This is a genomic window from Bacillus sp. FSL P2-0069 (assembly GCF_038593315.1).
Taxonomy (GTDB): domain Bacteria; phylum Bacillota; class Bacilli; order Bacillales; family Bacillaceae; genus Bacillus; species Bacillus safensis.
In genome coordinates this window covers 2,185,536-2,240,379 of record NZ_CP151984.1, presented here as the reverse complement: position 1 = coordinate 2,240,379, position 54,844 = coordinate 2,185,536, and the positions used below count along the sequence as shown (strand labels likewise).

Annotated in this window: 69 protein-coding genes, 1 tRNA gene and 1 riboswitch (2 of these 71 only partly in view); of the genes, 52 read left to right on the top strand and 18 right to left on the bottom strand. The window is 41.0% G+C overall.

The features are described 5' to 3' along the window. Positions 1-205 carry the end of a DEAD/DEAH box helicase gene (locus tag NSQ34_RS11435; protein ID WP_024423009.1) on the top strand. Its footprint begins 1,115 nt before the window's first position, so the window shows 205 of its 1,320 coding nt (coding positions 1,116-1,320); its start codon lies beyond the left edge, outside the window; the stop codon is at positions 203-205. A gap of 9 nt (positions 206-214) precedes the next feature. Beyond that, entirely contained in the window at positions 215-1,108 is an 894-nt protein-coding gene (locus NSQ34_RS11430; protein WP_041117997.1) for a deoxyribonuclease IV, read from the top strand. A gap of 48 nt (positions 1,109-1,156) precedes the next feature. Here the strand turns inward: NSQ34_RS11430 and NSQ34_RS11425 are convergent, their stop codons facing one another. Further along, positions 1,157-1,411 carry a DUF2624 domain-containing protein gene (locus NSQ34_RS11425; protein WP_024423008.1) on the bottom strand — a complete coding sequence of 85 codons (255 nt, stop codon included), beginning with the start codon at positions 1,409-1,411 and terminating at the stop codon, positions 1,157-1,159. Between the two features lie 140 nt (positions 1,412-1,551). On the opposite strand from NSQ34_RS11425, the gene NSQ34_RS11420 reads away from it, so the two are divergent. The 5 genes from NSQ34_RS11420 (at position 1,552) to NSQ34_RS11400 (ending at position 5,648) form a co-directional block, all read left to right on the top strand. Then, positions 1,552-2,433 (top strand): YitT family protein, encoded by an 882-nt coding sequence (locus NSQ34_RS11420; RefSeq protein WP_024427967.1) that lies wholly within the window; start codon positions 1,552-1,554, stop codon positions 2,431-2,433. Between the two features lie 135 nt (positions 2,434-2,568). Continuing rightward, positions 2,569-3,345: a metal ABC transporter ATP-binding protein gene (locus tag NSQ34_RS11415; RefSeq protein ID WP_024423006.1), complete on the top strand. Its 777-nt coding sequence runs from the start codon at positions 2,569-2,571 to the stop codon at positions 3,343-3,345. Beyond that, a complete protein-coding gene (locus tag NSQ34_RS11410; RefSeq protein WP_034280150.1) occupies positions 3,345-4,205 on the top strand; it encodes a metal ABC transporter permease in 861 nt (286 codons plus the stop codon). The genes NSQ34_RS11415 and NSQ34_RS11410 overlap by 1 nt, the downstream gene beginning before the upstream one ends. Beyond that, on the top strand, positions 4,183-4,611 hold the full coding sequence (locus NSQ34_RS11405; protein WP_003217433.1) for a Fur family transcriptional regulator: 429 nt from the start codon (positions 4,183-4,185) through the stop codon (positions 4,609-4,611). Before NSQ34_RS11410 ends, NSQ34_RS11405 begins: the two co-directional genes overlap by 23 nt. Positions 4,612-4,730: 119 nt before the next feature. Next, positions 4,731-5,648, top strand: coding sequence for an ROK family protein (locus NSQ34_RS11400; protein ID WP_098676952.1), 918 nt, complete (start codon positions 4,731-4,733; stop codon positions 5,646-5,648). Positions 5,649-5,714: 66 nt separating this feature from the next. Here the strand turns inward: NSQ34_RS11400 and NSQ34_RS11395 are convergent, their stop codons facing one another. Then, positions 5,715-6,293: a nucleotidase gene (locus NSQ34_RS11395; RefSeq protein ID WP_034280154.1), complete on the bottom strand. Its 579-nt coding sequence runs from the start codon at positions 6,291-6,293 to the stop codon at positions 5,715-5,717. A gap of 139 nt (positions 6,294-6,432) precedes the next feature. On the opposite strand from NSQ34_RS11395, the gene NSQ34_RS11390 reads away from it, so the two are divergent. Beyond that, complete coding sequence (locus NSQ34_RS11390; protein ID WP_024423002.1) at positions 6,433-6,795, top strand: DUF308 domain-containing protein; 363 nt, start codon at positions 6,433-6,435, stop codon at positions 6,793-6,795. Positions 6,796-6,838: 43 nt separating this feature from the next. On the opposite strand, the gene ispG is transcribed toward NSQ34_RS11390, so the two are convergent. Beyond that, complete coding sequence (gene ispG, locus NSQ34_RS11385; protein ID WP_024423001.1) at positions 6,839-7,954, bottom strand: flavodoxin-dependent (E)-4-hydroxy-3-methylbut-2-enyl-diphosphate synthase; 1,116 nt, start codon at positions 7,952-7,954, stop codon at positions 6,839-6,841. A 105-nt stretch (positions 7,955-8,059) separates the two neighbouring features. Next, the gene (locus NSQ34_RS11380; RefSeq protein ID WP_039180007.1) at positions 8,060-8,362 is read right to left on the bottom strand and encodes a hypothetical protein; all 303 of its coding nucleotides are present in this window, start codon (positions 8,360-8,362) and stop codon (positions 8,060-8,062) included. A gap of 200 nt (positions 8,363-8,562) precedes the next feature. Between NSQ34_RS11380 and NSQ34_RS11375 the strand changes: the two genes are divergently transcribed. Then, positions 8,563-9,108, top strand: coding sequence for a GNAT family protein (locus NSQ34_RS11375; RefSeq protein WP_098677416.1), 546 nt, complete (start codon positions 8,563-8,565; stop codon positions 9,106-9,108). Between the two features lie 72 nt (positions 9,109-9,180). On the opposite strand, the gene NSQ34_RS11370 is transcribed toward NSQ34_RS11375, so the two are convergent. Next, complete coding sequence (locus NSQ34_RS11370; RefSeq protein WP_041117993.1) at positions 9,181-9,939, bottom strand: DUF1189 domain-containing protein; 759 nt, start codon at positions 9,937-9,939, stop codon at positions 9,181-9,183. Positions 9,940-10,083: 144 nt separating this feature from the next. Here NSQ34_RS11370 and NSQ34_RS11365 point away from each other — a divergent pair, with 144 nt between their 5' ends. The 9 genes from NSQ34_RS11365 (at position 10,084) to pstB (NSQ34_RS11325) (ending at position 19,683) form a co-directional block, all read left to right on the top strand. Next, positions 10,084-10,569: a DUF456 domain-containing protein gene (locus NSQ34_RS11365; RefSeq protein ID WP_024427974.1), complete on the top strand. Its 486-nt coding sequence runs from the start codon at positions 10,084-10,086 to the stop codon at positions 10,567-10,569. A gap of 182 nt (positions 10,570-10,751) precedes the next feature. Continuing rightward, a complete protein-coding gene (sodA, locus tag NSQ34_RS11360; RefSeq protein ID WP_098677417.1) occupies positions 10,752-11,360 on the top strand; it encodes a superoxide dismutase SodA in 609 nt (202 codons plus the stop codon). A 122-nt stretch (positions 11,361-11,482) separates the two neighbouring features. After that, the gene (locus NSQ34_RS11355; RefSeq protein WP_034280166.1) at positions 11,483-12,769 is read left to right on the top strand and encodes an MFS transporter; all 1,287 of its coding nucleotides are present in this window, start codon (positions 11,483-11,485) and stop codon (positions 12,767-12,769) included. 122 nt (positions 12,770-12,891) lie between these two features. Continuing rightward, positions 12,892-15,027 carry a penicillin-binding protein 2 gene (locus tag NSQ34_RS11350; RefSeq protein ID WP_034280763.1) on the top strand — a complete coding sequence of 712 codons (2,136 nt, stop codon included), beginning with the start codon at positions 12,892-12,894 and terminating at the stop codon, positions 15,025-15,027. A 214-nt stretch (positions 15,028-15,241) separates the two neighbouring features. Further along, a complete protein-coding gene (locus NSQ34_RS11345) occupies positions 15,242-16,159 on the top strand; it encodes a phosphate ABC transporter substrate-binding protein (protein ID WP_024422995.1) in 918 nt (305 codons plus the stop codon). 79 nt (positions 16,160-16,238) lie between these two features. Then, positions 16,239-17,165 (top strand): phosphate ABC transporter permease subunit PstC, encoded by a 927-nt coding sequence (gene pstC / locus NSQ34_RS11340; protein WP_024422994.1) that lies wholly within the window; start codon positions 16,239-16,241, stop codon positions 17,163-17,165. Continuing rightward, on the top strand, positions 17,165-18,049 hold the full coding sequence (gene pstA / locus NSQ34_RS11335) for a phosphate ABC transporter permease PstA (protein ID WP_025092964.1): 885 nt from the start codon (positions 17,165-17,167) through the stop codon (positions 18,047-18,049). The genes pstC and pstA overlap by 1 nt, the downstream gene beginning before the upstream one ends. Before the next feature lie 32 nt (positions 18,050-18,081). Continuing rightward, a complete protein-coding gene (gene pstB / locus NSQ34_RS11330) occupies positions 18,082-18,885 on the top strand; it encodes a phosphate ABC transporter ATP-binding protein PstB (RefSeq protein ID WP_169510668.1) in 804 nt (267 codons plus the stop codon). Positions 18,886-18,900: 15 nt separating this feature from the next. Then, positions 18,901-19,683, top strand: a complete 783-nt coding sequence (gene pstB / locus NSQ34_RS11325) for a phosphate ABC transporter ATP-binding protein PstB (RefSeq protein ID WP_098677419.1) — start codon at positions 18,901-18,903, stop codon at positions 19,681-19,683. Between the two features lie 41 nt (positions 19,684-19,724). On the opposite strand, the gene NSQ34_RS11320 is transcribed toward pstB (NSQ34_RS11325), so the two are convergent. Both NSQ34_RS11320 and NSQ34_RS11315 read right to left on the bottom strand, forming a co-directional pair. Continuing rightward, a complete protein-coding gene (locus NSQ34_RS11320) occupies positions 19,725-20,225 on the bottom strand; it encodes an endolytic transglycosylase MltG (protein WP_024422990.1) in 501 nt (166 codons plus the stop codon). Beyond that, positions 20,222-20,569 (bottom strand): hypothetical protein, encoded by a 348-nt coding sequence (locus tag NSQ34_RS11315; RefSeq protein ID WP_024422989.1) that lies wholly within the window; start codon positions 20,567-20,569, stop codon positions 20,222-20,224. Before NSQ34_RS11315 ends, NSQ34_RS11320 begins: the two co-directional genes overlap by 4 nt. 413 nt (positions 20,570-20,982) lie before the next feature. Here NSQ34_RS11315 and rpmG point away from each other — a divergent pair, with 413 nt between their 5' ends. The 11 genes from rpmG to NSQ34_RS11260 all read left to right on the top strand — a co-directional run bounded on the left by rpmG (position 20,983) and on the right by NSQ34_RS11260 (position 30,593). After that, positions 20,983-21,132 (top strand): 50S ribosomal protein L33, encoded by a 150-nt coding sequence (rpmG, locus tag NSQ34_RS11310; protein ID WP_008360061.1) that lies wholly within the window; start codon positions 20,983-20,985, stop codon positions 21,130-21,132. Between the two features lie 48 nt (positions 21,133-21,180). Then, the gene (locus tag NSQ34_RS11305; protein WP_125586586.1) at positions 21,181-21,741 is read left to right on the top strand and encodes a 5-formyltetrahydrofolate cyclo-ligase; all 561 of its coding nucleotides are present in this window, start codon (positions 21,181-21,183) and stop codon (positions 21,739-21,741) included. Between the two features lie 131 nt (positions 21,742-21,872). Next, positions 21,873-22,307, top strand: coding sequence for a hypothetical protein (locus NSQ34_RS11300; RefSeq protein ID WP_268456479.1), 435 nt, complete (start codon positions 21,873-21,875; stop codon positions 22,305-22,307). Positions 22,308-22,406: 99 nt separating this feature from the next. Continuing rightward, positions 22,407-22,580: a hypothetical protein gene (locus NSQ34_RS11295; RefSeq protein ID WP_254001364.1), complete on the top strand. Its 174-nt coding sequence runs from the start codon at positions 22,407-22,409 to the stop codon at positions 22,578-22,580. A gap of 86 nt (positions 22,581-22,666) precedes the next feature. Beyond that, entirely contained in the window at positions 22,667-24,205 is a 1,539-nt protein-coding gene (locus NSQ34_RS11290; protein WP_268456478.1) for a rhomboid family intramembrane serine protease, read from the top strand. 70 nt (positions 24,206-24,275) lie between these two features. Further along, positions 24,276-24,479 carry a YqgQ family protein gene (locus tag NSQ34_RS11285; RefSeq protein ID WP_008342322.1) on the top strand — a complete coding sequence of 68 codons (204 nt, stop codon included), beginning with the start codon at positions 24,276-24,278 and terminating at the stop codon, positions 24,477-24,479. Between the two features lie 13 nt (positions 24,480-24,492). Further along, a complete protein-coding gene (locus NSQ34_RS11280) occupies positions 24,493-25,446 on the top strand; it encodes an ROK family glucokinase (RefSeq protein WP_025092968.1) in 954 nt (317 codons plus the stop codon). Between the two features lie 215 nt (positions 25,447-25,661). Beyond that, a complete protein-coding gene (locus NSQ34_RS11275; RefSeq protein WP_176966988.1) occupies positions 25,662-27,581 on the top strand; it encodes an LTA synthase family protein in 1,920 nt (639 codons plus the stop codon). A gap of 86 nt (positions 27,582-27,667) precedes the next feature. Then, positions 27,668-28,792, top strand: coding sequence for a M14 family zinc carboxypeptidase (locus tag NSQ34_RS11270; RefSeq protein WP_065214633.1), 1,125 nt, complete (start codon positions 27,668-27,670; stop codon positions 28,790-28,792). Between the two features lie 156 nt (positions 28,793-28,948). After that, positions 28,949-30,202 carry an MFS transporter gene (locus NSQ34_RS11265; RefSeq protein ID WP_176966989.1) on the top strand — a complete coding sequence of 418 codons (1,254 nt, stop codon included), beginning with the start codon at positions 28,949-28,951 and terminating at the stop codon, positions 30,200-30,202. Between the two features lie 76 nt (positions 30,203-30,278). Next, positions 30,279-30,593: an MTH1187 family thiamine-binding protein gene (locus tag NSQ34_RS11260; protein ID WP_024427984.1), complete on the top strand. Its 315-nt coding sequence runs from the start codon at positions 30,279-30,281 to the stop codon at positions 30,591-30,593. A 23-nt stretch (positions 30,594-30,616) separates the two neighbouring features. Here NSQ34_RS11260 and NSQ34_RS11255 read toward each other — a convergent pair whose 3' ends face one another. Then, positions 30,617-30,790: a DUF2759 domain-containing protein gene (locus tag NSQ34_RS11255; RefSeq protein WP_003217333.1), complete on the bottom strand. Its 174-nt coding sequence runs from the start codon at positions 30,788-30,790 to the stop codon at positions 30,617-30,619. 157 nt (positions 30,791-30,947) lie between these two features. Here NSQ34_RS11255 and NSQ34_RS11250 point away from each other — a divergent pair, with 157 nt between their 5' ends. Then, positions 30,948-31,586 carry an MBL fold metallo-hydrolase gene (locus NSQ34_RS11250; RefSeq protein ID WP_176966990.1) on the top strand — a complete coding sequence of 213 codons (639 nt, stop codon included), beginning with the start codon at positions 30,948-30,950 and terminating at the stop codon, positions 31,584-31,586. A 44-nt stretch (positions 31,587-31,630) separates the two neighbouring features. Here the strand turns inward: NSQ34_RS11250 and NSQ34_RS11245 are convergent, their stop codons facing one another. After that, entirely contained in the window at positions 31,631-31,873 is a 243-nt protein-coding gene (locus tag NSQ34_RS11245; protein ID WP_003217440.1) for a DUF2626 domain-containing protein, read from the bottom strand. A gap of 212 nt (positions 31,874-32,085) precedes the next feature. Between NSQ34_RS11245 and NSQ34_RS11240 the strand changes: the two genes are divergently transcribed. Next, positions 32,086-32,466, top strand: a complete 381-nt coding sequence (locus NSQ34_RS11240; RefSeq protein WP_007501232.1) for a Spx/MgsR family RNA polymerase-binding regulatory protein — start codon at positions 32,086-32,088, stop codon at positions 32,464-32,466. A 55-nt stretch (positions 32,467-32,521) separates the two neighbouring features. Here NSQ34_RS11240 and NSQ34_RS11235 read toward each other — a convergent pair. Further along, positions 32,522-32,592, bottom strand: a tRNA-Gln gene (locus NSQ34_RS11235). A gap of 97 nt (positions 32,593-32,689) precedes the next feature. Between NSQ34_RS11235 and NSQ34_RS11230 the strand changes: the two genes are divergently transcribed. The 9 genes from NSQ34_RS11230 (at position 32,690) to NSQ34_RS11190 (ending at position 37,954) form a co-directional block, all read left to right on the top strand. Next, positions 32,690-33,565 (top strand): STAS domain-containing protein, encoded by an 876-nt coding sequence (locus NSQ34_RS11230; protein WP_024422979.1) that lies wholly within the window; start codon positions 32,690-32,692, stop codon positions 33,563-33,565. Positions 33,566-33,742: 177 nt separating this feature from the next. Then, complete coding sequence (gene comGA / locus NSQ34_RS11225) at positions 33,743-34,813, top strand: competence type IV pilus ATPase ComGA (RefSeq protein WP_041117979.1); 1,071 nt, start codon at positions 33,743-33,745, stop codon at positions 34,811-34,813. After that, the gene (gene comGB, locus NSQ34_RS11220; protein WP_034280202.1) at positions 34,794-35,834 is read left to right on the top strand and encodes a competence type IV pilus assembly protein ComGB; all 1,041 of its coding nucleotides are present in this window, start codon (positions 34,794-34,796) and stop codon (positions 35,832-35,834) included. The genes comGA and comGB overlap by 20 nt, the downstream gene beginning before the upstream one ends. Before the next feature lie 16 nt (positions 35,835-35,850). Further along, a complete protein-coding gene (comGC, locus tag NSQ34_RS11215) occupies positions 35,851-36,144 on the top strand; it encodes a competence type IV pilus major pilin ComGC (protein WP_024422977.1) in 294 nt (97 codons plus the stop codon). Continuing rightward, complete coding sequence (gene comGD / locus NSQ34_RS11210) at positions 36,137-36,583, top strand: competence type IV pilus minor pilin ComGD (protein WP_176966991.1); 447 nt, start codon at positions 36,137-36,139, stop codon at positions 36,581-36,583. The genes comGC and comGD overlap by 8 nt, the downstream gene beginning before the upstream one ends. Beyond that, positions 36,567-36,881 (top strand): competence type IV pilus minor pilin ComGE, encoded by a 315-nt coding sequence (gene comGE / locus NSQ34_RS11205; RefSeq protein WP_264315972.1) that lies wholly within the window; start codon positions 36,567-36,569, stop codon positions 36,879-36,881. The genes comGD and comGE overlap by 17 nt, the downstream gene beginning before the upstream one ends. Then, positions 36,793-37,320, top strand: coding sequence for a competence type IV pilus minor pilin ComGF (gene comGF / locus NSQ34_RS11200; RefSeq protein ID WP_264315971.1), 528 nt, complete (start codon positions 36,793-36,795; stop codon positions 37,318-37,320). Before comGE ends, comGF begins: the two co-directional genes overlap by 89 nt. Beyond that, complete coding sequence (comGG, locus tag NSQ34_RS11195; protein ID WP_041117969.1) at positions 37,317-37,700, top strand: competence type IV pilus minor pilin ComGG; 384 nt, start codon at positions 37,317-37,319, stop codon at positions 37,698-37,700. Before comGF ends, comGG begins: the two co-directional genes overlap by 4 nt. Before the next feature lie 59 nt (positions 37,701-37,759). Then, on the top strand, positions 37,760-37,954 hold the full coding sequence (locus tag NSQ34_RS11190; protein ID WP_024422974.1) for a YqzE family protein: 195 nt from the start codon (positions 37,760-37,762) through the stop codon (positions 37,952-37,954). 34 nt (positions 37,955-37,988) lie between these two features. On the opposite strand, the gene NSQ34_RS11185 is transcribed toward NSQ34_RS11190, so the two are convergent. Further along, complete coding sequence (locus NSQ34_RS11185) at positions 37,989-38,267, bottom strand: DUF3889 domain-containing protein (protein WP_061109527.1); 279 nt, start codon at positions 38,265-38,267, stop codon at positions 37,989-37,991. 299 nt (positions 38,268-38,566) lie between these two features. Here NSQ34_RS11185 and tapA point away from each other — a divergent pair, with 299 nt between their 5' ends. Genes tapA through NSQ34_RS11170 form a run of 3 tightly spaced genes read left to right on the top strand, consistent with a single transcriptional unit; the run spans position 38,567 to position 40,574 of the window. After that, a complete protein-coding gene (tapA, locus tag NSQ34_RS11180; protein WP_041117967.1) occupies positions 38,567-39,094 on the top strand; it encodes an amyloid fiber anchoring/assembly protein TapA in 528 nt (175 codons plus the stop codon). A gap of 52 nt (positions 39,095-39,146) precedes the next feature. Then, positions 39,147-39,719 (top strand): signal peptidase I, encoded by a 573-nt coding sequence (locus NSQ34_RS11175; RefSeq protein ID WP_024422971.1) that lies wholly within the window; start codon positions 39,147-39,149, stop codon positions 39,717-39,719. Positions 39,720-39,773: 54 nt separating this feature from the next. Then, positions 39,774-40,574: a TasA family protein gene (locus NSQ34_RS11170; protein ID WP_024422970.1), complete on the top strand. Its 801-nt coding sequence runs from the start codon at positions 39,774-39,776 to the stop codon at positions 40,572-40,574. A 67-nt stretch (positions 40,575-40,641) separates the two neighbouring features. Here the strand turns inward: NSQ34_RS11170 and sinR are convergent, their stop codons facing one another. The 4 genes from sinR to NSQ34_RS11150 form a co-directional block, all read right to left on the bottom strand. Continuing rightward, on the bottom strand, positions 40,642-40,977 hold the full coding sequence (sinR, locus tag NSQ34_RS11165) for a transcriptional regulator SinR (RefSeq protein ID WP_024422969.1): 336 nt from the start codon (positions 40,975-40,977) through the stop codon (positions 40,642-40,644). A 33-nt stretch (positions 40,978-41,010) separates the two neighbouring features. Next, on the bottom strand, positions 41,011-41,175 hold the full coding sequence (locus NSQ34_RS11160) for an anti-repressor SinI family protein (RefSeq protein WP_073206269.1): 165 nt from the start codon (positions 41,173-41,175) through the stop codon (positions 41,011-41,013). A gap of 181 nt (positions 41,176-41,356) precedes the next feature. Further along, positions 41,357-42,154: a YqhG family protein gene (locus NSQ34_RS11155; RefSeq protein ID WP_024427993.1), complete on the bottom strand. Its 798-nt coding sequence runs from the start codon at positions 42,152-42,154 to the stop codon at positions 41,357-41,359. Between the two features lie 14 nt (positions 42,155-42,168). Continuing rightward, complete coding sequence (locus NSQ34_RS11150) at positions 42,169-43,839, bottom strand: SNF2-related protein (RefSeq protein ID WP_024427994.1); 1,671 nt, start codon at positions 43,837-43,839, stop codon at positions 42,169-42,171. Positions 43,840-44,092: 253 nt separating this feature from the next. Further along, positions 44,093-44,199, top strand: a riboswitch (glycine riboswitch). Between the two features lie 201 nt (positions 44,200-44,400). Between NSQ34_RS11150 and gcvT the strand changes: the two genes are divergently transcribed. From gcvT to gcvPB, 3 genes are read left to right on the top strand one after another with little or no spacing between them, the layout of a single operon-like run. Beyond that, positions 44,401-45,498, top strand: a complete 1,098-nt coding sequence (gene gcvT, locus NSQ34_RS11145; protein ID WP_024427995.1) for a glycine cleavage system aminomethyltransferase GcvT — start codon at positions 44,401-44,403, stop codon at positions 45,496-45,498. Between the two features lie 16 nt (positions 45,499-45,514). After that, positions 45,515-46,861 (top strand): aminomethyl-transferring glycine dehydrogenase subunit GcvPA, encoded by a 1,347-nt coding sequence (gcvPA, locus tag NSQ34_RS11140; protein WP_125586570.1) that lies wholly within the window; start codon positions 45,515-45,517, stop codon positions 46,859-46,861. Next, the gene (gcvPB, locus tag NSQ34_RS11135) at positions 46,854-48,314 is read left to right on the top strand and encodes an aminomethyl-transferring glycine dehydrogenase subunit GcvPB (protein ID WP_041106844.1); all 1,461 of its coding nucleotides are present in this window, start codon (positions 46,854-46,856) and stop codon (positions 48,312-48,314) included. The genes gcvPA and gcvPB overlap by 8 nt, the downstream gene beginning before the upstream one ends. Before the next feature lie 44 nt (positions 48,315-48,358). On the opposite strand, the gene NSQ34_RS11130 is transcribed toward gcvPB, so the two are convergent. Continuing rightward, entirely contained in the window at positions 48,359-48,739 is a 381-nt protein-coding gene (locus NSQ34_RS11130) for a rhodanese-like domain-containing protein (RefSeq protein ID WP_087978357.1), read from the bottom strand. 219 nt (positions 48,740-48,958) lie between these two features. On the opposite strand from NSQ34_RS11130, the gene NSQ34_RS11125 reads away from it, so the two are divergent. The 3 genes from NSQ34_RS11125 to NSQ34_RS11115 all read left to right on the top strand — a co-directional run bounded on the left by NSQ34_RS11125 (position 48,959) and on the right by NSQ34_RS11115 (position 51,295). Continuing rightward, entirely contained in the window at positions 48,959-49,795 is an 837-nt protein-coding gene (locus tag NSQ34_RS11125) for a biotin/lipoate A/B protein ligase family protein (RefSeq protein ID WP_024422962.1), read from the top strand. An 85-nt stretch (positions 49,796-49,880) separates the two neighbouring features. Next, positions 49,881-50,315 carry a transcriptional regulator MntR gene (mntR, locus tag NSQ34_RS11120; protein WP_024422961.1) on the top strand — a complete coding sequence of 145 codons (435 nt, stop codon included), beginning with the start codon at positions 49,881-49,883 and terminating at the stop codon, positions 50,313-50,315. Between the two features lie 104 nt (positions 50,316-50,419). After that, positions 50,420-51,295 carry a patatin-like phospholipase family protein gene (locus NSQ34_RS11115; protein WP_024427998.1) on the top strand — a complete coding sequence of 292 codons (876 nt, stop codon included), beginning with the start codon at positions 50,420-50,422 and terminating at the stop codon, positions 51,293-51,295. Here NSQ34_RS11115 and NSQ34_RS11110 read toward each other — a convergent pair. Both NSQ34_RS11110 and NSQ34_RS11105 read right to left on the bottom strand, forming a co-directional pair. Next, on the bottom strand, positions 51,292-51,687 hold the full coding sequence (locus NSQ34_RS11110; protein WP_024422959.1) for an SA1362 family protein: 396 nt from the start codon (positions 51,685-51,687) through the stop codon (positions 51,292-51,294). The two genes, NSQ34_RS11115 and NSQ34_RS11110, sit on opposite strands and share 4 nt — an antisense overlap. 38 nt (positions 51,688-51,725) lie before the next feature. Beyond that, positions 51,726-52,682, bottom strand: a complete 957-nt coding sequence (locus tag NSQ34_RS11105) for a DUF1385 domain-containing protein (RefSeq protein WP_034621616.1) — start codon at positions 52,680-52,682, stop codon at positions 51,726-51,728. Positions 52,683-52,905: 223 nt separating this feature from the next. Between NSQ34_RS11105 and NSQ34_RS11100 the strand changes: the two genes are divergently transcribed. From NSQ34_RS11100 to NSQ34_RS11090, 3 genes are all read left to right on the top strand, one after another. Then, positions 52,906-53,433, top strand: a complete 528-nt coding sequence (locus tag NSQ34_RS11100) for a YqhR family membrane protein (protein ID WP_034621617.1) — start codon at positions 52,906-52,908, stop codon at positions 53,431-53,433. A 108-nt stretch (positions 53,434-53,541) separates the two neighbouring features. Beyond that, positions 53,542-53,985, top strand: coding sequence for a type II 3-dehydroquinate dehydratase (gene aroQ / locus NSQ34_RS11095; RefSeq protein WP_034621618.1), 444 nt, complete (start codon positions 53,542-53,544; stop codon positions 53,983-53,985). Next, on the top strand, positions 53,982-54,844 hold the 5' portion of the coding sequence (locus NSQ34_RS11090; protein ID WP_024428001.1) for a Xaa-Pro peptidase family protein. 199 nt of this gene lie beyond the right edge of the window; 863 of the gene's 1,062 nt are visible here — the first part of the coding sequence; it begins with the start codon at positions 53,982-53,984; its stop codon lies beyond the right edge, outside the window. The genes aroQ and NSQ34_RS11090 overlap by 4 nt, the downstream gene beginning before the upstream one ends.

Here is a 54,844-nt window from a genome sequence, read left to right as displayed (position 1 = left end):
CATTGTTCATGGCGAATGGCGAGATGCAGATGACCGTCTAAAGCGTCAAAGACGTAAAAAAGCCCCGAATGAAATTGAAGAAAAAGCAAAACGTCTTGTGAGAAAACCGAAAGCCGTCAAACCTGGATACAAAAAGAAAATGACACGTGAGATGGATAAAATCAAAAGACAGGAACGTAGAAAGTCAAAGCGTAATGGAAAGTAGGGGGAAACATTGTTAAAGATTGGTTCACATGTATCCATGAGCGGAAAACATATGCTTCTTGCAGCGAGTGAGGAAGCTGCCTCTTATGGTTCGAATACGTTTATGATTTATACAGGTGCACCGCAAAATACGCGCCGCAAAAAAATTGAAGACCTGAATATTGAAGCTGGACAAGCGCATATGAAAGAGCATGGCATGACGGATATCGTCGTGCATGCTCCGTATATTATCAATATTGGAAATACAGTGAATCCAGCGACATTTGAGCTTGGTGTAGACTTTCTTCGATCTGAGATTGAGCGTACAAAAGCGCTGGGAGCAAGACAAATTGTTCTCCACCCGGGTGCGCATGTCGGAGCAGGGGCAGAAGCAGGGATTCAAAAAATCATTGAAGGTTTAAACGAAGTCATTGTAAAAGGTCAAGAGGTTCAAATTGCACTTGAAACAATGGCAGGAAAAGGATCAGAGTGCGGAAGAAGCTTTGAAGAGCTTGCCCAAATTATCGACGGAGTGACACATAACGAAGCTCTTTCTGTCTGCTTTGATACGTGTCACACGCATGATGCTGGTTACCCGATTGTGAGTGACTTTGATGGTGTATTAGAAGAATTTGACCGAATCGTCGGTATTGACCGAATCAAAGTTCTTCATATTAATGACAGTAAAAACGTACAAGGCGCAAGAAAAGACCGACATGAAAATATCGGTTTTGGTGAAATTGGTTTCGATGCACTGAGCTATATTGTGCATCATCCGCAGCTTCAAGATGTGCCGAAAATTCTAGAAACGCCTTATGTAGGTGAAGATAAAAAGAACAAAAAACCACCTTACAAATTCGAAATTGCGATGCTGAAAGAAAAGCAATTTGATGAAGGCTTACTAGATAAAATTACGGGTCAGTAAAAAAGGATGCAACATGTTGAGGTGCCGCTAAATGCGGCCCTTTTTTGCTTAACTTGTAAACTGGTTAAACAAATCATTCACAGTCTGTGCTGTCTGTTTAGAAGTAATCGCTTCCACTTGCTTAAGAAGCCGGTTACGCTCTGAGTCATTAAAAATATTGATGTTTTTCCCGTTCATGAGTTTGGCAACCTCAGCAGCTTGATGAGACGTTAAACTGACGCCGTACTGTTTCGCATACCTTAACAGATCGTTTGCTGTGATCTGATTGAGCCGCTGCAGGACAATTTTTTGAATTAAAATCAATTCCATTCCTCCCCTCTGTAACAATGTATGGGCGAAAACGGAAAATGTGCAAAAAATTTTATTTTATTCTGTGAAATGATAAAATAGTAAAGTGAATAAAATGTTCATTGAAAATTTAACATGTGTAGAAGGGAGAACGTATGGCAAATAGTAAACAGCATAGAAAGGAATCAGTGCCTCATTTTATTTTGAGAATTTTTCTGATTCTAGTAGGAGCTGCATGTGCAGCAGTCAGCATTGAATTATTTTTAGTGCCAAACAATATTATTGATGGAGGCATCATCGGCATTTCGCTTATTTTGGATTATCTCTTTACAGATAACCCGTTTATAAATTTTGCGACGATTGTTGTCATTTTAAATATTCCATTTATGATATCAGGATACAAGCATATTGGGAAAACCTTTCTGATTTCCACTGTGATTGGGATTGTCAGCTTAGCCGTGATTGAATCTTCACTTCATCATGTGGAGGCATTTACAACACAGCCGATCTTAGCCACTGTATTTGGAGGGCTATTACTTGGATTTGGTGTTGGACTTGTCATCCGTAATGGAGGTTCAATGGATGGAACAGAGATCTTGGGAATTCTTCTGACGAAAAAAATTCCTTTCTCCGTCGGTGAGTTTGTCATGATCGTCAATGTGTTCATTTTCATTTGGGCAGGCTTTGTATTCGGACCAGAGCAGGCTATGTATTCTGTCATGACATATTATTTGGCAATGAAAACAATTGATGCTGTTATTCAAGGGCTTGATGAAACAAAAGCTGTGATTATCGTATCAGACTATTATGATGAAATTTCAGATGCGATTCTGCATCGACTCGGCAGGGGAACGACAAAGCTGAGAGGAAAAGGCGGCTATACAGATGAAGAAAAAGATGTCATCTACGCCGTTGTCACAAGGCTTGAAATTACAAAGCTGAAATCCATTGTATTTGAAATTGATGATCAAGCATTTATCACGATTATGGATACGCATGAAACAAAAGGCGGTAAGTTCAAAACAGCCATTCATTAGCTTTTATTTTACTTTTTTATCTTTCTTTTATATAATGAAATGTATGTATGGACAGAGAAAATGGCAAAAGCCATTTTCTTTTTGTTGTATAAATCGTAATCATTCTTTTTATATTGATTAAAGGTGGAAAGATTCATGGCAAAGCCAATTATTGAAATGAAGGACATTTCGTACTCGTATGGACAGCGAAATGTCATTGATCACATTCATTTAACAGTAGAGGAAGGAAACTTTCTAGCACTTGTTGGACCGAATGGTTCTGGTAAAACAACCTTATTAAAATGCCTGCTTGGGCTCATTAAACCGCAGCAAGGTGAATTAAAGCTATTTGGCACGCCTGTTTCAAAATTTAGAGACTGGGATCAAATTGGATTTGTTTCTCAAAAGGCGAATAGCTTTAATACGGGTTTCCCTGCTTCTGTATATGAGGTCGTCGCAAGCGGACTGACCGCGAAAATTGGTTTGTTTAAACGAATGAGCAAGCAGGATAAATGGCAAGTAGAAGATGCCATTCGCTCAGTTGGCATACAAGATTTAAAGCATCAAAACATCGGTGAGCTTTCTGGCGGACAGCAGCAGCGTGCATTTATTGCCCGTGCGCTTGTCAGCCAGCCGAAGCTGCTCATTTTGGATGAGCCCACGGTTGGAGTAGACCAGCGGACAGTAGAAGGCTTTTATCAGCTGCTCGAAACATTAAACAAAGAAAAAGGAATGTCTTTAATTCTCGTCACACACGACGTTGGCACCGTTTCTGATAAAGTCACCCATGTGGCTTGTTTAAATCAGACACTGCATTTCCACGGGGATGCAGAAGCGTTTGATTCAATGGATGATCAGGCGCTATCGCAATTTTACGGGCATGACATTCAAGTGATTCATCACGACCATCACCATCATGGGGGACATGAATAATGCTATTTCCATTTTTTCATTATGAATTTTTACAAAATGCGTTTATCGCAGGTATACTGATTGGTTTTATTGCGCCCTTACTTGGTGTATTTATTGTCGTAAGAAGGCTCTCGCTTATTGCAGATGCCCTCAGTCACGTATCACTTGCCGGTATTGCCGCAAGTCTATTTCTTGATAAAAAGTTTGGCCTTTTGACAGGGGTAAGCCCGCTCTACTTAGGGATGGCTTTTTCTGTTGCGGGTTCATTGTTTATTGAACGCCTGCGCTCAGTGTATAAGCATTATCAGGAGCTTGCCATTCCTATTATTTTATCAGGGGGTATTGGGATCTCCGTCATCTTCATTTCACTAGCGAATGGCTTTAATACAGATTTGTTTAGTTATTTATTCGGAAGTGTCAGTGCGGTTTCAAGACTTGATCTTTGGATTATTGTAGGGATCTCACTCGTTGTTGTGTTAGTTGTTGTGCTTTTATATAAAGAATTGTTTCTGCTTTCTTTTGATGAAGAGCATGCAAAGGCTTCTGGTATTTCAGCAAAATGGATTCATTTTATTTTTATCTTAGTCGTTGCACTTGTCATTGCGGCATCGATGCGTATCGTCGGTACACTGCTTGTGTCGGCGCTCATGACGCTTCCTGTTGCGGCAAGTATCCGCATTGCCAAAGGATTCAAACAGGCAATTTTCCTTTCGATCTTATTTGGTGAATTGTCTGTATTGGCCGGATTGATTTTAAGCTATTATCTTGATTTAGCGCCAGGCGGAACCATTGTGATGCTGTCTATCTTGATTTTAATCGGGTGTATTAGTATTGGGAAATTCAGAAGGGGGAATCAACATGAACGTACAAGAAGCGCTTGATTTATTAAAGGAAAAAGGCTACAAATATACAAGCAAACGTGAAGACATGCTTCAATTGTTTTCTGATTCTGATAAATACTTGACGGCTAAAAATGTGCTGACGGCACTAAGTGAAGACTACCCTGGTCTCAGCTTTGATACGATTTATCGAAACTTGTCACTATATGAAGACCTTGGAATATTAGAAACAACAGAATTGTCAGGGGAGAAACTATTCCGTTTTAAATGTTCATTTTCCCATCATCACCATCACTTTATTTGTCTTACATGCGGGAAAACAAAAGAGATCGATGCCTGCCCTATGGACAAGCTCGACGCCGATTTAGAGGATTATCATATTAGCGGACATAAATTTGAAATATATGGAACATGTCCTTCCTGCGAACCGAAGGAAGTTCACTCATGAGAAAGCCAGCCCTGGAGCTGGCTTTTTTGTTTTCTCTTTTGAAAACGTTTTACAAAGGGAGGCTGTTTCATTAAAATGAGATCAAGGTACTACATTTTGAAGTAAAGGGAGGGGTAAAAGTGGCCTATTATGTCGTGTTTGATGTAGGCGGGACCAGAACGAAACATGGATTAATGGACCAGGATGGAAAGCTGGTCTCTAGCGGTGACTATCAGACGAACTGCCGACAGCTTGAACCGTTTTTAGAAGCCATGGCAGATGTGGTCAAGGAATATCAAAGGATGACGAATGTCAGCGGTATCGCCATCAGTCTACCAGGCTTTGTGGACAGTGAATCAGGTTATACAGAATTTGCAGGCGCCATCATCGCCTTAAATGGTCAAAATGTAAAAGCACTTTTAGAAGAGAAAACGTCTCTTCGTGTAGAAGTGGAAAATGATGCGAACTGTGCAGCTCTCGCAGAAAAATACAGCGGTCATGCGAAAGATTGTGACAGCTTTATTTGTATGACAATTGGCACGGGTGTCGGCGGGGGTATTTTTGCTAATGGTCAGCTTGTCCGCGGTGCATCCTTCCGCGGTGGTGAATTTGGCATGATGCTGACAGAGACGGAAAATGGCCAGTTTACAACTCTTAACAGCAGCGCTTCAACGGCTGGATTAATTCGGAGCTATAAAGAAAAGCAAGGAATACCGCAAAGTACTCAAATAGACGGTCAAGAAATTTTTGAAAAGGCGAAGCATGATCCGGCCATTGAGAAGCTGTTGGATCAATGGTACAAGCGAATAGCCATAGGCGTTTACAATGTAGCGACTGTTCTTAACCCAGAGAAAATCCTCATTGGCGGAGGCGTAAGTGCAAGACCAGATTTATTACAAAACATTGAAAAACATTTACATACACTGCATGCATGGAAGAACATTCAGGTGAAGCTGGAAACTTGCTGCTACTTAAATCAGGCAGGCATGAAGGGGGCACTTTACCATTTCCTCATGAAAGAAGGGCAGCTTGCTCCATTAAAAAAGCCGATACATTAAATGTATCGGCTTCAGCGTGTAGACAAATCCTCGTGTTTGTTCCGCTTCGGTGCTCGCTCAGTTACATTAATAAGCAGTTTGCAGACGCTGCTCGTATTGTTTGATCCACTTAGATGCTTCCTGCCAGTTGTTTACGCGTATAATTCTATCGTCGATCGGCATCTGGTTATAAGGGGAGTTAAAAAGGATAACCGGGATGTCAGCCTCTTTTGCAATCATTGTGGCATTGCCATGATGGTCTTCAAAAAATACATCAATTTTGTGCTTTTGCACGGCTTCCAGCTTATGATGACCGCCAACCAGCTCAATAGCATCATAGTGTACGTCATGTTCTTGAAACCACTTGTAGGTGATATCCGAATGCTGCTGCCTTCTTGCGGTAATATAAATCAGTCTGTGCTGCAGCTTCATTTCGTCGAGGATCTCTTTTGCACCCTCAGCAGGCTCTGCCTGTTTATAAATAAGAGGCTCGTGCTGATCCATCCAGCCCCAAAATTCTTCTTGAGAAATCTTTAAAAGCTTCGTCAAATCATACTCTGTCATATCTTCTAGTGTCATGGCACATTGGAACGACTCATTTAAGTAGGGAACAAAGGTGTCCTGCGCCGTCACTGTACCATCAATATCAATTCCTAAACGTAACATGCCCACACTCCTCATTTTTATACTCTTAAAGTGTAACATAATCAATTCACAATTCCAGCAAGTTTTAGCAATCATGAAACAGACATTTTTGCTCATACTAAAAAAGCTCCTTTCTATTAACCAAAAGGGGGAATTGATCATGGAAAGAGACGAGGATTTCAGAAGAAATGATCGTGAAATCGACACACACTTTAGTAATGATGATGGCTATTTAGAGGAAACAGCTGCTGAAATTGCAGAGCCATATCAAGCTTCAAGAGATCGAGAAGATAGACGAGGACGTGACCAAGCAGGTGACGATTCAGGCAGTAAAGGGATAGGCTATACAGCACTCGCGATTGCGATTATCTCATTATTTGTCTTGCCGGTGCTATTAGGGGTAGCGGCAATCGTCGTTGGTTATATTGCACGAAGAAAAGGAGCACATGCGCTTGGCGCGTGGTCAATTGGGATCGGAATTGTTTCCGTCATCCTAGGCATATTTATCACCCCGTTCTTTTAATAAGAACAGAAAAACGCCTGACTATGACGTCAGGCGTTTTTTGTTAGGCATTCGCTTGTTTTTCTTTTTCAGCTTCCATTTTCGCATAATGTTCTTCAGCGATTTTATCAATTTCTTTTTTCAGTTCTTCGACCATTGTTTCTTCCGGTACTTTACGAACAATTTCACCTTTACGGAACAATAAGCCTTCGCCTCTAGCGCCTGCGATTCCGATGTCCGCTTCACGCGCTTCACCTGGACCGTTAACAGCGCAGCCGAGAACAGCTACTTTAATCGGTGCTTTAATTTTAGAAATATATTCTTCGACTTCATTTGCAATGCTGATGAGGTCAATTTCAATTCGTCCACAAGTTGGGCAGGAGATCAGTGTTGCTGCATTTGATGCAAGACCAAATGATTTCAACAATTCACGTGCTACTTTTACTTCTTCAACTGGGTCAGCACTTAATGAAATGCGGAGTGTGTTCCCAATTCCCATATTCAAAATAGCGCCAAGTCCAGCTGCACTTTTGACTGTACCTGCAAATAACGTACCTGATTCTGTAATCCCAAGGTGAAGAGGATAATCAAAGGCTTTAGCCGCTTTTTCGTATGCTTCAATTGCAAGGTTTACATCAGATGCTTTCATACTGACGATGATGTCATGAAAGTCTAGGTCTTCTAAAATTTTAATGTGATGCAGTGCACTTTCGACCATACCATCTGCTGTTGGGTAGCCGTATTTATCAAGAATTTTTTTCTCTAATGAACCAGCGTTTACGCCAATACGGATTGGAATGCCTTTTTCTTTTGCTGCTTTGACAACCGCTTCGACTTTTTCTCTTCTTCCGATGTTTCCTGGATTGATTCGGATTTTGTCTGCGCCTGCTTCAATCGCTTTCAGGGCAAGCTTATAGTCAAAATGAATATCCACAACAAGCGGGATGTTAATTTGCTTTTTAATGTCCGCAATTGCATTTGCTGCACGCTCATCTGGACATGCGACACGCACGATTTGACAGCCTGCCTCTTCTAAACGTTTAATTTCAGCGACTGTCGCTTCGACATCATGTGTTTTGGTTGTTGCCATACTTTGAATGACAACCTCATTATTTCCACCTATAGTTAAAGGTCCCACTTTGACGGGACGCGTTTTAGTACGATGTGTGACTTCACTCACTTGTCAATCGCTCCTTAGTGTACAAGCAATCCTTTGCCGTGTACGTCGTGTTTTACAGTTCATATTGTAACAGTCTCTTTGTATGAATGACAAGGAATTAACGTTTTATCTCTTGTAGACAGGAAACTTATATGTGCTGCCTGCTCTGATTTCGTTCGCTTTAACACCTTGATTCAGCTCCTCGAAATCTTTAATGACGTCATCAAGCGGCTTGCTTGTATGTACGATGGAGAGGACCGTTTCACCTTGTTTTACAGTGACGTTCTTATATGTCTTTTTCTCAGCTGTTTGAAGGGCACTTGCTGGGACAGCTGGGTTTTCCTCAACAGGAATGGTTCCATTTTTTAAATCAAAAAAGATAATAAAGAGGACAAACAAACTGATTAGTAAAAAAAGAATTCGCCGCATTTTACTCACCGCTTTTAAGAGTTTACTTCAGTCTATGCATGTCCTGAAATGATAGAACCAAAAAGAGGAGAAAAGCTGGAAAGGATGGTTCTAGTTAGTCCTAGTATGTCTTGTAATAAAAACTTCTTGGGTCGTTGGTGTAGTAAATAGGAGAGCAACCTCATATGGCCAGTATGATAAAATAATAATGGGGGGATTTTATGAAGAAGGTTAGTCAGCATATATATGTGAGAACACTAACAGAAAATGATGCAGAATCACTGTTAACATTAGAGCTTGAGAACCGCTCATATTTTCAGGAATTTACACCTTTGGTCAAAGATGATTTCTTCACGTTAACTCGCCAAATTGAGCGAATTCAGCGGAGTAGGCAAAAAAGTGCACAAGATGAATCTAACATGCACGGTATTTTCTTAAATGAAACCGATGCCTTAATTGGGACGATCTCATTAAGTTCTGTCGTAAGAGGTCCGATAGAAGGAGCTTGGCTCGGGTATGTACTCGATCAAAGGCAGGGCGGAAATGGATATATGACAGAAGCCATTCGTTTAATCATTGACTATGCCTTTTTTGAGTTGAATCTCCATCGTATTGAGGCTGGAGTAAAGCCGAGTAATAAGGGTTCCATTCGTGTACTTGAAAAGACAGGTTTTGAAAATGAGGGACTAAATCGTAAAAAAGTAAAGATTAATGGAGTGTGGGAGGATCACTATTTATTTGCGATCATCCATCCAGATGAGTCCTAGCATGAACATACATAAAAAGCTCCTCCGAGCCGGGGGAGCTTTCATTGTGTAGACAAATCCTTGTTGGATGGATCATTTACTTTTTTTTGCAGGTATTTCTTTCACAACAAGATATAAGAAGATAAAGTTAATGACCCAATTTAATAAAAATGAGTTTGCAACAGGCGTGTTTAATGCACTCATAATGGCGAAAAAGACCGTTGTTAAAGTGAGTGAATAAGCGGAGAGCTTCCAAAGCATTTGGAAAGACAGCTCTTTTTGCTGCATTCGTTTAATAAATGTACCAAGCATCGCAAGGAATGTTGCGCTGATAAACATGAGAGCCGCAGTTGATAAATATAGTAGTACACAGATGACAGGGATGATAATCGCTTGGTTCTGATTTGTGACCCGTGCGAGTTCATCTTTTGTCAGCGTTCCACCAAGGAGCTGATATGGAATATCTGTCATTTGCCCATCAATGGCAATCACTGCTTTTTCCTTTAATAAAGCGATGGCCGTTTGCTTTGATTCTAGCTCACTTGCTTTTATTTTTTCAGCAGGATCAAAGATGATCGTGATGCCGTTTTCTTCTTTTTCTATTGGTGCACTTTGATCCGCTTGAAGTTTTCCTTTTTCGATTGAAAAGTCGGGTAAATCTTTTTTGATCACATGCTGAAATCCTGACATCGCATTCGAGATCTCTTGGCTCATATGATACCCCTGAGGAACTGCTGCGATGATTGAAAGGATAAAAATGAATAAAATTGCTTTACCGATCCCTGTAAAGCGTGCTTTAGCAATATCTTTTGGTGAATAAATTCCTTTTAACAATAGATTAAATACGTTCAATACCCATTCACTTCCTACATTCTTTTCTATTTCTCATATTGTATCAATGTCTATCCATCAAGTACAAGTATGGCCTTCATCACTGGTTAAGATAGAAGGAATGAGGCATAATGTATACAGCATATAAAAGGAGGCGGCAGGGTCTTGGACATTTTGTATTGGATACTGATTGGCTGTGCATTTATCATTGCGTTTGTTGGACTGGTTTATCCAATTATCCCGAGTGTAGTCTTTATGGTTCTCGGATTTATTCTATATGGTTTCTTCTTTAGCTTCGAGCCGCTTACACTGACGTTCTGGCTTATTCAAGCCATGTTTACTGCCGTCTTATTTGCGGCAGATTATGTCTCAAACCTGATTGGGGTAAAGCGCTTTGGCGGCAGCAAGGCAGCTATTTGGGGAAGCACCATTGGGTTATTAGCTGGTCCTTTTGTGATACCCATTGCAGGAATTATTATTGGTCCATTTCTCGGGAGTGTCATTGCAGAGCTCCTTGTTCATCAAAAAGATCTGAAGACGAGTGTGAAAGTCGGATTAGGCTCATTAATTGGATTTGTATCAGGTGTTTTTGCAAAAGGATTGATTCAAGCGCTGATGCTTGGCATCTTTTTATTTTATGTCCTTCGCTAAGTTGAAAAAGGGTGTTTAAAACTTTTTCAAAAGGGCTAAATACAAAATAAACACTGAAATGTTTCAGAACATGAGCAATAACGTTGAAACAAGCTGTTTCTTTTGATACTCTTTGAGTAGGGTGAATTGCTGACTTACAAAGGAAGCATTTCAGTACATACATTTTAAGGAGGAATTTAACCATGGCTTTTAAACTTCCAGAATTACCATATGCTTACGATGCATTAGAACCACATATCGACAAGGAAACAATGACGATTCACCACACTAAACACCACAACACATATGTAACAAATTTAAACAAAGCAATCGAAGGTGTATCAGCTCTTGAAGATCAATCAATTGAAGAGCTAGTGGCTAACTTAAACTCAGTGCCTGAAAACATTCGTACTGCTGTACGTAACAATGGCGGAGGACATGCGAACCACTCATTATTCTGGACGCTTCTTTCACCAAACGGTGGCGGCGCACCAACTGGTGAACTTGCAGATGCGATCGAAAAAGAACTAGGTGGATTTGAAAAATTCAAATCTGATTTCGCTGCAGCAGCTGCAGGACGCTTTGGTTCTGGTTGGGCATGGCTTGTTGTGAACAATGGAAAACTTGAAATCACAAGCACGCCAAACCAAGATTCTCCTTTAACTGTAGGAAAAACGCCAATTCTAGGACTAGACGTTTGGGAGCATGCTTACTACCTAAACTACCAAAACCGTCGTCCTGATTACATTTCAGCATTCTGGAATGTTGTGAACTGGGATGAAGTAGCTCGCCTTTACAGCGAAGCTAAATAAATCATTTGATTTGAAAAGACCTGCTCTTTAGAGAAGCAGGTCTTTTTATATTTTCCCTCCTTTTTTTACATATCTGCCTTTTGATGAGACAGACTATTGTGTAGAAAAGGAGAATGAATGGTATGAGCAGATTAAAGAAAATGTTCGGGGACATGGATGTTACAAAAGATTTATTGCTCCTCCTCACGATTGGCGGGTTATACGCACTTGCCATTGCGCTTTCGAATACGTTTGTAAATGTGTACTTATGGAAACAGTCCGGGAAATTCACAGATCTTGCGATTTATAATTTGGCCATTGTTGTGCTTCAGCCCATTACATTTTTATTCGCTGGCCGGCTCGCAAAAAAAATAGACCGGGCGTTTGTCCTTCGTTTCGGTGTCATCTTTTTAGCCGCTTTTTATTTAATTGTCTTAATGGCAGGAGAACAAGCGGCCGCACGGCTAGTTTTATTGGGAAGTGTCCTTGGGATCGGCTATGGTTTTTACTGGCTTGCTTTTAACGTACTCACCTTTGAGATCACTGAGCCTGAAACAAGAGATTTCTTTAATGGATTTCTTGGGGTGCTTTCCTCAACTGCCGGCATGATTGGTCCGCTCATTGCGGGAATTGTCATTTCTCAGTTAACGGATGATACAGGCTACACCGTCATTTTCACATTATCGCTCTTTTTGTTTTCACTAGCGGTTGTGATGAGCTTTTTCCTCAAAAGAAGGCAGTCAAAAGGCAAATTTATGATCAAACAAATTTGGAAAGAACGTCATGCAGATGAGAATTGGCGTAGGATTACAACAGCTCACTTTTTTCAAGGGCTTCGTGAAGGGGTCTTTGTCTTCTTAATCAGTGTCTTTGTGTTTATTGCAACAAACAGTGAGCTTGCTCTCGGGACGTTTGGTTTAGTGAATTCAGGTGTTGCCTTTTTTACTTATTTCTTCGCTACACGTTTGATTAAGAAAAAGTGGCGGAAGAAGGCCATCATGCTTGGCGGGCTGATTTTATACGGAGCCTTGTTTTTAATCGTTTTCCACTTGTCCTATGTATCACTTCTGATGTATGCGGTAGCCATTGCAATAGGATATCCGCTCCTGCTTGTTCCTTATGTATCCTTAACATATGATGTCATCGGCCATGCAAGGTACGCCAGAAAGGCCCGAATTGAATATATTGTGGTCAGAGAGCTATTTTTAAATGCCGGCCGTATTTGTTCGATTGTTTTGTTCCTGCTGTCTGTCACCTTACTAGGTGATGAGCTCGGAATCCCTGCATCACTTGTTGTGCTCGGAGCGGGGCACACCCTCATTTATTACTTTGTAAAAGATATTCATTTGAAAGAAAAAACAGCTGATATGAAAGAGGCTGACGGTCAAAAGCCAGTTTCTCAAACGAACCTTATTAAGGGAGAAAGGTAAAATTTCTTACCTATGGAACATCAAATTTCTAGATAAATGATAGAAAAACCGCTAAAATGATGATGGCACCTTTTATACATAAAAAGGGGTGCCATTTCTTTCTTGATAGAAAAGGTGATGTGATGAGAAACAAGAAAAACAAAAAAGACGCGAAGGAAGGGCGCAAAACACTTCCGATCCGGCTGAATTTATTATTTTTAGCTGCCTTTATTATTTTTACCGGCGTTGTTGTTAGACTCGGGTTTGTGCAAATTGTCAATGGAGAAGATTATAAAAAGCAGGCAGAAAAACAAGAGGATGTGAATGTCAGCTCATCTGCTCCGCGCGGAAAAATTTATGATCGAAACTACAATACGATTGTCAGCAATAAAGCGCTGAATGCCATTACATATACGAGAACCTCGACGACTTCACAAGAAGAGCGGCTCAAAGTGGCATCAAAATTAGCGGATATGATTCATGTGAGTACGAAAAAAATCACAGATCGTGACAAAAAAGATTTCTGGATCTTAACGCATCCGAATGAAGCGAAAAAGCTTGTTCAAAAAGAATCAGAATTAAAGGGTGACGATAAGGTCTCTGATGATAAACTATATGAGCTTCAGCTAAAACGCATCACAGACAAGGAATTAAATCAACTGACGAAAAAAGATTTACAAGTGCTTGCCATTAAAAGGCAGATGGATGGAGGCTATGCACTTACGCCTCAATTTATTAAAAATGAAGATGTAAAGCCAAGCGAAATTGCTTACGTCTCTGAGCATTTGGACGAGCTGCCAGGTGTTGATGTGACGACAGACTGGTCACGCAGCTACCCGTATAAAGGACTGCTCCGCAGTATGCTCGGCAGTGTGTCTTCGAGTGATGAAGGTCTTCCGCAGTCACTTCTTGAGCATTATCTATCACTCGGCTACAGCCGAAATGACCGTGTAGGAAAAAGCTATCTCGAATATCAATATGAAGATGTCCTGCAGGGCCAAAAGGAAAAAGAACAGAGTACAACTGATAAACAGGGCAATGTCACAAGCTCTAAAGTGTTAACAGAAGGTAAGAGCGGGAAAGACCTTGTGCTTACAATTGATATTCAGCTGCAAAAAGCAGTTGAAAAAATTATTGAAAAGAACTTGAGAAGTGCGAAACAAAGAGGGGGAACTGAGCTTCTTGATCGCGCATTTGTTGTCATGATGGACCCGAGAAATGGAGAGGTTCTCTCTGTTGCGGGTAAGCAGATTTCTAACAAAAACGGAAAATACAAATTCGATGACTACTCATTAGGAACGATGACATCCTCATATGCGATGGGATCAGCCGTAAAAGGGGCAACTGTACTGACTGGATATAAAACAGGCGCTATTCATATTGGAAGTACCCAATACGATGAACCTCTCTATATCGCCCAGTCGCCGCCAAAGAAATCCTATCAAAATATGGGACTCATTAATGATTTAACTGCACTAGAGCGTTCATCAAACGTATATATGTTCAAAACCGCAATCGCCATTGGGAAAAGCGAATATCGTAAGAATCAGGCGCTCCCAATTGATCCGAAAGCATTTGATACGTTCCGCTACAATTTCAGTAAATTTGGTCTTGGCGTCAAAACAGGTATTGACCTGCCAAACGAAGCAACAGGCTACAGAGGAACGTCTACACAATCGGGGCTCTTACTTGACTATGCGATTGGACAGTATGATACGTTTACACCGCTGCAAATGGCGCAATACGTTTCAACCATTGCAAACGGCGGGTATCGTTTACGTCCGCAGCTTGTCAAAGAAGTGAGAGAGCCAGACCCGCAGCGCGGTATTGGAGCTGTGACGGAATCCGTCAAACCGGATGTATTGAATAAGCTAGACATGACAAGTGATGAAATTAAGCGTGTCCAGCAAGGCTTCAAGCTTGTGATGCAGAACCCAAGAGGGACAGCCTATTCAAACTTTGGCAACAAAAAGTATAATCCAGCTGGCAAAACAGGAACCGCTCAATCATTCTATGACGGTCCAATTAAAAGCAAGCGCGGTACACCGACGTATAACACAACTCTTGTTGCGTATGCGCCTGCTGATAATCCAGAAGTGGCTATTTCCGTTGTCGTGCCATGGGTGTATCAAGACTACAACCAGCGCTATCCAATTACAAATGATATTGGTGAACAAGTATTAGATAAGTACTTTGAACTGAAATCAAAACAGGAAAGCAATGATACACAGGCGAAAAACAAAAACAAAATTGAAAATGAAGCAGAAACAAATAACTAGACCTTTCATAGGTAAAAACGCTCACTTTTTGTGGGCGTTTTTTTACGTTTTCTTCAAAAATTCCGATATAAATTGACAAAATTCATAAAAAACGCCGCAATTTCTCTACAAAACTTCGACATTTACAAAACCTTAACATTCCATTTAAACGAAATTAATAAAGAACCTTTAATGTATTACTCGTAGGACAAATTATTCAGGGGGTATTCTTGAAATGAAAAAGAACAAATTATGGCTGCTTACTTTCCTTACTATCGCATTGTTAGCATTCGTCACAGCATGCGGAAACAGCAGCTCAAGCGGAGATTCAAAAGACAGTAAAGGAAATGCTTCAAACAAAGATGAGGCATCAGGTTCCATTACCATCTCAGGATCATCTGCGATGCAGCCTTTAGTTCTTGCGGCAGCAGAAAAATTCATGGATAAACATCCAAAAGCCGATATTCAAGTACAAGCCGGCGGTTCAGGAACAGGACTTTCTCAAGTTTCAGAAGGATCTGTACAGATTGGTAACTCAGATGTATTCGCTGAAGAGAAAGACGGAGTCGACGCAAAAGCTTTAAAAGACCACAAAGTAGCAGTTGTTGGAATGGCCGCAGCTGTAAACCCTGAAGTGGGTGTCAAAGACATCACAAAGGACGAATTGAAAAAAATCTTCACTGGTAAAATCAAAAACTGGAAAGAGCTTGGCGGGAAAGACCAAAAAATCACGCTTGTTAACAGACCTGATTCTTCAGGAACACGTGCAACATTTGTGAAATATGCACTTGATGGTGCAACACCTGCAGAAGGAATCACAGAAGATTCTTCAAACACAGTGAAAAAGCTGATTGCAGAAACACCAGGTGCGATTGGATACCTAGCATTCTCTTATTTAACAGATGACAAAATTACACCGCTTAGCATTGATGGTGTGAAACCAGAAGAAAGCAATGTAGAAAGCGGTAAATATACAATTTGGGCATACGAGCACTCTTATACAAAAGGTGAGCCGGAAGGTCTAGCAAAACAATTCTTAGATTACCTTATGAGTGACGAAGTACAAAAAGAAATCGTCAAAGACCAAGGCTACATCTCAGTCTCTAATATGAAAGTAGAAAGAGACGCAACAGGCAAACAATCGGATAAGTAAGAGGTCTTGAATTGCTGATGAAGGAAAAGTGGAGCATTTCACTTTTCCTTTTATGACATTCATAGGAGTGTAGAAAAAGATGAAGCAGATAGAACATACAGAAGCGAGCGATCGGCTGATCAGCTCGAAGAAAAATAGGCAAATGGATGAAGTAAGAGGAAGTATTTTGGTGAAATTCTGCGCATTCTTAATGATTGCAGTATCCATCGCCATCACAATATTCCTTGGCATTAAGGGTTTACAATCTTTCATCGTAAATGGTGTAAGCCCAATTGAGTTCTTAACCAGTATCAATTGGAACCCAACAGCAGAAAACCCGGAGTACGGCGCATTTCCTTTTATATTTGGATCGATCGCCGTCACGCTTCTATCGGCACTTATTGCAGCGCCGCTAGGCATCGCAGGAGCGATCTTTATGACAGAAATTGCACCTGCATGGGGCCGGAAAATTCTCCAGCCAGTCATTGAATTGCTTGTAGGGATTCCATCCGTTGTTTACGGATTCATAGGTCTTACAGTATTGGTGCCGTTTATCGGACATTTCAAGTCAAGCGGCTCAGGGCATAGCGTGTTAGCAGGAACGATTGTCCTGTCTATTATGATTCTGCCAACCGTTACATCTATTGCAACTGATGCAATGGCTTCACTTCCAAAAAGCTTACGTGAGGGATCCTATGCACTTGGCGCTACAAGATGGCAAACGATTAGACGTGTGCTTGTACCGGCAGCTCTTCCAACATTAATGACAGCAGTCGTTCTTGGAATGGCAAGAGCATTTGGTGAAGCCCTTGCTGTACAGATGGTCATTGGAAACACGCGTAATTTACCAGAGAGCATTATGGATACAGCTGGTACATTAACAACCATTATTACGTTAAACATGGGTCACACAACGTATGGAAGTGTTGAAAACAATACACTTTGGTCAATGGGTCTTGTCCTTCTAGTTGTATCGTTTATGTTCATACTCATTATCAGATACTTGTCGTCTAGGAGGAAGATTTAATGAATAGCAAAATGACCGATCGTTTTGCCACGTTTGTTTTTGGATTATGTGCCGCCATTATTACGGCGATCCTAGTTGGTTTGTTTTCTTATATCATCTTCAACGGTGCAAAAGAATTAAATTTTGACTTTTTGACAACCCGCTCAAGTGCAATTGGCTCTGGCGGCGGTATTAGGGATCAGCTGTTTAACTCGTTTTACATTTTGTTTATAACAATGCTGATCACAGTACCACTTGGTGTCGGCGGTGGAGTGTACATGGCTGAATATGCGCCTCAAAACAAAGTCACTGATTTTATTCGCACATGTATTGAAGTGTTGTCTTCACTTCCTTCTATTGTCATTGGTATGTTTGGTTTACTCATGTTTGTCAATTTAACAGGCTGGGGCTATACGATCATCGGAGGAGCTCTTGCGCTCACGGTGTTTAACTTGCCAGTGATGGTCAGGGTGACAGAAGACGCGCTTCGCTCTGTACCGAAGGATCAAAAGGAAGCATCACTTGCGCTCGGTGTGACGAAATGGCATACAGTGAAGACAGTCCTGATTCCAGGTGCGATTCCTTCTATTATTACCGGTGCGATTTTAGCATCAGGAAGAGTCTTTGGGGAGGCAGCAGCGCTTCTTTTCACAGCAGGTCTCACCACACCGCGTCTTGATTTTACAAACTGGAGTCCATTTTCTGATACGTCACCGCTGAATATTTTTAGACCGGCAGAAACATTAGCCGTTCATATATGGAACGTCAATACACAAGGAATCATTCCAGATGCAGAGGCCATTGCAAATGGTGCATCAGCCGTACTTGTGCTTTCAGTTTTAGTATTTAACTTAGCAGCTAGATGGCTTGGTTCATTTATTCATAAAAAGCTTACGTCAAAATAATGTGAGAGAGGTGTGAAGGGGATATGGTTCAAATGCTAGCAGAAAAAAAAGAGATTGCAGCAAAAAAGGCTCCACTTCAAGCGGAACAGATTTTACAGGTGCAGGATTTAAGCATTTATTATGGTGAAAAAAGAGCGGTCAATCACATTTCATTTGAAATTGAGAAGAACGCAATTACCGCATTAATCGGCCCATCGGGCTGCGGGAAATCAACCTTTTTACGCAGCATTAACCGCATGAACGACTTGATCCCAGGTGCGAGAAGTGAAGGTGCGATCATGTACGAAGGACTCAATATTTTGGATGACCGCATTAATGTGGTGAATTTAAGAAGAGAAATCGGCATGGTTTTCCAAAAACCAAACCCATTTCCTAAATCGATCTACAATAACATTACCCATGCGTTAAAGTATGCGGGTGAAAAAAGAAAATCAGTACTTGATGATGCAGTAGAGGAAAGCTTAACAAAAGCAGCGCTGTGGGATGAAGTCAAAGATCGTCTGCACCGCTCGGCTTTGTCATTATCCGGCGGTCAGCAGCAGCGCCTTTGTATTGCGCGTACACTTGCGATGAAGCCCAGCGTTCTTTTGTTAGATGAACCCGCTTCTGCCCTAGACCCAATCTCAAATGCAAAAATTGAAGAGCTATTATCAGATTTGAAAAATGATTATTCGATCGTCATTGTGACACACAACATGCAGCAAGCGTTACGTGTATCTGATCATACGGCCTTTTTCCTGAACGGTGATCTAGTAGAATATGATGCCACTGAACGTATCTTTACACGTCCTGCGCAGCAAAAAACAGAAGACTATATCAATGGTCGATTTGGATAAGGCGGGTGGATTTTGATGAATGCAGTAGCAACTGAAACAGCAAAAAAAGAAGTGTTTCGTGTGAATGATATGAACCTTTGGTACGGACAACATCACGCACTGAAGCATATTGATTTAGACATTAAAGAGCATGAAGTCACAGCAATTATCGGTCCGTCAGGCTGCGGAAAGTCAACGTTTATCAAGACCTTAAATCTTATGGTCAAAACAGTGCCAGGTGTGAAAATCACCGGAGATATGATGTATAACGGCGACAATATTTTAAAAGGCCGCGTTGATCTAGTGGAACTGCGTAAAAACGTCGGGATGGTCTTTCAAAAAGGAAACCCATTCCCTCAGTCTATCTTTGATAATGTCGTCTACGGACCAAGAATTCATGGCGTGAAGAGCAAGCAGCAATTGAAAGAAATCGCTGAAAAAGCGCTTCGTGATGTTGCCCTTTGGGATGAAGTGAAAGATCGATTAAATGCACCAGCTTTAGGTCTTTCCGGCGGTCAGCAGCAGCGTCTTTGTATCGCAAGAGCTATTGCTACAAGCCCAAACATTTTACTAATGGATGAACCAACATCAGCGCTTGATCCTGTCTCAACATTAAAGATTGAAGAATTGATTATGAAATTAAAAGAGAAATACACGATTGCCATTGTGACGCATAACATGCAGCAAGCGGCGAGGGTATCAGATAGAACAGCCTTCTTTTTAATGGGAGAGCTTGTTGAGGTCAATGATACGAATGTGATGTTCTCAGAGCCAAATGATCAAAGAACAAATGATTATATATCTGGTCGATTTGGATAATAAAACCCCCTGGAGGTCAGCGCCGCCAGGGGGTATTGTTGTTATTTTGTTAAGGCTTTGACGATTTGTTTGAACGTCATCCCTGTTTTTAAATTGAACTTGCCTGCACGAATTTCTTTATGGTAGCCGGCGTCAATCACGTAATCATTGAAATCTTTAGACGAGTTGATGATTCCGTCCTTTTCAAGCATGTCTGAAACATCACTTGTGCTCATCCCGTTTTTAATAACAAATTTGACCGATTTGCCTTTAGGTTTGTCCGATGTTTCTTTATCATTTTTAGAATCGCCGTCTTCATTTGCTTTCAGTGCTTTTTCTTTATAATCAAGAAGCTGCTGATATGTTTCACGGCTGACAGAGACTTCTTTTTTAGAGTCTAAATAGTTTTTCACATCGGTGTCTGTTACTTTCGCTGCGAGCGTTTCTTTTGTGGTTGTATCAGCCGCCGCTTCATCTTTTCCAGTGAGGAAAAAAACGATCGCCAGAACACCAGTTGCAAGAATCATACCTGCCGCAAACGTTTGGATGCTTTTTTTCGTCATACAAGCACCTTCTCATTGTCTTTAATGATCATGTTGACCTCATCTACAGATACATGCTCAGCGCGCGCAATGGCCTCAGGAGACATGCCATTTTGATGCTTTGAAATGATTTGTCTTGCGATAGATGGATCAATTTCTGAATGTTTGCGGACGACAATGTTTGTTTCAAGCAATTCTTCTTCAAGAACCTTCATTTTCTTTTTCAGTTTATAGATTTCTTGCATTGCAGATAGTTGAAGTGTTTCAAGTTCCTGCTCGACTTCTTTAATCGGCTCTCTTTGAAAATATGAGAATGCGATCAGTACGATACTGACAACAAGCAATCCGATAATTGCAATTTCCATGTTTCATCACCTTTTATTCATATTTTAATGCTGAAAGCCATAAAAGGCTTTCATGATTGTTTCAGACAGTTTTCGACCCTTCTTTTTTATACCATAAAAAAGCTAGTTTCAAAAGGAATTGCTGAAAAAATCACCTTTTTTTCATCTTTTTTCTTTTTATATGAAAAACGAGTATGAAAATCTTGCTCGCTGTCAAAATAAAAGAGGGTTTCTCATGTATACAGTACGACAAAGATTGAGGTTTTATAGGGGAGCAGGCTATTTTTCATGAAATGACCGTACGATATGGATCAGAACGCGGATGGATTGCACTGAAAATCAAATTGGTGAAAAAACATTCTAGCATTCCTAAGCTAGAAGTGGTATTATAGTTAGGTCTGAATGTGAATTGATTTTAGTTTGGAGGGAAAAACATGCGCGTAAATATTACTCTAGCTTGCACTGAATGCGGTGAGCGTAACTATATTACTAAAAAGAATAAGCGAAACAATCCAGATCGCGTTGAATTCAAAAAGTATTGCTCACGTGATAAAAAACAAACTTTACATCGTGAAACAAAGTAAGCAGCAGGGAATTTTCCTGCTGTTTTTTTATGATGGGAGATGATCTTTGTGAAAAAGGAACTTCGCCTTCAAACATTAGCTAAGCTGGACCAGATGAGTGCCGAAGAATTCAAGCGAAGCACCGCTTTACTTCATGAGCGCTTGTTTCAACTGCCAGCATGGAAACAAGCGAATACGGTTGCACTTACCATGTCTAGAGGAAAAGAGGTACCGACAATGCCTCTCATTGAAAAAGCATGGCGGGAGGGGAAAACAGTATGTGTACCCACCTGTTTTCCAGAAACAAAAGAGATGACGTTTTATGAATATACACCAGAAACGAAAATGATCTCCCGCTACTTTGGGCTATTGGAGCCAGATCCTCTGACGTCGGCCGCTGCATCTAAAGAATCTATCGATTTGATCATTGTGCCTGGTGTGTGCTTCGATCGAAAAGGCTACCGTATCGGATATGGGGGCGGCTATTATGACCGCTACTTAGCTGACTATCACGGCGAAACGCTTGCCCTTTGTTTGACAGTACAGCAAACCGAGCATATTCCGGCTGAAACGCACGACATCCCGGTCTCAATCATGGTCAGTGAGAAAGGTACCATATTTCCAAAATAAAGTCCGCTGCTTATACAGATGAACGGGCTTTTTGTGTTGAGCGAAGGTGCTCGCTTATGATCAAAAGTCACATACACGATAGCGATCAACATTCTTCATTAAAAGGCATTTTAGCTGACGAGGGATATGTTTTGAAAAAATTTCGTGGAAAGAAAAGATACTTCCGTAATATGTGGGAGGAAGTGAATACTTGTGACTTAAAACTTGATCGTGATTCATGGTTTGATTTTTGGCATACGCACCTTGATTTTTTTGGAGTCGGGGAAAATAGCTTAAAAATAAGAAGAGAGCATATCAAAGCTCATATCGTTTTATATCATAGGCGGCTAAAACAGCTTGAAAGCTTTGAAAAGCCATACCAAACTTGGATTTGTATTCACGAACATGACCTTGGTTTAGACGCTGTATATGTTCATACACCAAATCCATACGGCAGTTACTTCCCGCACAAGGTGGAGGAGTTAGAGCGGGATTGTAGGCTGCCTCAATTTGACGTTTCTTATGATCAATCAGAGTGCGGAGAGGTCTATTATATTCAATCAAAAGAACAAGGGATTAGATTGTAAAGGCCTGCTTATGAAAGGAACCTTTTAAGCGATAAAAACGATGGTTCATGCATAAACAAATCCTATTTAAGCCACGATACGAACATAGGAGGGAATATGATGAATAAAATGATTTGGAGCATTGTGTTCACACTGTTTGCATTCGTTCTCGTGCAAAATCGTTATCGGCTCATGAATTTGGTTTTAGGGCAAAATCAAGTCCGGCACTTTTTGATTAAATGGCTGATGAAAATCCCACATTTTCGGACGAAATTTATTCGCCAAGCATTCTAATCCCGCAAAAGCCGGGATTTTTTTGTTTAGAAATGCGGATAAGAACGATTCTTGCTATAATAATGTAAAAAATGGAGCGCGAATGTATGAATGTCATAGATAGTTTATTTTGGCGAGTTGTTGATGAACTAAGACAAAAAGGATACGAGATGATTCAAAGTCCGTACCCAGAAAATGAAATTTTTTTTGAAGCACCACGAAACTCAGGTTATGATCTTATCCGTCTATATAGAAAAGATGTGAATTTCAGGCAAGAGATCGTTCGAGATATCAAGGAGCAAACATATCGGATCAATCAGCTGAGAGAAGCTATGCGTAAACGATCTCTTCATCTCCTGCAGCTGCAATTTACAACTGATGTTCCAGTAGATGATTGGGAAGACCTAAACGGTCAGCCGCAAAAAGAGAATAAGGTGACAGTTACTCCTGTATTACTCAATGCAGACACGCTTCAAAACGATGTAAACGAACTGCAAAAATGGCTGAATACATCGCTTGCAGTTGATGTAGAAGAAGCGAAGAAAGACACAGCTGAGGATGCAATGCAGCTGAAAAGGAACGTGCTTCAGGCATTTGATGATCAGGAAAAGCAGCGAGAACGAGAACGGGCCGTGTTTCAAAATGGGAGACCCATTTTTACCTACTTGCTGATTGCTGTCCAAGTGGTGATGTTTCTTTTACTTGAGCTGTCAGGCGGAAGTACCAATACCGCAACTTTAACAGCATTTGGTGCTAAAAATAATGTGCTGATTTTAGAGGGTGAATGGTGGCGCCTGATGACACCAATGTTTTTACATATTGGCTTGACGCACTTACTCTTTAATACTTTTGCTCTTTGGTCCGTTGGAGCGGCTGTTGAGAGAATTTATGGGTCGGGAAGATTTTTGCTCATCTATTTGATTTCCGGCATTTTTGGCTCTATAGCGAGCTTTGTGTTTAATACGGCAATTGCAGCAGGCGCATCTGGCGCGATCTTTGGCTGCTTAGGCGCACTGTTATATTTAGCCATCTCAAACCGAAAGCTTTTCTTTCGGACGATGGGGACAAATATTATTGTCATTATCCTCATCAACCTAGGAATAGGCTTCACTGTATCAGGTATTGATAATGCAGGGCATCTTGGCGGCCTGGTTGGCGGTTTTTTCACCGCATTAGCAGTCCGTCTGCCTAAACAGGTGCAGCCTGTCAAAATGCTTCTTGCGAGTGCTGCTTTGCTCTTTATTGGCGGTTTTGGATTGTATACAGGGTTTCATTCTGACAATCAAAAGGAAGCAGCGGCAGCAAGTGAGGCAGCGAGTTTATTTGATGAGAAAAAGTACAGCGAAGCAAGTGAACGACTAGAGGAATATGTGCACGATAAAGATGCATCAGCTGAGGCACTTCATATCTATGCACTATCGGAAGCGCAGCAGGGCCGACTTGATAAGGCTATTCAATTTTTACAAAAGTCGCTTGAAAAAGATCCAGATGATCCAAATAAACTGTATCATTTATCGCTTTTATACGTAGAAAAAGGAGAGACAGCGAAAGCAGAGGATCTATTAGCGAAAGCGTTAAAACAAGATCCTCAAAATGATCAATTTTTAAAGCTGAAACAATATATCCAAAATAGTCAAACACGTTGAATGACTTGACTGAAAGCGCATTTATGAATACGCTTATCCTAACTGTTGATGAGAAGAAATGGTGGAAACAATGAAAACGTTATATGATGTACAGCAGCTGCTCATGAGATTTGGAAATTATGTGTATTTCGGAGATCGTGAAGTAGAATTAGAATTTATGGCAGACGAATTGAAGGAAATGTATACATCAGGCATCATTGACCGGACCGAATGGTCAAACGCAATGACGATTCTTCAAATGGAGCTAGCCAAATTAAATCGAAAAACAATGTGAAGGTGGAGGGCATATGACAGGGGATTGGTTTGTAGGTATTGATCTTGGCGGTACGACAATTAAGCTTGCGTTCATTAATCTATATGGTGAAATTCAGCATAAGTGGGAGATTCCTACGGATAAATCCGGGCAGACGATCACAGTCGATATTGCCAAATCAATTGACCATAAACTGGTTGAGATCAGTATGCCGAAATCAGCACTTATTGGGATCGGAATGGGTGCACCTGGACCTGTAGATAAAGTATCTGGCATCGTCTATAAAACAACAAATCTGGGCTGGACAAACTACCCCTTGAAAGATCACCTAGAGGCAGAGACGGGACTTCCATCTGTCATTGAAAATGATGCGAATATTGCTGCACTCGGTGAAATGTGGAAGGGGGCAGGCGATGGCGCAAAAAATATCCTGATGGTCACACTTGGAACAGGGGTTGGCGGCGGCATCATCGTCAACGGTGAAGTTGTTCAAGGGGAAACAGGAGCTGGCGGAGAAATTGGCCATATTTGTGCTGTTCCATTTCAAGGTGCACCGTGTAACTGCGGAAGAACAGGCTGTATTGAAACGATCGCATCTGCAACTGGCATCGTCCGGATTGCAAAGGATAAATTAGAAACCGAGCAGCATACATCTTCACTTGGCAAGCTCGCTTCGCTATCGGCAAAGAATGTATTTGAAGCGGCAGAAAACGGAGATGATCTTGCAATGCGTGTCGTAGAAGAAGTGACGACACATCTTGGACTTGTCCTAGCGAATCTTGCTAGTGCTTTAAACCCAACAAAAATTGTGATTGGCGGCGGTGTTTCAAAAGCAGGTGAGCTTCTTCGCAGTAAAGTAGAGCGCATTGTGAAACAACATGCTTTCCCGCCTTGCGCTGACGATGTTGAAGTGGTAATTGCATCCCTCGGAAACGATGCGGGTGTTATCGGCGGGGCATGGATGGCAAAAACCAAATGGCTGTCTTGAACAAAAAAGTCATAATGATGTCATTTTTATTAAAAAAAGCGATAGATAGGCATGAAATTGGATGTTTAGCATATTCATAAGTTTGTCATGAGGAAAAAGACATTGATTTTCCATCATATACAGGATAAGATATACTTTAGTTATTTTTCTAGAAGCACCAATAATTAGGGTATATATCCAGAGCCTGGGTGCGCGCTTAGCATAAGGAGGTTACAATGCGAAAGAATAGATTAAAGGCGATTTCATTTTTACTGATTGCGACATTGCTGATGTGGGTCAAAACCTATGTTATCTATAAATCTAGCTTCAATATTAAAATTGAAAATTTCATGCAGGAGTTTATCCTGTTTATTAATCCGCTTAGCTTTCTCTTGTTTATCTTCGGTATCGGTTTATTTTTCAAAGAAAAAAACCGCAATCGATATATCATCGTGACAAGCTTTATCCTAACATTCGTTTTGTTAGCCAACATTGTGTTTTATCGATTCTATAGTGATTTTCTAACCATCCCCGTCCTATTTCAAACAAACAATATGGGTGACCTCGGGTCAAGTATTACCTCTTTAATTGAACCAGTCGATTTACTGATGTTTGTTGATATCATCATTTTAATTTGGCTCTATAAAAAACAGCCTTCCTTTAGAACAGATGTCACAATTTCACGAAAAGAACGAGCGGCCTATTACTTATTTGTGGCAGCTACATTCTTCTTTAACCTTGGTTTAGCTGAAACAGAACGACCAGAACTCCTTACTCGCTCATTTGACCGTGAGATGCTGGTGAAAAATATCAGCTTATATAACTTCCATATTTATGACGGGGTATTGCAATCGAAGCAGTCCGCCCAACGAGCTCTTGCTGACAGTAATAGCTTAACTGAAATTGAAAACTATGTAAGCGCAAATCAAACGGACCGTAATGAAAAGACATTTGGTCAAGCAAAAGGACGAAATGTCATTCTTGTATCACTTGAATCTACACAGAGTTTCGTGATCAATGAAAAATTAAACGGGAAAGAAATTACTCCGTTTTTAAACAAATTGATCAAGAAGAGCTATAACTTTACTAATTTCTATCACCAAACAGGTCAAGGGAAAACATCTGATTCAGAGTTTATTGTAGATAATTCTCTTTATCCACTTGGAAGAGGGGCTGTGTTCTTCACAAATCCAAGCAATGAGTTTACAGCGACACCTGAGCTGTTAAAGGATGAGGGCTACCACTCTTCTGTTATTCATGCGAATAACAAAAGCTTCTGGAACCGTGACCTTATCTACGATAGCTTTGGCTACGATAAGTTTTTTGATATTAAATCATTTGATGTGAATGAAGAAAACTCAGTTGGCTGGGGACTGAAAGATGGTCCGTTCTTTGAGCAGTCCGCTGAATTAATGAAATCGATCCCGCAGCCTTTCTATACGAGATTGATTACATTAACGAACCATTTCCCTTTTGATTTAGATGAAGAAGATAAGCTCATTGATGAATATGATTCAAAGAGCAAAACGCTGAACAAGTACTTCCCTACAGTGCGTTATCAAGATGAAGCCCTTAAGCTTTTCTTTAAAAAGATGAAGGAAGCTGGGTTATACGATAACTCCATTTTTGTTTTGTATGGGGATCACTACGGAATTTCTGAAAACCATAACGAAGCCATGGGACAATTTTTAAATAAAGAGATTACGCCATTTGAAGAAGTACAGCTTCAAAAAGTCCCGTTTGTTGTACACATTCCAGGGGTGACAGATCAACATCCAAAAGAAATTGATACGGTAGGCGGTCAGGTCGATATCCGCCCAACTGTACTCAATCTTCTAGGGATTGATACAAGTAAACAAATTCAATTTGGTCATGACCTTTTATCGAAAGATACGAATGACTTTACAGTACTCCGTGATGGAAGCTTTATTACGAAAGACAGCATTTTTACAGATGGTGTTTGCTACAATAAAGAAACAGGCGAGCCAGTAGATGATAAAAACGTGTGTCAGTCTTATGAAGAGAAGGCGAAGCAGGAGCTTCAGTTCTCTGATCAAATCATCTACGGGGATCTCCTTAGATTTTATGATCGAAACAGCCCGGACCATTCACCATCCAAAAAAGAAGGTGAAACGGAGCTGAAAAAGGCGTCCTAATAGATGAAAAAACCTCTGCTATTTTTAGAAGCAGGGGTTTTCTTTTTTTGCCTTCCGGCTCATATAGTATGAGAGGAGGGATGTAAATGAAGACAACGTCGTTTGGAAAAATTGAATGGCAGCTGGATGAAGCAGGGAGGGATGCTGTGGCAAAGCAGCTTGGCATAGGAAAAGCGGCTTTTCATTTATCAAATCAAACAAGCACTGATGAGCTTCTTTTACCAGGATATAGACTTCCAGAAGGAGTCCATGTATTTGATTCGATAGGTGATGTGCAGAGATTTATTGCACCTTACAGACTGCAGCAATCCGATGATTGGATCAATGGAACATTTGAATATGATAGCGCTCAATTAGAAGAAGAGCTGAGCCGCTTGAAAGCTGTATTTCCTTTTCTTCATATCAGCGTCATTGGCCATTCAGTGCTTGATACACCTATTTATGAGATCCGAACAGAGCCTGTTCAGCATTTACATTCTATTCATCTCAATGCCTCATTTCATGCAAATGAATGGATCACGACGTCTGTTTTATTAAAATGGCTGAAATCGCTTTGCTTAGCAGCGTCTGACCCAGTGCAGGCAAGACATTATGAAGCGGTTCATATCCTGCAGACCACCGCTTTATCCATCGTGCCAATGGTTAATCCAGATGGAGTCGATTTGGTACGTAATGGACCGGAGTCACTAGGTCTTCATCGTGAAGAATTCACTCTGCTAAACGGTGGATATTCCGATTACCGGGAATGGAAAGCAAATATTCGAGGGGTGGATTTAAACAATCAGTTCCCTGCTTATTGGGAGATCGAGTACTATCGTCATCAGGCGAAAGCACCGTCCTACCGGGATTATCCTGGGCGCGAGCCATTAACAGAACCAGAAGCGAAAGCGATGGCAAATCTTGCGTTGCGAAAACGATTTGACCGGCTGATCGCCCTTCATACACAAGGAGAAGAGATCTATTGGGGTTTTCTTGGCCATGAGCCAGCCATCTCAAAAGAAACGGTCAAAAGATTCGAACAAGTGAGCGGCTACAAACCGATCCAATATCTCGACAGCTATGCAGGCTATCGCGATTGGTTTATTTATCAATTTCATAATGAGGGCTATACAGTCGAGCTTGGTCTAGGGAAAAATCCTCTTTCCATGGTTCAATTTGATTCGATCTATGAAAAAACAAAGCGGCTTTTGTGGGAAGCGTGTAAGTGTTAAAAGCACCTGTCTGGTGCTTTTTCATATTCTGAGAAACAATCAATTGCTTATGGTCAATAAAAACAATGTTGAAGCAATTGACGAAGGTCTCCTTGTAAGCTATTGTGAAAGATATGGATGTAAAAAAAAGGATATGATTTAGGGAGATGTCGACTATTGAGTGCGCAAAGCCTGTGGAAAAGAAATTTTACTTATTTATTTGTTTCTAAAATGTGCAAAATTACGGCTGATAGTTTATCTTTCAACACCATCTTGTGGCTTTTAGTACTAGGAGGGAAAGGGGCCATAGGGACAGCTTTTTTTATTGCGGTCAGCTTTGTCCCTCAAGCGATTGTTGGGCCATTTATTACGCCCATGATGAAGCCGCATCAATTGAAATTCTGGATGTGCTTTGCTGATTTAACAAGAGCAGCGATTATCCTTGTAATTGTGGTTAGTTACTTTTATGGTTTCACACCATTAGTCCTCATCATTGGCTGTATGCTGCTGCATTCGGCGACAGGAGGTTCCTATGAACCGGCATCTGTATCGATTATTCCAAAGCTTGTCCATGAGGACCTCATACAAAAAGCGAATGCAACCATCCAATCAGCAAGTCATGTAGTAAGACTTGTGACGGTCACGATTTGTGGTGTCATGATTGCATTTGCAGGCGTAGGTTATACAATGCTTGTGATCATTCCTCTTTACCTTTTGTCCGCTTTATTGGTGTTCTTGATTTCATATCAAACAGACGTCATCATCGATAAAGCCAAAAAAGGATTATCTTACGGCAAAAGATTAATTCGAGGTTTTTCACTTGTTAGAAGCCACCATATTTTGTTTCCATTAGCGATTTTTTGTGTCTGCTCAAACTTTGCTTCGGCACCATGGGAAGCATTGTCTGTTATTTATTTAACAGAAGACTTACATAGTGGACCGGTCGTCTATTCATTCATCAAAGTCACAACTGCACTAGGCGCATTTTTGATGGGGTTTGTTTTGACAAAGATAAAAGTGAATCGGTATGGATTGCTGTTTATAGGCGCTGGGATCGTTGATGGAATCGCCTTCTTCATCACAGGTATGAACGCATTGTTGCCTCTTGTGTTTATATCAGCTTTTGCTTTAGGAGCAGCAATTAGTGCAGTTAACGTACCCGAACATACGATGATTCAATTGTCAGTAAAGGCAGAGGATCAGCCGCAAGTGTATGCGATCATCAACATGATTTCCTACTTAATGATTCCGTTAGGCGCCCTCCTTGGCGGCTATATGGCAACAATATTTGGATCTGGGTATGTCATTGCGGCCGGCGGCATCATTGAAGCTGTTTCAGGTATATGCCTGCTTCTGTTTACAAAGATCGGGAAGGTAGAGAGAGCGGATTTGACGATAGAACGAGACAAACCTGCCGTAAACGCAACGTAAGCATGGCATGATTGAATGAGGATAGGTTACAATGAGGACGAGAAAACATGAGAATTTAATGGAAAGGGGAAAAATTATGGCTATAGCAGACGTCACCATCATTCCGATAGGCACTGAAACACCAAGTGTCAGTGCTTATGTAGCAGATGTACAAAGAATTTTAGAAGGCTTTCAACAAGAAGGGAAAATCAAATATCAATTAACACCGATGAATACGTTAATTGAAGGTGAATTATCCGTTTTATTTGAGGTCATTCAGCGCATTCATGAAGCCCCTTTTGAAAAGGGATTGCACCGAGTAGCGACCAATATTCGCATCGATGACAGACGGGATCAAACCACAACACTTACAAGCAAATTAGAAAGCGTGAATAAGCATTTAAATCAATAAAAAAGCCTGCTATAAGCAGGCTTTTAATGTGCAGTTGGATAACCGCTATAGATGATGGTCATGACAGTGAACCATCCAAAAACCAAAAATGTAGCGCCTGCAAAAGCGATGGCAAGTACGTTCACTTTTTTTAGTGAGCGATAGATGCCAAGCGCAGCTAAAATCGTGACTAGACCAAAAATAATGACGAGCATCATATGAAAGTCCCCCTTTGTCATCAATCCCCTTGATTTCCTTTCTTTTCATTTTAACCGTTTTCATAAAGCTTGTCGAGTAGATTCCAGTTGACGATTGTTTGAATTTTTATTGAATAGCCTTCATAATAAAAAAGAATGAATAAAGTAGGTGATGAAAATGAATTGGAGAAGAATGCCACTAGGCTATGTACAAGCGAACGCATATATTTGGAAAAATGAACAGGGAGAATGCTTAATTTTTGATCCAGGCGGTGAAGCGCAAAAGCTGATTTCCTATGTAAAAGAAAAACAGCTCACACCGCTTGCTGTCTTATTGACACATGCTCATTTTGATCATATTGGCGCGGCAGATGAGGTGCGCGAAGAGTGGGGAGTGCCGCTGTATGTACATGAAAATGAAAAAGAATGGCTCACGAACGCTGAATTAAACGGTTCAGCTCGATTGATTGGGAATGGAATTACGGTCAAAGAAGCTGAAAAATTGATTACGTCAGAAGGACCGCTTCAAATTGGGTCGTTTACATTAGAAATGTTCCATACACCAGGGCATTCACCTGGCAGTGTGTCTTACTATTCGGCGGAAGAGGGCTTTGTTATTTCTGGTGACACGCTATTTGAAGGCGGCATCGGGAGAACAGATTTAGTAGGCGGCAGTCAGGAAGTGCTGCTACAATCAATCCATCATAAATTATTGTCATTGCCAGAATCAACTCTTGTTTTAAGTGGACATGGCGGAGAAACCACTGTGCTGACGGAGCAGGAGCAAAATCCGTTTATTAATGGATTTTCTCTTTAAACGTATGAAAAAAAGCATCTCTTTTATAGAGATGCTTTTTTCAATTAATGTCCGGTACCGGGAACCATGATGAAAATCGAATAATATGTAAATCCGGCAAAGAAAATCGTCAAGTACGCTCCGAAAATGTAAATATACATTCTTTCGGATAAATTCAAGTAGGATAAAAATACAAAAAGAACGGTTTGACCGAAGAATAGCAGCGATGCATCTTTCATATGTCCTAAATAGAACATGACAGCAAAAATACCCGTCCAAAAGCCAAGAACGCGGAACATGCGATTCATTTCTTTCCCTCCCCTTAAAAACCCCTTTGATTCATATTATAGCTGATCATCACTTGTTATGTAAACATTTACATTTTTGACATCATGTGAACAATTTATTTTGAATGTAGAAAAAATTTTTTTGAAAAAATGATGAAAAAGTGTTTATGCCGAAAAACATGAGGGTACTTACTCCATAAGAGAAAAGGTTAACGACCTAAGGAGGAAGACTAATGAGTGACATTACTTTTTATTCATACCCGAGCTGCACGTCTTGCCGCAAAACAAAACATTGGTTAAAGGCGAATCAAATTGATTTTAAAGAGCGTCACCTTTTCAGAGAAACGCCAACACTAGATGAATTAAAAAAGATTCTTTCTTTAACAACAGAAGGAATGGATGAAATTTTAGCCACACGAAGTCAGGCTTTTAAAAGCTTAAATTTAAATATTAATGACTTAAAAGTAAACGAGGTCTTACAGCTTCTCATTGAAAAACCAAAGCTGCTCCGGAGACCAATCATCATTGATGGGAATAAATTAGTGGTCGGCTATAATCCCGGAGAACTCATGAAAATATCAAAGAAGAAAGCGATTCATCAATCGGTATCCTAATAAAAAACGAAGATCAGCTGAAACAAGCTTCAGCCGTCTTCGTTTTTGTGCTGAACTGGGCTAGCTGGGTTCGAACCAACGATCACGGAGTCAAAGTCCATTGCCTTACCACTTGGCTATAGCCCAATATCAAACGTGTAATGTTATTGTTCACCATCTGCGGTCATTTATACATAAAAGTTGTATGTCACGAGTTTTAGTGAAAAAGGAGCGAAAGAAATAAATGAAAAATGAAAAATCAAAGCAATTATACGAATTTATCCTAAAAGAAGCCCCTGTCATGACCGAAGAATGGCTAAAAACAAGAACAGAAGAAGGCTCATTATATTCTAAACATGCTTCAGAGGAAACGGAAAAGAAGCTGAAGGAACAGAACACAGCGTTTATTCAAACCATTGCAGCCACGCTTGTGACACTGTCTGACAAAGTAGAAAACCATTTGAAAAAGTGGTCTGTTGATATTGCACGTGATCGAGCAGTGCACGAGGTGCCGTTATATGAAATCATTGGACAGTTTAAGATTTTCCGCCACATTTTCTGTTCGAGAATTGAGACATTCACCCAAGAAACAGAGCTTGAAGTGACGCTGCAAGATGTGTGTCAGTGGAATCAGCACTTTCACGCCACATTTGATGACATGATTGAGCGTTTATCAGAAGAATATGACCGCGTGACACTTAGTCAGCTGAATGCACAAAGAGAGATGATTCAAGAGCTAAGTGCCCCAGTTATTCCAGTATCAAAGGAAATTGGGATTTTGCCGCTGATTGGAGAGATCGATACGTACCGGGCCAAAATCATTCTGGAATCCGTACTAGAACAGGCTTCAAGACTGCGTCTAACGCATTTATTTATTGATATTTCTGGTGTTCCCGTTGTTGATACGATGGTGGCCTATCAGCTGTTTAAAGTGGTCGATAGTGCGAAGCTGCTAGGGATTGAGACGATTATTTCAGGCATCCGCCCAGAGATTGCTCAAACTGTAGTGAAACTCGGCATTGATTTCTCAAAAGTAAATACTGAGCATAGCCTTGCAAAAGCTTTAGAAAAAAGAGGATTTCGTATCTTTGAAGAGCAGCCGCAAGAAGCCACATCATGACCAAAAAACCTGTACTTGTAAAAGTCAGGTTTTTTTATATGCTCTTTTCTAAAAAATGATGTAATGCATCGTGAGTTGAGGGTTTTCATCATTGATTAGTCATGAAAATCATAAATTGCTCTTTTGTCATTCACGTTCCGCCATTCTACAATGTGATCAGAGAAAGGAGTGATCCACTTGTATGGGATTGAATATTTAAGGCAAGAGCTGCTAGAAGAAGCATGCCGCATGAGGGCTTCTGATGTGCATATTGTGCCAAAAGAAAAGGAAGCTTCGGTGTCATTTCGTGTTGATTCAGATTTAATCCAGCAGCGAACCATTGATAAAAAAAGCGGAGAGAGGCTTATTGCACATTTTAAGTTTTTATCTTCTATGGATATCGGGGAGAAAAGGAGGCCGCAAAATGGCTCACTAGCTGTGATGCTAAGAAACGGTCAAGTGTTTATTCGGATGTCTACCTTGCCGACAGTGAATGATGAGAGCTTAGTGATTAGAATTTTACCGCAGGATCATGTTCCGAAAATAAAACATCTATCATTATTTCCGAAAGCCTCAGCCAGATTATTATCCTTTTTAAACCACTCGCATGGACTCATTTTATTTACTGGGCCAACAAATTCAGGGAAAACAACAACACTATATTCATTGATCCAGTTTGCAAAAAAGAATTTTAACCGAAATATTATTACCCTTGAAGATCCTGTCGAAACAAGGAATGAAGAAGTGCTGCAGGTTCAAGTGAATGAAAAAGCCGGCATCACGTATGCCGCTGGATTACGCGCTATTTTAAGACATGATCCAGATGTGATTGTGCTAGGAGAAATAAGAGATGCTGAAACGGCCAGAACGGCGATTAGAGCAGCACTGACAGGCCATTTAGTATTGAGTACGCTCCATGCAAAAAATGCAAAAGGAGCCCTTTATCGTATGCTTGAATTTGGTGTCACGATGAATGAACTTGAACAAACCATGGTTGCGATTGCTGCCCAGCGATTAATCGAGCTCACCTGTCCTTTTTGCGGAGAAAGATGTCAGCTTTACTGTAAATTAAATCGACCGATCAGACGAACAAATGTATTTGAACTGCTGTTCGGAAAAGAGCTTGGTGAGTGTATCAAGGAGGCTAAAGGAGAATATGCTCACTCGTCATATGAAACACTGCAAAGATTAATTCGTAAAGGAGTGGCACTCGGCTATTTATCAAAAAACACTTACCATCGCTGGGTTTATGAAGAAGCGAGCCTCTAAAGTATGGTCTAAAAAGGATCAAGCTGAATGCCTATCAAAACTGGCTCAATTAATTCAGGCTGGATATACATTGATTGAGGCATTAGTGATGGTGAATATCCAGTTATCAAAACAACAGCGGCAGCAATTAAAACTAGGTATTCAATGGCTGCACGAAGGCGAGCCTTTTTATGTAGTGCTGGAGAGACTCCATTTTCAGAGGGAAGTCATCGCTATACTATGTTTTTCTGAGAAGCATGGCAGTCTAGCCCGTGCTTTAGAACAAAGCGCCCGTTTTTTAGAGAAAAAAATCAAACAGTTAGACACGTTTAAACGTATGTTACGTTACCCGCTTTTCCTCATCTTCACGGTTTTGGTCGTGCTGGTACTCGTTCAGCAAATGATCATTCCTCAATTTTCTGTTTTGTACTCATCGATGGATACCCGCATGTCTTGGCTGATTCAAGGGATGTTTGGATTATTTCAATTCCTTCATGCTTTTCTGCTCATCACTAGTTGTCTGTGTATCTGTCTTATTGGATATTATGCTGTTTTTTTTAGGAAAAAGTCGACCCTTGAGAAATTGAGGGTGATGAGCAAGCTGCCTTTTTTATATAAAGGGATGCAGCTGATGCATACGTACCTTTTTTCTCTTCAGCTCAGCGGACTGCTTCAGGCTGGGTTATCGATGTACGAAGGTTTGCAAGCTTTTAAACAGCAAAGCTACCTGCCTTTTCTTCAAGAAATAGGTGAACAAATGATGGAAGAGTTAAGAAAAGGAGAAAGCATGGCCCATCAAGTAAGCGTGTCTCCTTTCTTCGAAAAACATTTTGCAGCCATCATCAAGCACGGTGAAGCCAGTGGAATGCTTGCGAGAGAAATGTACACGTACAGCCAATTTCTATTAGAGAATGCAGAGCTAAAAATTGAAAAATGGATTTCTTGGCTGCAGCCGGTTATTTATGGGGTAACAGCACTTCTTATACTCATCGTGTATTTATCTATTCTTTTACCAATGTATCAACTAATGGAGCAAGTGTAAGAAGGAGGACAGAGTCATGAATGATAAAGGATTTACCCTGTTAGAAATGTTAATAGTCATGCTTGTAATATCCATTCTTTTACTCATTACCATACCGAATATTACACGTCATCACCAAGCTATTCAGGCAAAGGGCTGTGAAGGGCTTAAATCAATGGTCAGCACACAAGTGATGGCATATGAATTGGAGCATGATGGGAAGACGCCATCTTTAGCTGAATTAGAAAAAGAAGGTTATGTCAAAAAAGGATTAACTTGTCCTAATGGAAAAGCGATTGTCATTCAAAACGGCAACGTGAAGCATGAATAAATTATTTTTACATGAGAAGGGTTTTACCCTGATTGAACAGCTGATGATCTTACTTGTTTTATCGATTGTATTGTCGATCATGGGAGGGAAAATCCCTAATATAATAGAAAACGCTGAAGCAAAAAGGCAAGTAAACATCATGAAACAAGATCTTCAATTGGCCTCATATACTGCATTTATCAAAAAAACACGTGTGCATGTTGAGATCCATCCGCCGCATGTATCTTATCAGGTAATAGATCAAAAGAGTAACGAAGTCATTGCTTCTTATCAGCATCAAAAGGGCAGCATCAAAACTTCTACATTCTCGCAAGGTATCTATTTTAATGCAAAGGGACATCCAAGCAGCGGTGGATCTCTCATTGTCGAATTTGGCAGTCAATCGTATAAACTGACGATTTATTTAGGAAGCGGGCGAATTCATGTTCAAAAACAATAGAGGATTTAGTACGTTTGAGACGCTGTTTGCCTGTCATCTCTTTCTATTTGCTGCCCTAGTGCTCATGCCAGCCTATGAAAAACTCATGATGGGGAAAAAGGAAGTGAGAGCCAAGCTTGATGCATATCAGGTTTTACATGAACAGATGAATGAAGCGTTCATAAATGGGACAACATCTTCCATCAAAAAGAAGAGAGGCGAGATCATATATGTTTTCAATTGGCGTAAACAGAAGGGATGTGTTTCATACAAAGTACAAAAAAAAGAGACCATATGCTTTCGGCATGTGGAGCGATGACAAAGCTTTTACCCTTTTACAAGCTTTGTGGCAGCTGCAGCTATTTCTATTTCTTTCTTTTGGCTGTGGGCTGATCTTTTCAGCAGCTGAGAAAGCTCGTCCATTTGAAGACATCAATCGATTTTCCCAAATGGAATGGAAACAGACTGTCCTGCAATTAGATGAGGAATTAAGTCGTGCCGATGCTGTGAAATCAGTGAAAGGAGGAAAAGTGTTAGAGTATATTTCCGATCAAGGGCGAGTGGTAACGATTGAGCCATACCAAGAGATGCTTCGAAAACGAACGGATCAGGCTGGACATCTTCCTTTATTGCATAAGGTGAAACAATTTCACGTGAGAACGAGTCAGCATAGAGCGATTCTAAAAGTCACAGATGGATCTGGTAAAGTGTATGAAGCCGTTTTTTTCACATATAAAGGAGTGGTTCGTAAATCGTGAAAAGGGAGGAAGGGTTTATCTATCCGCATGTACTTGCGGCGATTTTATTTTTTCTCTTGATCCTAGGGGCGATAACGATGGGGTTTCAAAAAGAACTGAAAAGTGCAGAGCTGACGATTTCTTTTTATAAAAAACAGCAGCTTTTTAGGGTGGGTGTGAGTGAAGCTGCCAGCACAGTAGAACGTATTTGTGCGGAACAGAAAACCCATATTGATACTGAAGAAGGCCGTGTGACACTGAAGCGGATGAAATGCGATCTAAAGAAAAAGCTTGTCCTTGTTTTGGTGAAGGTGAAAACAAAAGATGGTTTATCCGATGAGCGTGAACTGATGCTGGATTGGAAGACCGGTGAAATCATGAGATGGGCAAATCCTGATTAGCCAGTGTATAAAATCATCCTCTTCCTGGTAAGACTTGAAGGAAGAAGAGGTGAAAGTGCTTGAAAACAAATGACTATGTAAAATATATGACGCAGGAAATCATTAAATATATGAATACACCACGTGACGAACGGAAGGAACACAAACAAGAAAAAATAGAAACGAAACCGCCGTTTTCACAGCGTTTATTTGGGGTTCTGCCGTTTGGCTTATCCATGATGCTTAAAAAACGCCAGCGCCATCGACGAAAGTAAAAAGCCGCCCAGCAGGCGGTTTTTCTATGCCGTTTTAGCTGTATTCCTCCACAACAATCACTTTATTCACCTTATTTGAGTAAGGATTATAGGAAATGGTGACAAACACCCCAAATTCCTTTGTATGGTCTTTTAACGTAATATGATACTGTTTCACAGATTCCTTATCGCGGTGGCGGTCCCATACTTTTTGTTTAAATAATACTTGCGTTAGCGGGTATCTTTTTTTTGCTTCTTTAACTGCCCGCGTTTCCCATTGATCTGCGGCGGCAGTCAAACCTCTCGCATCAACGGGTTTGAACTCTAGCATCATAGGACTCAGCAGTAAACTGAGCATGATTATGATTTTTCCATATTGCACTTAACATCACCTCACCTCTTCATATCCTGACCAAATCCTACATTTTTATGTAAGTTTTAAGAAGTACAAATGTCACACAAAAAAATATTGAATATGGTGAAAAAATGAGAAAATGGGAGAATTTTCTCGTAATGGTTCTTGTTTAAGAACAAAATGGACTAATTTGACGTTTTGGGTTTTATAGGTATTTCCTTATACTGTATATAATCGTTCTTTTTAAAGAACAAAAGTTCAAGGAGTTGAAGGAATGAATGAAACAGTCGCTCTTTGTACTCTTTTGTGCCATTTGTTTGATTTTGACGTCTTCCATCATGACACCAACGAATGCTTCTTTTAACGATGTCGAGCACAAAAACTTTGTCATGAAAACATGTGAAAATTTTGAACAGACAGATCAGCATTGTCAGCCTAAAAAATGGGATCAAAGTCAATTGGAGCTTATTGATCAAACGATGATCGAAGGAACAGTCTGCGCACCTCAAAAACTGAGCATGACACTAAAAAATAGTGGACAGCCTATTGCGCACTCTGAATGGAAGTGGGAATTACATAAAATAGGAAATGATCAAAAGCCATTACAAGATGGTCATATTCTTGAAAAGGGGTCCATAAAGTCCCTGTTGTCGCAAGAAACAGCGACTGTCACGACAGAAAAAGCAAAAACAAATGGAAGCTATGCATTTAAAATCTATTATCCTAAAGGGTTTGGCGCATCTGATCAGGCGTACTTTTGGTCTAAACCGATGGTGCTCTCAAAGTGTCAAGAAAAGGCGTCCTAAATGGAGCTGTCTTTTAAAGTGAAAAAATGATAGGCGAAGGGGAGAAGGGGTTATGAAAAAATGGATGAAAATGTCTGGGAGTATTCTTTATGTGATGGTGTTCACGGTGATGATAGCCTCTATTATTGTCGTGTTGTCATCAAGAACAACAGGAGGAGAACCTCAGATTTTCGGTTATCAATTGAAGCAAGTATTATCAGGTTCGATGGAACCAGAATTTTCAGCTGGGTCACTGATTGTTGTAAAACAGGTCGCCTCACCTGAGACGCTCAAAAAAGGAGATATTATTACGTTTCAAACAAAGCAGGATCAGTCCTTTGTGACCCACCGAATTGTTGGGGTGAAGGGAAAGGGTGCAAATAAAGCGTTTGAGACGAAGGGTGACAATAATATGTATCAGGACGGTACGCTGGTAAAAGCGGATCAGGTAACTGCGCAGTATATGGGAGTGAACATTCCTTATGCAGGAAAGCTTCTTTCGTATGCAGGGACATCAGCTGGAACTGCTTTGCTCCTTATTATACCAGGTGTCATGCTGCTCGTTTATTCAACCATTCATTTTGTGGGCGCAGCAAAACATCGTAGACACACGGCTGATGTACATATCTCAGAGGAACAAGCTTAAATCGTTTGTAACCTAATCAGGTTTCAATAAAACAATATATTAGGGGGTTTATTCATGGCAATGAAAAAATCAATTCGTTTAGGTGTATTATCAGGGGCTTTAGGTCTTGCATTAATTGGCGGGGGAACATGGGCGGCGTTTAATGATATTGAAAAGGCAAACGCGGTCTACTCGACAGGAGAGCTGGATTTATCTGCTAAAGAGAACTCCGGCGCCATCAACCTTTCGAACTTAAAACCTGGTGATCGGATCAAGAAAGAATTTCATTTTGATAATAAGGGATCACTAGCGATAAACCAAGTGCTGATGAGTCTTGATTACAGCCAGTTTACAGATGGATCTTCCGCGAAGAATGGCGGTAAAAATACAGCTGAAGAATTTCTCAGCCAGTTTCAGGTGAGTGTTCTTACGGTTGGAGCCGAAGGTGGAAATGGTTATCCGAAAAATATTATTTTAGACCATGCAAACCTGCTTGACTTGCATCAATTAACGTCAAAACAGGATCAGACCGCATTTGAAAAGCTTCGTCATGCCGTCGATGAGAAGTTTTTACATGAAAGTGGGAAAATTAATGTAGCAACTGTTGATGGAACAGTGGCTCCAGAGTATGACGGCATTCCAAAGAATCCGTTTGATTACGATAAAATGGAAATGATCATTGAATTTATCAATGACCAGACGAAGGATAAAGCTGGTCACTATATCCAAAATAAATACCAAGGCGATGCGATTCAAATTGATCTTTCCTTCGAAGCGACTCAGTGGAATGGTTTAACGATCAATCCAAAAAAGCATACGGATGAAAAAGGCTACGTGAAAGAAAACGAAAAAGCACACAGCGAAGATAAAAAATAAAGCCAGTCTTTAGGCTGATATCAAGGTCTGCATAGCAATTGGAGGAGTATGCGCTAAAACGTGCGCTTTACTCCTCTTCTTGCTTTTTTCTCCAGATTTGATAATCTAAAAATTCACGAAATTGCTTTTTCGAAACCCCTGATGTCATTGCATCTCGAACTAGTTTTTCCCATTCACTATCTAATTGACCATCGTATTCGGTTTCATCTTTTTCGTTTAAAAGTGTATGAACCGAGACGTCCAGAACAGCGGAGACTTTTTCAAGAAATTGAATGGAGGGGTTTGTTTGCAAGTTTCTTTCTATTGAGCTTAAATAAGACTTCGCTACCCCAGCCTTTTCGGCCAGTTCTGATAGTGAGTAGCCTTTTTCATTGCGGTATTGTTTAATACGCTGGCCAATCAATGTCATCACCTTCCTTTCGATATTATAGCACATTCAGAAAGGTTTGATAGAATGACTTCTTACCAGAGGGGGAGACTCAGAGGACTTTTCATTTGATTTGAGGAAATGACGGACTTCTTCAACAGTTAGTCCTGCCTTGCGAGCTTCGCGTAATAATTGAACCCATTCACTGTCTAATTTGTTCGTTTTCTTTTCCATACAAATACCCTCCTAAAATACTGAATCATGTATTTCAGGCACTTAACGCATGAAATGGAAAGACATAGGTGGTAAGACCTCATAGTTTGCTTGCGTCATGTTTCCGCCCAATACAAACAGACAAACTTAGCTTTAGACTGATCGAAAATTGTATGTCACATAAAAGGGAGGGGACTATAAGTCAACCTCCTCTTTTTTGCTGTAAGTAAAAAAGTCCGCCATTTTCAATCGTAAGACTGATTTTTGGTTCGTATAAAGTTTTGAGTGCTTGTCTTTCTATTTCATATTCTACAGATGTGTCTGAAGTCCCTTCATAAAATTGGTTTAAAAGTTCGAAGTCTTCCTTCCATTTTTGAACGGCGCGCACTGCCCAGTCGTCCGGCTCCTCATGGGCATAATGCTCCATAAGGCTGTAGAGCCGTTTGATTCCGCTCTCTGGCTTAATCATTGTGCTCATCGTAAAGCAATAATCGGGAATTTGAGACGACAGCTCACGAGCTTCCAGCTTCTCTTGAAATTGTTCAATGACTTCTCCGCGAATGAGATGAAGGCCTAATGATAAAAGCTTATCCTTCTTCCGGTCTGCAAGGTAAGAAATTTTTACATTGAGACCAAGCCATGGCTCAAGGGCGATCTGGTTGTTCGTGAGCGGGCTGACTCGTTCATAAAGCCGGATAAAACGGCCCTGCTCTTTGACCGCCTCAAATATTTGAAATAACCGGGGGGAGCCGAAATGGATAAATTCACCACTGATCGTATCACCCGCTTTTTTTTGATCTGTGATCAAAGTCAATTGCCGCGGTTCAGGTACACCGCCAGTTTTTTCAAGCCAGTGCCAATAAAAAGGACGGTTCATAATCAATTTATCCATTTCAATTGTCAGTTGTACGGTCATATGTCCTGCACTTTCTTCTAATATGCTGCATTGATTCGCCTTGAAAAAACGGAGAAGAAAGGTGTGAATGTCATGCTGCTCCATTGATCAACTCTCCTTTATGAGCCTTGCTGTCTTTTTTCTAAAAGTGGTGTTTGTGCTTCAGTTAAATAAGAAGCAAACTGGGTTAATTTCTTTTTCATGTCTCCGCCTGGTTCATGCTGGAAGAGGATTTGATGCAATTCTGTTTCGACATCTTTAATATCAATTCTTGTTAAAATATCATCTAAATCGCCTATGACGTTTTCAAACAGCTGAATTTTTTCATATAAAAGCTTTAAAATATGCTCTTCAACTGTTCCGCTCGTTGCCATATTGTAAATGTGGACATCTCGCTCTTGGCCAAGGCGGTGGATACGTCCAATTCTCTGTTCTAAACGCATCGGGTTCCACGGGAGGTCGTAGTTAATGATTTGGTTACAAAACTGAAGGTTGATCCCTTCGCCGCCAGCTTCTGTCGCAATTAACACTTGCGCCCGTTCTCTGAATAAATCTTTCATCCAATCTTTTTTGCCCCGCTTAAAGCCGCCCCGAAATGGCACGGAGCTGATGCCATTTTGCTGTAGAAACCATTGTAAATAAATTTGTGTGGCGCGGTATTCGGTGAAAATAATGACCTTCTCATTTAACTGCTGAATGAGTTTGACCACTTCAAGCGCCTTTGAGTTTTGCTCCACTTGATTGATTTTCTCCATGATTTGCGTTATAGCAGAAGATCCGAGAATATGCTTTTCTTCTTCCTGCATTTTTTTAATCGTCATATAAACTGCTTCACGGCTTGAACAGCATTCTCGTTCCAAGGTCATAATGGAAAACATATGCTTTGTATAAGACGGATTCTCTTTCAGCTTGCAGATTTCATCATACAAGGCTTGTTCTGTCGGAGAGAAATCAATAGAAATCGTTTTGACATGCCGTTTTGTCCACTCGATGCCTGTGTCTTGTCTTCGGTTTCGAATCATCACTTTATTGACGAGCTGTTTTAATCGGTCATGGTCTTCAAGCTGCAAGTCTTTTTTGGCAAAGATATCTTTAAATTGATGTTCATTTCCTAGGTGGCCTGGCTTCAGAAGGGAAACAAGATTAAATATTTCTCCGATCCGGTTTTGAATAGGTGTTGCTGTCAGTAGCAGGCAGAACTTCTTATTCAGGTTTCTCACAAATTCATAGTTTTTCGTTTTATTGTTTTTCAGTTTGTGTGCTTCATCGATAATGACCATATCGTAGGCAATCGATAAAATCGTGTCTCGATGCGGCTGTCTTTTGGCTGTGTCAATAGAGGAAACGACAACGTCACACTGTTCCCACACATAGCTCTTTTTTTGTTCAACAGCATCAATATAAAATTTCGTCCGCAGCTCCTGTACCCACTGAGACACAAGGGAGGCGGGGACGAGAATGAGAATCTTTTTGGCAAGTCCACGAATCATGTATTCTTTGATAATGAGTCCTGCTTCTACGGTTTTTCCAAGTCCCACTTCATCTGCTAGAATGGCTTTCCCATTCATTTCTTCTACGACTCTTCTGGCTACTTCGAGCTGGTGCTTTAAAGGTGTGAATGCAGGCAGGTGCGCGGGAGCTTGCAGTCCCTCAAATGAATCAATGGCTGTGACTTTTTGAACCTGCGTCGCTAAACGATACATATCCCAGTTTGCCCAAGGGCCGTCTGCTGAAAGCCGCTGCTGAAATTCATTTGCCCATTCCTGATCAAAAATCGTTTGAATATTCAATGTGGTCGCCTGCCTTTCTTTCTAGTAGGATCTGATAAAATTGTTCTGTTTTTAAACGCTTCATTTTTTTGGAGGTCTCTAAAAGACTAGATATATGAATAAAAGCGAACGATATCGAAGGGTTATTTTAAAAATGTTAATGATTTTTCTGTTGCTCTTCATCCATTTCTAATGGTAGGATGTTGATAAGTGATCTAGAAAATAAGTCACCCATTTTGATAGTATGTCCAATAAATGTGAAAAATATGAGCGGATGATGGTATGGGGAGAGACTTGGCGGTTATTTTGCACTGGCAGGCGCCGAAGGAGCAAGCTGAATGATTCAGTGAATCTCTCAGGCAAAAGTACTCTTACCGGACGCAACTCTGGAGAGTGTTTGCTTAAGGGTTTTAGCAAACCACCAAAGGGGAAAACGCACAATGATATTGTGCTGTAAACTTTCAGGTGCAAGGACAGAGACTTCTTTTTGATAAAAGGGAGCGCTCTGTCCTTTTTTGCTGTGATTTTTTTCTGAAAATTCAGCTTGCATTTGCACTGTGAGAAAAAAGGGGGAAACGATTGATGTTGAAACGAACACCGCTTTTTCATGCGTATGAAACGTTTGGCGCAAAAACCATTGACTTCGGGGGCTGGGAATTACCTGTCCAATTTTCTTCCATTAAAGAAGAACATGAAGCTGTTCGAACAAAAGCAGGGCTTTTTGATGTGTCTCACATGGGTGAGGTGGACGTCAAAGGTCAAGATGCCCTTCCATTTTTACAAAGGTTATTAACCAATGATGTGTCTAAGCTGACAGACGGTAAGGCACTATATACAGCCATGTGTTATGAAGATGGCGGAACGGTAGATGACCTGCTCGTCTACCAAAAAGAAAAGAATCACTATTTGCTTGTCATCAATGCATCAAATATCGATAAAGACGTGGATTGGCTTTTGAAGCACCAAGAGAAGGATGATGTATTGATCAAAAATATGTCTGATCAAACCGCCTTGCTAGCGCTTCAAGGACCTCTTGCAGCTGACATCATCAAAGAGGTGGCGGGTGAAGAGGTGACATCGCTTAAGCCATTTACATTTTTATCAAAAGCTGAGGTCGCAAATAAAGAAGTGCTCGTTTCCAGAACAGGCTACACAGGGGAAGATGGCTTTGAAATCTACTGCCAGTCAGAAGATGCGGTTCACCTTTGGTCCGCTTTATTAGAAGCGGGGCAGCCAAAAGGACTCATTCCATGCGGACTCGGTGCACGTGACACCTTGAGATTTGAAGCAAGACTTCCGCTTTATGGCCAGGAGCTGACAAAGGATATCTCTCCATTAGAAGGCGGAATTGGTTTTGCTGTCAAAACGGATAAAGAAGCTGATTTTATCGGAAAAGCTGCACTTAAAAAACAAAAAGAAGAGGGACTGAAGCGAAAGCTTGTCGGCATTGAAATGATTGATAAAGGGATTCCGCGTACAGATTATCCAGTCTTTTCAGGAGAAAAACAGGTTGGGATTGTCACAACAGGCACTCAATCCCCAACATTAAAGAAAAATGTCGGGCTTGCTTTGATCGAAACCTCAGAGGCGGAGCTTGGATCAGAGGTGGAAGTACAAGTTCGCAAAAAACGTCTAAAAGCCAAAATCGTCGCAACACCATTTTATAAAAGAGCCAAATAACGAGGGGGAATAGAGAATGAAGCACAGGTATTTGCCGCAAACAGAGCAAGATCAAAAAGAAATGCTGGATGTCATCGGCGTTCAGTCGATTGATGAGCTTTTTTCAGATATCCCAAAGAAAGTTAGATTCAAAGGAGCATACAACATCAAAGAAGCCGCATCTGAAACAGCGCTTGTCAGGGAATTATCCCGACTAGCTGCAAAGAATAAGGATACAGTTTCCTATGCATCGTTTCTTGGTGCAGGTGTATATGATCATTACCAGCCTGTCATTGTCGATCATGTGATCTCACGCTCTGAATTTTATACAGCGTATACACCTTATCAGCCGGAGATTTCGCAAGGTGAATTGCAAGCGATCTTTGAATTTCAAACAATGATTGCTGAGCTGACTGGTATGGATCTTGCCAACTCCTCGATGTATGATGGCGGGACGGCACTGGCTGAAGCGGCAATGCTCGCTGCGGGACACACAAAGAAGAAAAAAGTGGTTGTTTCTGAAACGGTTCACCCTGAATCAAGAGCGGTGCTGAAAACATACGCCAAAGGACAAAACATTGAAGTTATTGAAGTGCCTGCGAAAAAAGGGCAGACAGATCTAGCTGCATTGGAAAAAGCGGTCTGCGATGATACAGCAGCAGTTCTCGTGCAATATCCAAACTTTTTTGGTGTAGTCGAGCCGTTAAAAGACATTGAACCCATTGCACATAAAGGAAAAAGCCTATTCATTGTCTCTAGCAATCCCCTCGCACTCGGACTATTGACGCCGCCTGGAAAACTCGGGGCAGATATTGTCGTTGGTGATGCGCAGCCGTTCGGCATCCCGGCTGCATTTGGCGGACCTCACTGCGGATATTTTGCCGTGACGAAAAAGTTGATGAGAAAAGTGCCAGGTCGTTTAGTCGGGCAGACAGAAGATGAAAATGGTGTTCGTGGATTTGTTCTGACCCTTCAAGCGCGTGAGCAGCACATTCGAAGAGATAAAGCGACGTCAAATATTTGCTCAAACCAAGCATTAAATGCATTAGCTGCTTCTGTTGCCATGACGGCACTAGGGAAAACAGGCATAAAAGATATCGCCTATCAAAACGTGCAAAAAGCCCACTATGCCAAGAAACAGGCAGAAAAATATGGACTGCAGGCGGATGTAGAAGGGGCTCATTTTAATGAATTTGTGATCAAGTTACAGGAGCCTGTGAAAGAAGCCAATAAACGATTGCTTGAAAAAGGAATCATCGGCGGCTACGACTTGGGGCTAGACTACCCAGAGCTTCAGCAGCACATGCTTGTAGCCGTGACAGAGCTAAGAACAAAAGAAGAAATTGATACGTTTATCAAGGAATTGGGGGATCGCCATGAATAAACAAGATCAGCCGCTTATTTTTGAATTATCTAAAGAAGGAAGAATAGGGTACAGCCTGCCTGATTTAGATGTACCTGAACAGGAGATCCCGTCTTTATTTGATGAGACGTACATCCGTGATGAGGATGCTGAGCTTCCTGAAGTATCTGAGCTTGATATTATGCGTCATTATACAGCATTATCAAGACGCAATCATGGGGTTGATTCCGGATTTTATCCTCTTGGCTCATGCACGATGAAATATAATCCAAAGATTAATGAAAAGGTTGCACGCCTTGCAGGGTTCTCGCAGGTTCATCCGCTACAAGAGGCAGACACTGTGCAAGGTGCATTAGAATTACTATACGATCTAGGTGAACATCTTGAAGAAATTACGGGAATGGACGCTGTGACATTACAGCCGGCGGCAGGAGCACATGGCGAGTGGACGGGGCTCATGATGATCCGTGCGTATCATGAAGCAAGGGGAGATCATCAGCGTACAAAAGTCATTGTGCCTGATTCTGCTCATGGAACGAACCCGGCATCTGCGACAGTCGCTGGATTTGAAACCATTACCGTCGCATCTGACGAAAACGGGCTTGTTGATTTAGAAGATTTACGCCGCGTTGTTAATGAAGAAACAGCTGCTTTAATGCTTACAAACCCGAATACACTAGGCCTCTTTGAAGAAAATATTTTAGAAATGGCTGAAATCGTTCACGGAGCTGGCGGTAAGCTTTATTATGACGGAGCCAACTTGAACGCTGTTTTAAGCAGAGCAAGACCAGGAGATATGGGATTTGACGTTGTCCACTTAAATCTTCACAAAACCTTTACAGGCCCGCACGGAGGCGGAGGTCCTGGCTCAGGTCCTGTTGGCGTTAAAAAGGAATTAATTCCGTATTTACCAAAGCCGGTGCTTGTGAAGAAGGAAGGCCGTTTTTACTTTGATCATGACCGTCCAGAATCAATTGGGCGCGTGAAGCCATTCTATGGCAACTTTGGCATTAACGTCAGAGCCTATGCGTACATCCGCTCTATGGGGCCAGACGGCTTAAAGGCTGTAACCGATAATGCCGTGTTAAATGCGAACTATATGATGCGCCGCTTAAGTGCTCATTATGATTTGCCGTTTGATCGTCACTGTAAGCATGAATTTGTCCTTTCAGGTAAACGTCAGAAAAAATTAGGTGTGCGGACACTGGATATTGCCAAACGATTACTTGATTTCGGCTACCATCCGCCAACGATCTACTTCCCGCTCAATGTAGAGGAATGTATCATGATTGAACCGACTGAAACAGAATCAAAAGAAACACTTGATGCATTCATCGAAGCAATGATTCAGATAGCGAAAGAAGCAGAAGAGAATCCTGAAGTGGTGCAGGAAGCGCCGCATACAACGGTTGTCAAACGTATGGATGAAACAAAGGCCGCACGGAATCCAGTTCTCGTTTTTGAAAGAAAATAAAGAAAAAAGACTCAGGGGGAATCATGCTCCCAGAGTCTTTTTAGTTAGTTCTTCGTTTTAATGCGGCCGCCCCATTTTTTAAAGCCGCCTTTTAAATTATAAATCTCACGGCAGCCGTTTTTACGTAAAGTTTGGGCTGCTTTTCCGCTTCTAAAATTATTTTGACAATAGAGATAAACAGGCTTGTCAGGACGTATTTCATTTTTGCGCTGCTTTAGTTGGGAAAGGGGGATATTTCTTGCCCCTAAAATATGTCCGCCTTCAAACTCATTTGGCTCTCTCACATCAATGAGCTGGGCTTTGCGGTAACCTTTAATAAATTCTTCTTCCGTCAGCGTTTTCATAATACGCTGCTGATAAATGTAGCTGCCGATGGAATAAAGAACGAAAAGTCCACAAAGTGCGAGGACGATATAGTTGAATATTGACAATACAACTCGACTCCTTCTTGAGCATCAGCACAGTAGCCTGTCTGATGGTACGTTTTAGACAAATACTATTATAGTAAAGCATAAGAAACTTGTCATCATAAATGGTAAGAATTATTTTCAATTCCGTCCCTATTTGATAGACTGATGAAGAGAGAAAACCGGTGGTCACCACCATCATCTAACATTGACTACGTAAAAGAGAAGGGATTTTATATGCAAAAAGAGAAATGGTGTTTCATTGATTCAGGAAACCAAGACCCTGCCTTTAACATGGCAATGGACGAAGCCTTGCTTTATTGGCATAGCGAGAAGCTCATTCCGCCTGTTATCCGCTTTTATGGATGGAATCCGGCGACATTATCTGTTGGGTATTTTCAGAACGTTGAAAAAGAAATCAACCTAGAAGCCGTCAAGCGATATGGTCTTGGATTTGTCCGCAGACCAACCGGAGGACGGGGAGTACTTCATGACCAGGAGCTGACCTACAGCGTGATTGTGTCAGAGGAACATCCAGAAATGCCAGCGACGGTGACAGAGGCGTACCGCGTTATTTCAGAAGGCATTTTAGAGGGCTTTAAAGAGCTGGGACTCGATGCGTATTTTGCCATTCCTCGTACAGATAAAGAAAAGGAAAGCTTAAAGAACCCAAGATCATCTGTATGCTTTGATGCCCCTTCTTGGTACGAGCTTGTAGTAGAAGGCAGAAAGGTAGCGGGCAGTGCTCAGACGAGACAAAAAGGTGTCATTCTCCAGCATGGATCTATTTTAATTGACCTTGATGAGGACAAATTGTTCGATTTGTTCCTTTATCCAAACGACCGGGTGAGAGAGCGGATGCAGCGAAGCTTTAAAAACAAAGCGGTTGCCATCAATGAAATCTCAGACCGAACATGTACAATAGACGATGCGCGTGCTGCGTTTAAAAGAGGGTTTGAAAAAGGATTAAATATTGAGCTTGAACCTTATGAGCTGACAGATGAAGAATTAGCGTTTGTCCATCATCTCGCCAAAACGAAATATGCCTCAGATGATTGGAATTACAAGCGTTAAGCCGAAGGACACTCCTTGTTTTTTAATGAACGATGGTGTAGAATTGGGTTGATTATTAAGTAAAGGTGCATTATGGAGGGGTTTTATGACTACACCTAGTATGGAAGATTACATTGAACAAATTTATATGCTGATAGAAGATAAAGGATATGCCAGAGTCTCTGATATTGCAGAAGCACTCGCTGTCCATCCCTCCTCTGTAACAAAAATGGTTCAGAAGCTAGATAAAGATGAATACCTCATTTATGAGAAGTATCGTGGTCTAATTTTAACCCCGAAAGGCAAAAAAATTGGAAAACGTCTCGTATACAGACATGAACTGCTAGAGCAATTTTTAAGAATCATTGGTGTAGATGAAGAGAAAATTTATGATGATGTAGAAGGCATTGAACATCATCTCAGCTGGAATAGTATTGACCGCATCGGCGATCTCGTTCAATTTTTTGAAGAAAACGATGAGCGATCTGTTCAGCTGAAAGCGATTCAAAAGAAAAACGAACAAACAAATCAAGAATCTTAATCAAAAAGGACACCCTCAGCATGGGTGTCCTTTTTGATTAAAGTTCTAATTGAAAGCAAAAGCTCCTACACTATTATTAGCGTGAAATCAAAGGGGGCTCCTTGATGAAGATAGATGGTGTGTTCTCAGGTGGAGGCATTAAGGGGGCAGCGCTTGCAGGTGCCTATGAAGCGCTTGAAGCGAGAGGATTTCAATTTGTCCGTCTTGCTGGTACAAGTGCTGGAGCAATCATTGCTTCACTCATCGCAGCAGGTTTTACAAGCAAGGAAATTCGCACGCTTTTAGATGAAATGGATGAGCATCAATTGCTTGATAGGAGATGTCAATTCATCCCGTTTAAAATGCTCAGGTGGGTATCCATTTACTGGCGTCTCGGTCTTTATAAAGGAGACCGGCTGGAAAAATGGCTGACCGATGTGCTAAAACGAAAGGGGGTCACCGTGTTTGGAGACCTCAAAAAAGATTCACTGAAAATCGTTGCGTCCGATTTAACGAATGGAAAAATCCTTGTGCTGCCAGACGACCTTCCTTCATATGGATTAAATCCAGAACGGTTTTCCGTGGCGAGGGCCATTCGAATGAGCTGCAGCCTGCCGTATTTTTTCGAACCTGTCAAACTGAAGTCTTCAAAAGGCATTTGTACCATTGTAGATGGAGGAGTGCTGAGCAATTTTCCAATTTGGCTGTTTGCTGAAGAGAAAAAAAGACCGTTCGTCGGTGTCACATTAACGCCAAACGAAAAAGAACGCCCTCAACACTCCATCCGCAATGCGTTTGAACTGTTTGGCGCTCTTTTTGAAACGATGCGTGGTGCTCATGACGAAAGACATATCGCCACAAAACACGAACGTCATATTATTTTTATTCCTGTAGAACACGTCATTGCCACTGATTTTCAACTCATGACAGAAAAGAAAAAGGCGCTCGTCGATCTAGGCAGACAGAAGGCCGAGCAATTTTTAAAAAGCTGGACATTTTAAAATAAGGCGCGATTCTTCTTTTTGTTTTTCTTGCCTTCAATCACAGTCAAATGTGTTTGGCTTTTCTTTTTGAGAAGGACGGGCTTAGACTTGTGGTCAGTCGGCACGCTTCGCAAATGAGTGACCCGATTTTTCATCTGGCTTTTCGTTTTTGGTTTAGGCTGCTGGTAGCGACGTTTTGATTGTTTGACTGCTTTACGATAAAGATTGCCCTCTGTTCCAGTTCTTCGATTCATCAGCCATCTAAATAGGAAAAACAAAACCGCTCCAATGATCACAACAGACAGCAGCATGGTAAAAAGTCTGCCTGGGTTCGTTGTGAGTAAGTACACAAATCCCAAAACACCTAAAGCGAAAATAATGGTAAAAGCAGGATGTACTCGGCGATTCATAACTGTCCACCTCCGAAGGAATTTACCGGATTTATAAGTTAGATCACTTGATGAGCAGAATCTGACGCTTGTTTCAGAGATACTTCCTCTAAACGAAGAAGTTCATTAAAACTTGCAATGGCTACCTCGACTTGATCGTCAGAAGGTTCTTTTGTTGTGAGCAATTGCAGCCAAAGGCCAGGATAGCCAAGCGCTTTAAGCACAGGCACTTCTCGGAGTTTGTTCGTGAATTGAAGCACTTCAAATGAAATGCCCAGAACAACCGGAATAAGTGCCAAGCGGTTCAGAACTCTCACCCATAAAGGATCTGTCGGTACGAGTAAATAGACGAACATCCCGACAATGACAGTGAATAAAATAAAGCTGCTGCCGCATCGATAATGCAGACGGGATTGCTTTTGGACATTTTCCACTGTGATGTCAAGGTTCTGTTCATAGCAGTTTATGACTTTATGTTCTGCCCCATGATATTGAAATACTCTTTTAATTAAAGGGGTCATGGAAATAAAGTAAATATAGCCTAATAAAAGGACCAATTTGAAGAATGTTTCCACTGCGATTTGTGCGAAATTCCCTGAAAAGATGGGACGCACAAGCTCTGCTAAAAAGACAGGTACCAGGGTAAAGACAAATTTACTAAAGAGTAGAGAGAGAACTCCGATCACAGCAATGCCGAAGATCATGGATAATTTCGAGCTTTTTTGTTCTTTTTCAAGAGTATGATCTTCAGAAGGATCTAAGTCATATCGCTCACTGGAGAAGTTTAAGTGCTTACTGCCGTTTGCGCTTGCTTCAACAAGTGCAGCAACACCCCTGACAAAGGGGATTTTCTTGAGAAAGGCGGTTCGTTTATTGGAGGTCCGGGGAAGCTTCAAAAACTCAATGGACTGGTCCTTTCGCCGAATCGCTGTCACATAGTTCTTCTTACCTCCGAACATGACACCTTCGACAACTGCCTGCCCTCCATAAGCTGGAGGTTTTGTTTGATTGGACATATTTCATCAACCTGCCTGTTTCCTGTAATTTACATGCATTTCCTTATACCTTTATTGTACAGGAAATGAGGGGAAATCACTAGCTCACAGGTCGATTATCTACTAGAATTCTATCTACCTCTTTTTAGCCAGTATACCCTGTTTTAAAAATTTTACACTCACGCATGGAAATCCTTTTTTTTCATGACATTTTGGACATACTACTTGCTGGAGGTGTTCACAAATGAAACGTGATGAAAAGAAAAACCAAGAAGAAAAAAATCAGTCCGTGCAAACGACATCACTTGTGGCAAGAGCCGCTGCTACAGGCTTTGTCGGCGGTGTTTTTTGGGGCTTTATCGGGTTTCTAACCCATGTGTTTCATTTTTCAGAGGTGAGTCCCAATATGCTGCTTCAGCCATTTGTGCTTGGAGAATGGAAAAAGGGAGGACTTGGTACTTTTATCAGTATTGTGCTGTTAGGAGTTTTATCGATTGGAGCCGCCTTTATTTATTTTGGGCTTTTAAAAAGGATCAAAGGCTTTTGGATGGGTTTAGTATATGGCGGGCTTTTATGGCTGCTCGTTTTTTACGTATTTAATCCCATTTTCCCAGATGTAAAGCAAGTACAAGAGTTGCAGCAAAGCACCGTTGTCACGACATTTTGCCTATATATTTTATATGGCATGTTTGTCGGGTACAGCATTTCGTTTGAATATAATGAATTGACGAGTCAAAAGCTTGCGAGGGCACTCGGGAAAAAGACAGAATAAAGTGTAAATCGCCTATTCATATGATAAAATATTTTTGGAAACGAAAGGTTTCTAAGGAAAAAGAAACAGATCTCGATATAGATTGAATTAGGGTGAAGGAGTGGTCATATGCCTCATTTTCTTGTACTGAATGGACCCAATTTAAATAGGCTTGGCAAAAGAGAGCCTGCTGTTTATGGAAGTAAGACGCTGACAGATTTAGAGACGGATTTGTTCCAGTTCGCAGAACGAGCAAACATCCAATTAACGTTCTTTCAATCAAATCACGAAGGGGATTTGATTGATGCGCTCCATGAAGCAGAAGATCAATACGATGGTGTCGTGTTTAACCCGGGTGCATTTACCCACTACAGCTATGCGCTGAGAGATGCCATTGCAAGTATTTCTTTATCAGTCATTGAAGTACATATCACAAATGTTCATAAGAGAGAGGAATTCCGCCATCATTCTGTACTTGCTCCAGTATGCCAAGGACAAATCGTTGGGCTTGGCTTAGAAGGGTATAAATTGGCGATTCGTTATTTAGTCAGTGAAGGGGGATCAGTATCATGAAACTTGAAAAACTAAGAGCACTTTTAAGTGAATTAGAGATCGATGGCCTTGTCATTACGAGCAGTTTTAATTTACAGTATATGACCAGCTTTACCGGATCAGCCGGTCTTGCTGTCGTTTCAAAGGACCGAGCAGCTTTTATCACGGACTTCCGCTATACAGAGCAAGCGAAGGATCAAGTCAAAGGCTATGACATCATTGAACATAAAGGAAACATTGTGGAAACGGCTGCTCAAACGGCAAAGGAATTTGGAGTGAAACGCCTTGGGTTCGAACAAAACCATATGACATTTGCCACGTACCAGCAGTACGCAGCCAAAGCAGGCGGTATAGAGCTTGTTCCAGTCTCTGAATCAGTTGAAAAGTTGCGCTTGATTAAGTCTAGTGAAGAGATTAAGATATTAGAGGAAGCTGCGAAGATTGCAGATCACGCCTTTGATCATATTCTCACTTACATCAAGCCGGGCCTGACGGAAATTGCTGTCATGAACGAGCTTGAATTTTTCATGAGAAAAGAAGGTGCTGAAGGATCTTCATTCGATATGATAGTTGCCTCAGGTGTTCGTTCAAGCCTGCCTCACGGAAGAGCGAGTGAAAAGGTGATTGAATCTGGTGATTTAGTGACACTCGATTTTGGTGCTTACTATAAAGGCTATTGTTCTGATATGACAAGAACGATTGCTGTCGGAACACCAAGCGACAAGCTAAAGGAAATTTATCATATCGTATTAGAAGCAGAAAACGCTGGTGTGGATAGAATCAAGCCAGGCTTAACAGGAAAAGAAGCTGATCGCATCACACGAGACATCATTGAAAAGTATGGCTATGGTCAATACTTCGGGCATTCAACCGGGCACGG

Bases quoted from the DNA above. Each gene is read 5' to 3' on its own strand.
- gcvPB (WP_041106844.1), top strand. From the start codon at position 46,854: ATGAATAAACAAGATCAGCCGCTTATTTTTGAATTATCTAAAGAAGGA.
- pstC (WP_024422994.1), top strand. From the start codon at position 16,239: ATGAAGCAGATAGAACATACAGAAGCGAGCGATCGGCTGATCAGCTCG.
- tapA (WP_041117967.1), top strand. From the start codon at position 38,567: ATGAAACAGTCGCTCTTTGTACTCTTTTGTGCCATTTGTTTGATTTTG.
- NSQ34_RS11110 (WP_024422959.1), bottom strand. From the start codon at position 51,687: ATGAATCGCCGAGTACATCCTGCTTTTACCATTATTTTCGCTTTAGGT.
- NSQ34_RS11410 (WP_034280150.1), top strand. From the start codon at position 3,345: ATGCTATTTCCATTTTTTCATTATGAATTTTTACAAAATGCGTTTATC.
- NSQ34_RS11405 (WP_003217433.1), top strand. From the start codon at position 4,183: ATGAACGTACAAGAAGCGCTTGATTTATTAAAGGAAAAAGGCTACAAA.
- NSQ34_RS11115 (WP_024427998.1), top strand. From the start codon at position 50,420: ATGAAGATAGATGGTGTGTTCTCAGGTGGAGGCATTAAGGGGGCAGCG.
- NSQ34_RS11245 (WP_003217440.1), bottom strand. From the start codon at position 31,873: ATGAATCGCATGTTCCGCGTTCTTGGCTTTTGGACGGGTATTTTTGCT.
- NSQ34_RS11175 (WP_024422971.1), top strand. From the start codon at position 39,147: ATGAAAAAATGGATGAAAATGTCTGGGAGTATTCTTTATGTGATGGTG.
- NSQ34_RS11285 (WP_008342322.1), top strand. From the start codon at position 24,276: ATGAAAACGTTATATGATGTACAGCAGCTGCTCATGAGATTTGGAAAT.
- NSQ34_RS11155 (WP_024427993.1), bottom strand. From the start codon at position 42,154: ATGGAGCAGCATGACATTCACACCTTTCTTCTCCGTTTTTTCAAGGCG.
- comGD (WP_176966991.1), top strand. From the start codon at position 36,137: ATGAATAAATTATTTTTACATGAGAAGGGTTTTACCCTGATTGAACAG.
- NSQ34_RS11315 (WP_024422989.1), bottom strand. From the start codon at position 20,569: ATGGAAATTGCAATTATCGGATTGCTTGTTGTCAGTATCGTACTGATC.
- NSQ34_RS11255 (WP_003217333.1), bottom strand. From the start codon at position 30,790: ATGATGCTCGTCATTATTTTTGGTCTAGTCACGATTTTAGCTGCGCTT.
- NSQ34_RS11185 (WP_061109527.1), bottom strand. From the start codon at position 38,267: ATGATGCTAGAGTTCAAACCCGTTGATGCGAGAGGTTTGACTGCCGCC.
- gcvPA (WP_125586570.1), top strand. From the start codon at position 45,515: ATGAAGCACAGGTATTTGCCGCAAACAGAGCAAGATCAAAAAGAAATG.
- NSQ34_RS11270 (WP_065214633.1), top strand. From the start codon at position 27,668: ATGAAGACAACGTCGTTTGGAAAAATTGAATGGCAGCTGGATGAAGCA.
- NSQ34_RS11375 (WP_098677416.1), top strand. From the start codon at position 8,563: ATGAAGAAGGTTAGTCAGCATATATATGTGAGAACACTAACAGAAAAT.
- comGB (WP_034280202.1), top strand. From the start codon at position 34,794: ATGAAGAAGCGAGCCTCTAAAGTATGGTCTAAAAAGGATCAAGCTGAA.
- NSQ34_RS11295 (WP_254001364.1), top strand. From the start codon at position 22,407: ATGAATAAAATGATTTGGAGCATTGTGTTCACACTGTTTGCATTCGTT.
- NSQ34_RS11250 (WP_176966990.1), top strand. From the start codon at position 30,948: ATGAATTGGAGAAGAATGCCACTAGGCTATGTACAAGCGAACGCATAT.
- NSQ34_RS11390 (WP_024423002.1), top strand. From the start codon at position 6,433: ATGGAAAGAGACGAGGATTTCAGAAGAAATGATCGTGAAATCGACACA.
- NSQ34_RS11345 (WP_024422995.1), top strand. From the start codon at position 15,242: ATGAAAAAGAACAAATTATGGCTGCTTACTTTCCTTACTATCGCATTG.
- NSQ34_RS11420 (WP_024427967.1), top strand. From the start codon at position 1,552: ATGGCAAATAGTAAACAGCATAGAAAGGAATCAGTGCCTCATTTTATT.
- comGE (WP_264315972.1), top strand. From the start codon at position 36,567: ATGTTCAAAAACAATAGAGGATTTAGTACGTTTGAGACGCTGTTTGCC.
- mntR (WP_024422961.1), top strand. From the start codon at position 49,881: ATGACTACACCTAGTATGGAAGATTACATTGAACAAATTTATATGCTG.
- sodA (WP_098677417.1), top strand. From the start codon at position 10,752: ATGGCTTTTAAACTTCCAGAATTACCATATGCTTACGATGCATTAGAA.
- NSQ34_RS11240 (WP_007501232.1), top strand. From the start codon at position 32,086: ATGAGTGACATTACTTTTTATTCATACCCGAGCTGCACGTCTTGCCGC.
- NSQ34_RS11125 (WP_024422962.1), top strand. From the start codon at position 48,959: ATGCAAAAAGAGAAATGGTGTTTCATTGATTCAGGAAACCAAGACCCT.
- aroQ (WP_034621618.1), top strand. From the start codon at position 53,542: ATGCCTCATTTTCTTGTACTGAATGGACCCAATTTAAATAGGCTTGGC.
- NSQ34_RS11290 (WP_268456478.1), top strand. From the start codon at position 22,667: ATGAATGTCATAGATAGTTTATTTTGGCGAGTTGTTGATGAACTAAGA.
- NSQ34_RS11395 (WP_034280154.1), bottom strand. From the start codon at position 6,293: ATGTTACGTTTAGGAATTGATATTGATGGTACAGTGACGGCGCAGGAC.
- comGC (WP_024422977.1), top strand. From the start codon at position 35,851: ATGAATGATAAAGGATTTACCCTGTTAGAAATGTTAATAGTCATGCTT.
- NSQ34_RS11170 (WP_024422970.1), top strand. From the start codon at position 39,774: ATGGCAATGAAAAAATCAATTCGTTTAGGTGTATTATCAGGGGCTTTA.
- NSQ34_RS11355 (WP_034280166.1), top strand. From the start codon at position 11,483: ATGAGCAGATTAAAGAAAATGTTCGGGGACATGGATGTTACAAAAGAT.
- NSQ34_RS11160 (WP_073206269.1), bottom strand. From the start codon at position 41,175: ATGGAAAAGAAAACGAACAAATTAGACAGTGAATGGGTTCAATTATTA.
- NSQ34_RS11280 (WP_025092968.1), top strand. From the start codon at position 24,493: ATGACAGGGGATTGGTTTGTAGGTATTGATCTTGGCGGTACGACAATT.
- comGF (WP_264315971.1), top strand. From the start codon at position 36,793: ATGTTTTCAATTGGCGTAAACAGAAGGGATGTGTTTCATACAAAGTAC.
- NSQ34_RS11260 (WP_024427984.1), top strand. From the start codon at position 30,279: ATGGCTATAGCAGACGTCACCATCATTCCGATAGGCACTGAAACACCA.
- NSQ34_RS11230 (WP_024422979.1), top strand. From the start codon at position 32,690: ATGAAAAATGAAAAATCAAAGCAATTATACGAATTTATCCTAAAAGAA.
- NSQ34_RS11380 (WP_039180007.1), bottom strand. From the start codon at position 8,362: ATGCGGCGAATTCTTTTTTTACTAATCAGTTTGTTTGTCCTCTTTATT.
- NSQ34_RS11105 (WP_034621616.1), bottom strand. From the start codon at position 52,682: ATGTCCAATCAAACAAAACCTCCAGCTTATGGAGGGCAGGCAGTTGTC.
- NSQ34_RS11320 (WP_024422990.1), bottom strand. From the start codon at position 20,225: ATGACGAAAAAAAGCATCCAAACGTTTGCGGCAGGTATGATTCTTGCA.
- pstA (WP_025092964.1), top strand. From the start codon at position 17,165: ATGAATAGCAAAATGACCGATCGTTTTGCCACGTTTGTTTTTGGATTA.
- pstB (WP_098677419.1), top strand. From the start codon at position 18,901: ATGAATGCAGTAGCAACTGAAACAGCAAAAAAAGAAGTGTTTCGTGTG.
- rpmG (WP_008360061.1), top strand. From the start codon at position 20,983: ATGCGCGTAAATATTACTCTAGCTTGCACTGAATGCGGTGAGCGTAAC.
- NSQ34_RS11350 (WP_034280763.1), top strand. From the start codon at position 12,892: ATGAGAAACAAGAAAAACAAAAAAGACGCGAAGGAAGGGCGCAAAACA.
- pstB (WP_169510668.1), top strand. From the start codon at position 18,082: ATGCTAGCAGAAAAAAAAGAGATTGCAGCAAAAAAGGCTCCACTTCAA.
- NSQ34_RS11275 (WP_176966988.1), top strand. From the start codon at position 25,662: ATGCGAAAGAATAGATTAAAGGCGATTTCATTTTTACTGATTGCGACA.
- NSQ34_RS11415 (WP_024423006.1), top strand. From the start codon at position 2,569: ATGGCAAAGCCAATTATTGAAATGAAGGACATTTCGTACTCGTATGGA.
- gcvT (WP_024427995.1), top strand. From the start codon at position 44,401: ATGTTGAAACGAACACCGCTTTTTCATGCGTATGAAACGTTTGGCGCA.
- NSQ34_RS11100 (WP_034621617.1), top strand. From the start codon at position 52,906: ATGAAACGTGATGAAAAGAAAAACCAAGAAGAAAAAAATCAGTCCGTG.